40 protein-coding genes, 1 tRNA gene and 1 pseudogene (2 of these 42 only partly in view) are annotated in these 57,671 nt (G+C 40.4%); 15 read left to right on the forward strand and 27 right to left on the reverse strand.

All coding sequences use genetic code 11. The annotated features are described in order from the left end of the window. From AC2SLN_RS08945 to AC2SLN_RS08965, 5 genes are all read right to left on the reverse strand, one after another. Positions 1–469: the 5' end (the start) of an Rne/Rng family ribonuclease gene (locus AC2SLN_RS08945; RefSeq protein ID WP_486531024.1), read on the reverse strand. It extends 1,424 nt beyond the left edge of the window; the window shows 469 of its 1,893 coding nt (coding positions 1–469); it begins with the start codon at positions 467–469; its stop codon lies beyond the left edge, outside the window. 190 nt (positions 470–659) lie between these two features. Next, the gene (locus AC2SLN_RS08950; RefSeq protein ID WP_486548192.1) at positions 660–1,373 is read right to left on the reverse strand and encodes a Maf family protein; all 714 of its coding nucleotides are present in this window, start codon (positions 1,371–1,373) and stop codon (positions 660–662) included. A gap of 279 nt (positions 1,374–1,652) precedes the next feature. Continuing rightward, a complete protein-coding gene (mreD, locus tag AC2SLN_RS08955; protein ID WP_486531022.1) occupies positions 1,653–2,132 on the reverse strand; it encodes a rod shape-determining protein MreD in 480 nt (159 codons plus the stop codon). Between the two features lie 70 nt (positions 2,133–2,202). After that, entirely contained in the window at positions 2,203–3,114 is a 912-nt protein-coding gene (gene mreC, locus AC2SLN_RS08960) for a rod shape-determining protein MreC (protein ID WP_486548191.1), read from the reverse strand. Positions 3,115–3,142: 28 nt separating this feature from the next. Further along, entirely contained in the window at positions 3,143–4,171 is a 1,029-nt protein-coding gene (locus AC2SLN_RS08965; RefSeq protein ID WP_486531020.1) for a rod shape-determining protein, read from the reverse strand. A 688-nt stretch (positions 4,172–4,859) separates the two neighbouring features. On the opposite strand from AC2SLN_RS08965, the gene gatC reads away from it, so the two are divergent. The 7 genes from gatC (at position 4,860) to AC2SLN_RS09000 (ending at position 12,870) form a co-directional block, all read left to right on the forward strand. Then, positions 4,860–5,192, forward strand: a complete 333-nt coding sequence (gene gatC / locus AC2SLN_RS08970) for an Asp-tRNA(Asn)/Glu-tRNA(Gln) amidotransferase subunit GatC (RefSeq protein ID WP_486531018.1) — start codon at positions 4,860–4,862, stop codon at positions 5,190–5,192. Between the two features lie 106 nt (positions 5,193–5,298). Beyond that, entirely contained in the window at positions 5,299–6,810 is a 1,512-nt protein-coding gene (gene gatA, locus AC2SLN_RS08975; protein WP_486548190.1) for an Asp-tRNA(Asn)/Glu-tRNA(Gln) amidotransferase subunit GatA, read from the forward strand. Positions 6,811–6,918: 108 nt separating this feature from the next. Then, complete coding sequence (locus AC2SLN_RS08980) at positions 6,919–7,239, forward strand: DUF2834 domain-containing protein (protein WP_486548189.1); 321 nt, start codon at positions 6,919–6,921, stop codon at positions 7,237–7,239. A gap of 537 nt (positions 7,240–7,776) precedes the next feature. Next, a complete protein-coding gene (gatB, locus tag AC2SLN_RS08985; protein WP_486548188.1) occupies positions 7,777–9,282 on the forward strand; it encodes an Asp-tRNA(Asn)/Glu-tRNA(Gln) amidotransferase subunit GatB in 1,506 nt (501 codons plus the stop codon). 67 nt (positions 9,283–9,349) lie between these two features. Continuing rightward, positions 9,350–9,426, forward strand: a tRNA-Pro gene (locus AC2SLN_RS08990). Between the two features lie 450 nt (positions 9,427–9,876). Then, a complete protein-coding gene (gene purU, locus AC2SLN_RS08995) occupies positions 9,877–10,767 on the forward strand; it encodes a formyltetrahydrofolate deformylase (RefSeq protein WP_486548325.1) in 891 nt (296 codons plus the stop codon). Positions 10,768–11,073: 306 nt separating this feature from the next. Beyond that, positions 11,074–12,870: an acyltransferase family protein gene (locus tag AC2SLN_RS09000; protein ID WP_486548187.1), complete on the forward strand. Its 1,797-nt coding sequence runs from the start codon at positions 11,074–11,076 to the stop codon at positions 12,868–12,870. Positions 12,871–13,035: 165 nt separating this feature from the next. On the opposite strand, the gene AC2SLN_RS09005 is transcribed toward AC2SLN_RS09000, so the two are convergent. Beyond that, a complete protein-coding gene (locus AC2SLN_RS09005; protein WP_486548186.1) occupies positions 13,036–13,869 on the reverse strand; it encodes an inositol monophosphatase family protein in 834 nt (277 codons plus the stop codon). A 157-nt stretch (positions 13,870–14,026) separates the two neighbouring features. After that, positions 14,027–16,126, reverse strand: coding sequence for a 1-deoxy-D-xylulose-5-phosphate synthase (gene dxs, locus AC2SLN_RS09010; protein WP_486548185.1), 2,100 nt, complete (start codon positions 16,124–16,126; stop codon positions 14,027–14,029). Positions 16,127–16,661: 535 nt separating this feature from the next. Between dxs and ribA the strand changes: the two genes are divergently transcribed. From ribA to AC2SLN_RS09025, 3 genes are all read left to right on the forward strand, one after another. Further along, entirely contained in the window at positions 16,662–17,330 is a 669-nt protein-coding gene (gene ribA / locus AC2SLN_RS09015) for a GTP cyclohydrolase II (RefSeq protein WP_486548184.1), read from the forward strand. A gap of 77 nt (positions 17,331–17,407) precedes the next feature. After that, positions 17,408–18,391 carry an oxygen-dependent coproporphyrinogen oxidase gene (gene hemF, locus AC2SLN_RS09020; RefSeq protein ID WP_486548183.1) on the forward strand — a complete coding sequence of 328 codons (984 nt, stop codon included), beginning with the start codon at positions 17,408–17,410 and terminating at the stop codon, positions 18,389–18,391. A 280-nt stretch (positions 18,392–18,671) separates the two neighbouring features. Then, positions 18,672–19,133 (forward strand): c-type cytochrome, encoded by a 462-nt coding sequence (locus AC2SLN_RS09025; RefSeq protein WP_486531007.1) that lies wholly within the window; start codon positions 18,672–18,674, stop codon positions 19,131–19,133. A 354-nt stretch (positions 19,134–19,487) separates the two neighbouring features. Here the strand turns inward: AC2SLN_RS09025 and AC2SLN_RS09030 are convergent, their stop codons facing one another. From AC2SLN_RS09030 to AC2SLN_RS09095, 14 genes are all read right to left on the reverse strand, one after another. After that, positions 19,488–20,414, reverse strand: a complete 927-nt coding sequence (locus AC2SLN_RS09030) for a mechanosensitive ion channel family protein (RefSeq protein ID WP_486548182.1) — start codon at positions 20,412–20,414, stop codon at positions 19,488–19,490. Between the two features lie 169 nt (positions 20,415–20,583). Beyond that, complete coding sequence (gloA, locus tag AC2SLN_RS09035) at positions 20,584–21,129, reverse strand: lactoylglutathione lyase (protein ID WP_486548181.1); 546 nt, start codon at positions 21,127–21,129, stop codon at positions 20,584–20,586. A 37-nt stretch (positions 21,130–21,166) separates the two neighbouring features. Further along, positions 21,167–21,814 (reverse strand): carbonic anhydrase, encoded by a 648-nt coding sequence (locus AC2SLN_RS09040; RefSeq protein WP_486531004.1) that lies wholly within the window; start codon positions 21,812–21,814, stop codon positions 21,167–21,169. Between the two features lie 243 nt (positions 21,815–22,057). Further along, positions 22,058–22,642, reverse strand: a complete 585-nt coding sequence (locus tag AC2SLN_RS09045; RefSeq protein ID WP_486548180.1) for a dual specificity protein phosphatase family protein — start codon at positions 22,640–22,642, stop codon at positions 22,058–22,060. Between the two features lie 499 nt (positions 22,643–23,141). After that, on the reverse strand, positions 23,142–24,560 hold the full coding sequence (locus tag AC2SLN_RS09050) for a glutamate synthase small subunit GltD family protein (RefSeq protein WP_486548179.1): 1,419 nt from the start codon (positions 24,558–24,560) through the stop codon (positions 23,142–23,144). Positions 24,561–24,856: 296 nt separating this feature from the next. After that, complete coding sequence (gene gltB / locus AC2SLN_RS09055; protein ID WP_486548178.1) at positions 24,857–29,380, reverse strand: glutamate synthase large subunit; 4,524 nt, start codon at positions 29,378–29,380, stop codon at positions 24,857–24,859. Between the two features lie 822 nt (positions 29,381–30,202). Beyond that, a complete protein-coding gene (locus AC2SLN_RS09060) occupies positions 30,203–31,309 on the reverse strand; it encodes a hypothetical protein (RefSeq protein ID WP_486548177.1) in 1,107 nt (368 codons plus the stop codon). A 212-nt stretch (positions 31,310–31,521) separates the two neighbouring features. Beyond that, on the reverse strand, positions 31,522–32,592 hold the full coding sequence (gene aroB, locus AC2SLN_RS09065; protein ID WP_486548176.1) for a 3-dehydroquinate synthase: 1,071 nt from the start codon (positions 32,590–32,592) through the stop codon (positions 31,522–31,524). A 191-nt stretch (positions 32,593–32,783) separates the two neighbouring features. Further along, positions 32,784–33,329, reverse strand: a complete 546-nt coding sequence (locus tag AC2SLN_RS09070; protein ID WP_486548175.1) for a shikimate kinase — start codon at positions 33,327–33,329, stop codon at positions 32,784–32,786. 391 nt (positions 33,330–33,720) lie between these two features. Next, positions 33,721–36,198: a type IV pilus secretin PilQ gene (locus tag AC2SLN_RS09075; protein ID WP_486548174.1), complete on the reverse strand. Its 2,478-nt coding sequence runs from the start codon at positions 36,196–36,198 to the stop codon at positions 33,721–33,723. Positions 36,199–36,222: 24 nt separating this feature from the next. Further along, a complete protein-coding gene (locus AC2SLN_RS09080; RefSeq protein WP_486548173.1) occupies positions 36,223–36,927 on the reverse strand; it encodes a pilus assembly protein PilP in 705 nt (234 codons plus the stop codon). 3 nt (positions 36,928–36,930) lie between these two features. Continuing rightward, positions 36,931–37,641, reverse strand: a complete 711-nt coding sequence (locus AC2SLN_RS09085) for a type IV pilus inner membrane component PilO (protein ID WP_486548172.1) — start codon at positions 37,639–37,641, stop codon at positions 36,931–36,933. Continuing rightward, positions 37,641–38,324: a PilN domain-containing protein gene (locus AC2SLN_RS09090; protein WP_486548171.1), complete on the reverse strand. Its 684-nt coding sequence runs from the start codon at positions 38,322–38,324 to the stop codon at positions 37,641–37,643. The genes AC2SLN_RS09085 and AC2SLN_RS09090 overlap by 1 nt, the downstream gene beginning before the upstream one ends. Further along, entirely contained in the window at positions 38,324–39,379 is a 1,056-nt protein-coding gene (locus tag AC2SLN_RS09095; RefSeq protein WP_486530993.1) for a pilus assembly protein PilM, read from the reverse strand. Before AC2SLN_RS09095 ends, AC2SLN_RS09090 begins: the two co-directional genes overlap by 1 nt. Positions 39,380–40,336: 957 nt before the next feature. On the opposite strand from AC2SLN_RS09095, the gene AC2SLN_RS09100 reads away from it, so the two are divergent. Next, entirely contained in the window at positions 40,337–43,132 is a 2,796-nt protein-coding gene (locus AC2SLN_RS09100; RefSeq protein WP_486548170.1) for a penicillin-binding protein 1A, read from the forward strand. A 253-nt stretch (positions 43,133–43,385) separates the two neighbouring features. Here the strand turns inward: AC2SLN_RS09100 and topA are convergent, their stop codons facing one another. The 3 genes from topA to AC2SLN_RS09115 all read right to left on the reverse strand — a co-directional run bounded on the left by topA (position 43,386) and on the right by AC2SLN_RS09115 (position 47,869). Continuing rightward, complete coding sequence (gene topA / locus AC2SLN_RS09105; protein WP_486548169.1) at positions 43,386–46,037, reverse strand: type I DNA topoisomerase; 2,652 nt, start codon at positions 46,035–46,037, stop codon at positions 43,386–43,388. 395 nt (positions 46,038–46,432) lie between these two features. Beyond that, a complete protein-coding gene (locus tag AC2SLN_RS09110) occupies positions 46,433–46,993 on the reverse strand; it encodes a hypothetical protein (RefSeq protein WP_486548168.1) in 561 nt (186 codons plus the stop codon). 108 nt (positions 46,994–47,101) lie between these two features. Beyond that, positions 47,102–47,869, reverse strand: coding sequence for a ParA family protein (locus AC2SLN_RS09115; protein WP_486530989.1), 768 nt, complete (start codon positions 47,867–47,869; stop codon positions 47,102–47,104). Positions 47,870–48,466: 597 nt separating this feature from the next. Between AC2SLN_RS09115 and AC2SLN_RS09120 the strand changes: the two genes are divergently transcribed. Continuing rightward, positions 48,467–48,952 (forward strand): DUF2799 domain-containing protein, encoded by a 486-nt coding sequence (locus AC2SLN_RS09120; RefSeq protein WP_486548167.1) that lies wholly within the window; start codon positions 48,467–48,469, stop codon positions 48,950–48,952. Positions 48,953–49,156: 204 nt separating this feature from the next. On the opposite strand, the pseudogene AC2SLN_RS09125 reads toward AC2SLN_RS09120, so the two are convergent. From AC2SLN_RS09125 to AC2SLN_RS09135, 3 genes and pseudogenes are all read right to left on the reverse strand, one after another. Beyond that, positions 49,157–50,458 (reverse strand): annotated as a pseudogene (locus AC2SLN_RS09125) (multidrug effflux MFS transporter); the annotation flags it as partial. Between the two features lie 149 nt (positions 50,459–50,607). Further along, the gene (locus tag AC2SLN_RS09130) at positions 50,608–51,420 is read right to left on the reverse strand and encodes a crotonase/enoyl-CoA hydratase family protein (RefSeq protein WP_486548166.1); all 813 of its coding nucleotides are present in this window, start codon (positions 51,418–51,420) and stop codon (positions 50,608–50,610) included. A 58-nt stretch (positions 51,421–51,478) separates the two neighbouring features. Further along, positions 51,479–54,880, reverse strand: coding sequence for a histidine kinase dimerization/phospho-acceptor domain-containing protein (locus AC2SLN_RS09135; protein ID WP_486548324.1), 3,402 nt, complete (start codon positions 54,878–54,880; stop codon positions 51,479–51,481). A 436-nt stretch (positions 54,881–55,316) separates the two neighbouring features. Here AC2SLN_RS09135 and cysM point away from each other — a divergent pair, with 436 nt between their 5' ends. The 3 genes from cysM to rlmD form a co-directional block, all read left to right on the forward strand. Then, on the forward strand, positions 55,317–56,264 hold the full coding sequence (gene cysM, locus AC2SLN_RS09140; RefSeq protein WP_486548165.1) for a cysteine synthase CysM: 948 nt from the start codon (positions 55,317–55,319) through the stop codon (positions 56,262–56,264). 161 nt (positions 56,265–56,425) lie between these two features. Beyond that, on the forward strand, positions 56,426–57,247 hold the full coding sequence (locus AC2SLN_RS09145) for a 3'-5' exonuclease (RefSeq protein ID WP_486548164.1): 822 nt from the start codon (positions 56,426–56,428) through the stop codon (positions 57,245–57,247). Positions 57,248–57,415: 168 nt separating this feature from the next. Further along, positions 57,416–57,671, forward strand: partial view of a 23S rRNA (uracil(1939)-C(5))-methyltransferase RlmD gene (gene rlmD / locus AC2SLN_RS09150; protein WP_486548163.1) — the start only. It continues 1,289 nt past the right edge of the window; the window shows 256 of its 1,545 coding nt (coding positions 1–256); it begins with the start codon at positions 57,416–57,418; its stop codon lies beyond the right edge, outside the window.

The following is a 57,671-nucleotide window of genomic DNA, read 5'->3' on the forward strand; positions in this document are numbered from 1 at the left end:
CTAAACTTTTATTATCGCTAATCTGGCTAGCATCGGTAACAGTATCTGTATCCCTTTCAACAAGAAGATTAAAATGAGATGGGCTTGGCTCAGTTTCTAGAGTTTTGGTTTGGCTGTGCAGGTTTGAGCTGGACAAATAATCTGGATTATCCACATTCATACTGGTCAATATGGTCGGTTGCTGAGGTTTTGGCTTACGACGCATTTCTGGAGTACCCGTAAATGTGGGCGCTGCTCTCGGTATGCGGCGCATATCGTTAACATGTAAAAAAGCGGTGCGTGACTGTCCAATCTCGACAAATGCTGCTTGCATACCAGGCAATACACGCACCACAGTTCCCAAATATATATTGCCTACTAAACCTAACTTATTATGCCGCTCAATATATACCTCACTAACAACGCCATTATTTAATACAGCGACACGGGATTCCATTGGACTGACATTGATGAGTAACTCTTCTGACATAGCAAACCTATTTGATATTTTTAGATGATTTATTATAGTGAATTTAGGGACTGTATAGAATTCATATATAGCCGCTTAGCCGCTGCTTATTTATGACTTCGATATAAGGCAATCGAGTTTAGGGGATAAGGGTGTGACTAAAACAGAATGTTTGGACATAGTTTAGCGTATGGATAGCAACGCTGAGTAGTTAGACTTGATCTGAGTATACACCCATTGTGTGCTGATTGGCTTTGTGTTTAATGGAGTCGATTGCCATTAACGTCTGCGCCAGGGGTAAACCCACAACATTTGTGTAACTGCCGTTGATACGGCTAACCCAGGCAGCGCCTTTGCCTTGAATAGCATACCCCCCTGCTTTGTCCTGTGGCTCGCCACTTGACCAATAGGTCTCCATTTGGCGACTTGTTAACCGAACAAATTCCACTGTTGTTCTTTCTAATATTATTTGAGTATGGATTATGTTACCAGAGGCGTTTACTAAGCTAAGCTGCACCGCTGTCCATACTGAGTGACTTTCACCTGACATTTTCGTCCACATTCTAATAGCATCTGCTTTATCTATTGGCTTTACCAAAATAGAAACGCCATCTGGTAATACGCCAATGGTATCAGCAGTAATAACTAACTTTGGGTAACCCGAGGCGACTAATTGATCTTTAATCAGCTGATTGCACGCTGCAATAGCTTTACATTGAACCATTCGCTGAATATAGTCTTGCGGAGACTCATGTTGACCTACGCTCTCATCAATATCCACACTCATCGCTTCAAAATCGACATCAGCAGAGGCTAAAAGTTTCTTTCGCCTTGGCGAAGTAGACGCCAAAATAATGGGCAGAGGTTTGCCATCGAGGCTTTCATCATGCTTGTTTTTTGGATTAATGTCTACAATGTTTGTCATAGTTAATATAATTAATTTGGCAGATTTTAAATTTTAAAAGATTTTTAGGTTTTAAAATATAGTACTTAACAAATAAGTATTTATAAGAAACGTCTTAATAAGATTTTAAGGAGCTATTTAATAAGGAGCTATTTGGAATAGTTTCGAAGTAAACGAGAGTGTATAGCTTTATAAAGAAGATTTTAAAGCTGTATAAAAAGAGGTCATTACCATTCACAATAAAATCTCTAGATATATGGCGTCAATACATATGAGCTCTAATTTTCTGCTTTTTGCTACCTACTTAGATACTCGTATTAGCGCAAAATAGACGATTGGCCAAGTTATAATGCTTATTACCAAACCTAAAATACTATGACTAATAAAAATGTTTTGTGTAATGTACTGAACTACCCATAAAGTTAGTTGGAAAATAACTAAAGCACTGCTTGCAACCAGCCAAGCAATTGGCAAGCTTAAATCACGTAAGTAAATACAAATAAATCGTATTGAAAACGCCATAATTACGGCGGCACAACCCTGTTGACCCAATCGTGTATCTAATAATAAGTCAGCAATGATACCCACAGTAAAGGCCACCCCCACACCAACGTTTCTAGGTTTATGTATCAACCAAAAGACAAGCACCATTATAAGTGCCATTGGACGCAAGCTAGAAGCACCTAAGCTCATGGGATAAATATTAAAAATAGAGGCTATAACAAAGCTTGTTACTACAACGAAAAGACTGGCTGCTGGACTTAACGGGGTATCAATCATACTACCTATAGATCCGGTTGCGAAAAATGGAGAAAATACTGCAAGAGTAATTTGGGAATAAATGACAGGATTATTGACTAGGGGTAGTAGAAATCTTTGGCAATGCAGTAAATTGTAATGACTCAGTGTAGCTGTCATCAGTATATTGTGGCGCATCTTCTTTATCTTGCATTAACAATACATATGAGCTATCAATAAAGTTAGCTGCTGGCACTACCTCAATATTCATGAAGTTGTCTTTTTGTACAGGGTTAATGTAGGATACTCGCCCTACTCGATATCCAGCTGGGAAGCGACCACCCAAACCAGACGATATAAGCTCATCGCCAATTCGGATATCGGATGTTTTAAATATATGGTCCAGTCTTAGCGATTTGTTCGAGCCTTGTCCAGATACAATCGCTCGCTGGCCTGTGCGCTTAACAATAACCGAGACTGATTGCAATTCATCAGTAATCAATAATAAACGGCTAGTGTTTGGATATACGTTTATAATTTGACCTAAAATACCATTTTCATCAATGGCGGCCTGCCCTACCTGAACCCCGTCATCCCTACCTTTATTGATAACAACGATTTGTTTTAAAGGGTTGGTATCAGTACCAATAACTTGCGCCAAGTTTAAATCAAACTGGTCAGGCTTGGTGGTTGACAAAATGCCCTGCAAACGAGCATTTTGAGCTAAGATATAGTCTTGTTGCTGTAGCTTGGCTTGAGCGTGTAACAGTTGGGCATGTAGCTGCACATTTTCACGACGCAACGCCTCCTTGCTTACCATCGTACCATCTGACCAATGACTAACAAAGCTTGGTAATATAGAAAACTGGTAAATAGGTTGCATGGCAGCATGACCTGCATCACGAACCGGCATAAACCAGTCTGGATTCTTGCTGTCTAAAAGCATAAGAACCATGGCAACCAATAATACAGCTACCGTTTTGCGTAGTGATAAACTTTGTTGGGCAAAAATGCTTATAGACATATTAAATACACTGACTTAATCTTAACGCCTAAACAAAAATCATATTTAGGCTTTTATTATTTATAAATGCCAAAGCTGCACCACCACCACGGCTGACACACGTTAAAGGATCTTCTGCCACGGTCACAGGTAATCCCGTCTCTTTTGACAAAAGCTTATCTAAATTACGTAATAATGCGCCACCACCAGTCAACACAATGCCTCGCTCTGCAATGTCCGATGATAACTCTGGAGGCGTTTGTTCAAGTGCTGTCTTAACAGCGCTGACAATGCCACTTAGAGGATCACTTAATGCCTTTTGAACTTCTTCCGAGGTCACGGTTAGGGTTTTGGGCACCCCTTCCGCCATACTACGACCCCGAACTTCAACTTCAAGCTTGGCATCTTCATCAATAGCAGAACCGACATGCTGTTTAATACGCTCAGCGGTAGTCTCACCAATCACGCATCCATGATTGCGGCGTACATGAGTAATAATCGCCTCATCAAAGATATCACCGCCGATACGGATAGAGTCTGCATAGACACATCCAGACAGTGAGATTACGGCAATTTCAGTGGTGCCACCCCCTATATCAACGACCATTGAGCCACTCGCTTCGTGTACAGGCAAGCCCGCACCAATCGCTGCGGCCATCGGCTCTTCTAATAAATAAACTTTATTAGCGCCAGCCGAGGATACTGCTTCACGGATAGCTCTGCGTTCAACAAGCGTAGATTTACAGGGTACGCCAACCACAATATTAGGCTGCGCTAAAAAACGCTTGGCGTTCACTTTAGCAATAAAGTGCTTAAGCATCTTTTGAGTCACTTCAAAATCTGCGATGACGCCATCTTTTAAGGGACGAATGGCAGTAATGTTGTCAGGCGTGCGCCCAAGCATTTGCTTGGCATCAATACCAACAGCCGCAACAGTAGGGTTCTGGGTGCGGTTACTACGTAATGCCACCACAGTAGGTTCATCAAGCACGACACCTTTTCCAGGGGCATAAATTAATGTATTAGCGGTGCCAAGATCTATGGCGATGTTATTAGATAAAAATCCGAACGGGTTCATGTATCGTATTTCCAGCGTATTGCGAATTGAGGAGTGCCGTAAATGTTTATGTATTAGGCTAAGGTGTTTGGTCGGCAAATAAAGACTCAAATTCAAATCTAGTCAATAATCAAATCATAAGCCACTTAGCCTTTCTGCTAAGATCTGCTAAGAAATTGAGCAATATTACCGAGTCAAAATAAACAAACACTTTAACCAAAGTTAAGTATGACGACAAGGAAAAATAGAAGTTTTTTTATAGAAAACTTAGAATGTTGCAAATTATAGCCTTTAATAACTGATAAATCATGTGAATATATGGTTTTTAACCAACTAAACGTCACTAATTTGCAACATCTCATGTCAGAAACCTTACTAAAGCGTGTTTAGATACTCAAAACTGACTCTATTTACTAAAAATTAATAGATATTTTATTTTTAGCTATATCTAACTGAAGTTGCTATCAAGAAGTTATTATCTAAAAGCTACGCTTAAGCTTAAGAAGTTGCTATCCAAAAATTACTATACATCTGACATAGATGACACTGAAAATAACCCTTAGTTGCTTTATAATGTACAAACTTAAGATCTAATTAGGGCATTTTTAACATTCGCAAATTAATACTGCTTTGCCGTCCACAAGGAGAGCACTGTACACGAATGCTCAACCCACCCTTAGGTTAATTTTATAAAAGGATCACAACATTTATGACAACTATCAGCTCACAGTCCCCTTTAAATGATATTCGTGAAGATAAAATTAGTACCGATGATATTTTAGAGGTTGCTAAATTATCTCGTCTTGCGGTAGATGAACAAGCCGCTCAGGGCTATGCTGAAGATATTGATAAAATTTTACAAATGATGAAAACCATCGCAAGCGTTGACACGGAAAGTTTGACCCCCTTATCCAATATTCATGAAGCCGCTCAAGAGCTACGTGCAGATGTGCCAAACCCGGATATTGACCGTGAGCTTAACCAATCTATTGCGCCTGCCGTTGAACAGGGGCTGTATCTGGTACCTCAAGTTATGGACTAGACTAGGCCCGGCCTTTATTGCCCGGTACTTGTTGACAGTAACTTGCGCATTATTAATGAATCAATATCAATAAAATCAATCTTAAACCGACTACATGGACGCCACTATGTCTGACCTACATCATTTATCCATTGCCCAGCTTGCTGATGGCTTACAAAGTCAACAATTCAGTAGTATTGAGTTAACTGAACATTTTTTAAATCGTATTGAAAATTTTGATAAAAAAATAAATAGCTTTATTACAGTTGATGTTGAGGGAGCTAAAAAGGCTGCTAAAGCTGCAGATGAGAAACGTCGTTCAAATATCGATGGTGTGACTAGTGCGCCCTTACTCGGTATCCCTATGGCGCACAAAGATTTATTTTGTACTAAAGGCTTGCTGACTACCAGCGGCTCAAAGATGCTTCATAACTTCGTGTCGCCTTATGATGCGACCATCGTTGCTAATATTCGTGAAGCTGGTGCGGTATGTTTGGGTAAATTGAATATGGATGAGTTCGCTATGGGCTCAGATAATGAAAGCTCCTATTATGGTGCTGTCCATAACCCGTGGGATACTGATCGTGTGCCAGGTGGCTCTTCAGGGGGCTCAGCGGCAGCCGTCGCAGCAGGGTTTGTGCCTTTTGCGACGGGTAGTGATACAGGTGGCTCTATTCGTCAACCTGCCTCATTCTGTGGCTTAACGGGTATCAAGCCAACTTATGGACGTGTGTCTCGCTTTGGGATGATTGCTTATGCGTCGAGTTTAGATCAAGCGGGTACCTTTGGGCGTAGTGCTGAGGACTGTGCTTATCTCTTGCATCCGATGGCAGGTCATGACCCTCGTGACGCCACCTCAATTAATCGCCCTGTACCAAACTATATCAGCGATATGAAATCAGCTGTAGAGCAAGCCGATTCTGACAAGCCTTTTACGGGATTACGCATTGGTGTGGCTAAGGAATACTTCGGTGAAGGATTGGATGCTGAAGTTGAATCTAAAGTTCGAGCAGCACTGAAACAATATGAAGACTTAGGGGCGACTATCGTAGAAGTACATATTACAGACCCCAAAATTACCCTAGCAACCTACTATATGTTAGCACCAGCAGAAGCCTCATCCAACTTATCGCGCTTTGATGGGGTACGTTTTGGCTATCGCTGTGAGAACCCAAAAGACTTAGCGGACTTGTATACTCGCTCTCGTTCTGAAGGCTTTGGTGATGAGGTTCAGCGCCGTATTTTGATGGGTACATATGCCTTATCAGCTGGATATTTTGACGCTTACTATACCAAAGCGCAAAAGGTACGCCGTGTAATATTGGACGACTTCGACAAAGCATTTGCCAGTTGTGATTTCATTGCCAGTCCGACAGCACCGACTGCCGCTTATAAACTCGGGGAAGCTCTTGATCCTGTCACGATGTATTTAGGCGATGTCTATACTATTGGTGTTAACTTAGCGGGTTTACCTGCGATTAGTATGCCTGCTGGATTCACTAATGCTGGCTTACCAGTGGGGCTACAATTAATTGGTAATCATTGGGACGATAGCAAGTTACTATCAACGGCGCATTTGTTCCAACAGCATACGGATTATCATACGAAGTTGGCGCCGATTGCGCAGACTGGGATTTAGAGAGTAGCGTGGGTGATAACCCACGACTTATTATCTTGATACGTGGGTTTCACTGCGTTGCACCCGCACTACACAACTTGGTTTAACTCAAACAGGGAATGACACGGTATGAAATGGATATTATTAATGCTCGCCCTTGTGGGATTAATTGCTCCCTATTCGCAGTTTTTGCCTTGGATTTTAGAAAATGGTTTAGACGTACCTTTGTTAATTGAACAGGCTATAGATAATCGGGTGAGTGCTGGGGCTTGGGTTGATGTTATTATTTCTGCCATTGCCTTGTTTGCGATGATGTTCTATTTAAGGCAGTCGTTTAAAGCTCTAGATATGGTAATTGTGGTATTGGGCACTTTCATTGCTGGCGTTTCTTTATCACTTCCTTTGTTTTTTTATTTTTTGCTGCATAGAGAAGTTATTAAGGTTCATTAATAAGTTAAACCAGTAGGTAGCGTGGGTGATAACCCACGACTTATTCTATTAATACGTGGGTTTCACTGCGTTGCACCCACGCTACGCAACAAGATTAGGTGTGGAAATTTCGTATATAGGTGGCTTTGGAGTGAGGTGCGGTTTAGTGCAGTAGCGTGGGTGATAACCCACGGCATATAACATTTTTCTACGAGCAATTTGTTTCTAAGAACCGCGAATGTGAATTACAAGAGCGGTTTAGCCCTGACAGTAGCGGTATACTGCCAGTTTGGGCGGGTTGCGGGGTCTAGGTTTTGAGGGGGTGTCGAGGCAACAGCAACCACTCAAACCGTTTCCCCGCCCCGCCTAGACTGGGAGATATAGCGGATGGCAGGATTGGCTCCAGATAATAATTTTTATAAATAAGACTAACGCAAACGTCACGATTTCAATCATGAATAGCGACTGGGGACTATTTATTGCGTCAGTCTAAATAAATATTTTAACAGTAAAATTCGTAACATTTTAAATTTAATACATTGAGTGATGGGAAAAGGTATGAACGAATTTCGAGAGATAGAAACGCGGAAAGAGTTGTTGGTCGATGGCTATGAAGTGGTCATCGGTATTGAGATTCATTGTCAGTTGAACACGGACAGTAAAATCTTTTCCAGCTCGCCAACGAAGTTTGGTAATGAGCCAAATACACAAGCGAATATTGTTGATTTGGGCTTACCTGGTGTGTTGCCTGTATTAAATGAAGGGCTTATTGAGCGTGCTTTGAAATTCGGTATTGGGGTGAATGCGGAGCTTGGGTTACTCAATACGTTTGACCGTAAAAATTACTTTTATCCTGATCTGCCAAAAGGCTATCAAATCACGCAAATGGCAAACCCAATCGTGGGTAAAGGCTACATAGATGTGATCGTTAATGAGGGCGAGAAAGACGAGTACAAAAAGCGTATCGGCATCACCCGTGGGCATTTGGAAGAAGATGCGGGCAAGTCAGTGCATGATGCGGTTGCGGGCATGACCGGTGTGGATTTGAATCGTGCTGGGACGCCACTTATTGAGATTGTGTCTGAGCCTGATATGCGCTCATCTAAAGAAGCGGTGGCTTATATTAAGGCGATTCATCAGTTGGTTACGTGGCTTGATATCTCTGATGCGATTATGGCGGAAGGCTCGTTCCGCTGTGATTGTAATGTGTCTGTACGCAAGCCAGGGGAAGAATTTGGGACACGTACTGAGCTTAAGAATTTAAATTCGTTCCGTAATATCGAAAATGCGATAAATCGTGAGATTGACCGTCAGATTGATATTCTTGAGGATGGCGGTTCAATCATTCAGGCGACGATGTTGTACGATCCAGAAATGGACGAAACGCGTATTATGCGGACTAAGGAAGATGCGGACGATTATCGCTATTTCCCTGATCCTGATTTGTTGCCTGTGCGTATTGAGCAAGCAACAGTCGATGCAATACGTGCAAAAATGCCTGAATTGCCTGTGGTGCGTCGTGAGCGTTTTGAGAAAGAGCTGGGCTTATCAGAATATGATGCTCGCGTATTAACCGATAGCCGAGAGCTTGCGGATTATTTTGAAACGGTGCTTGAGTCTGTCGGTACTCAGCATGCCAAACTGACCGCCAACTGGATGATGGGTGAGCTGTTAGGGGCATTGAATAAAGATGATAAGACTATTATTGACTCCCCTATTAGTGAAGGTCAGTTGGCGGGATTGCTGAAGCGTCTGAACGACAATACCTTATCAGGCAAACTGGCTAAGCAAGTATTTACGGCCATGTATGACGGCGAAGGTGGTGACGGTGATGATGCGGCCGATAAGATTATTGAAGCCAAAGGTTTGAAACAAGAGACCGATACTGGCGCGATTAAGGCGATGGTTGAGGAAGTGATTGCTAATAATCAGGCGATGGTCGAGGAGTATAAAGGTGGTAAGGAGAAAGCCTTTAATGGTCTGGTCGGTCAGGTGATGAAGGCAAGCCGTGGTAAGGCGAATCCTAAACAGGTCAATGAGATTTTGAAGGAGCTTTTGGGGTAGTTTTTAGATGCGATATTGGCATTAGGACTTGCAATATTCCTAATAATCCGTAAAATAGTCAATCCATCGGGGCGTAGCGCAGTCTGGTAGCGCACTACACTGGGGGTGTAGTGGTCGCAGGTTCAAATCCTGCCGTTCCGACCAAATATTTTAAGAAGTCAGTAACCTGTTTAGGGTTGCTGGCTTTTTTTATGCGTTACACATACAGGTTTCATTCCCTTAACTATAGTCGTAGGCAAACTAAAGAGCTACAGCGTTACCCTCACTAAGCCTACTAGAGTAGTACTTGCGCTCGGTTGCCTTGTATCTCATTTAGTTGCCTATGACTATAAGATGTTTTTACTGTCTCTAACTCATTTTTAATATAAAATGAGTGACATTATTACCTGAACTTACGCAGAAATAAGATTTCACAGCCTTGGAAGCGACTGTTTATTATTTATGAATCAACTGTAATTACCCTCAGACGAGTCATAAATAATAAACAGTTGCAATCATATCTAGTCATGCGTAATTTCAGTTACAGTCAAATCGCCATTAAGGTTATTAGAAACTAAGGTTATTATGTCAAAGAACCCACAATCAACCCAAAGTATGACAAATACGCCCTCAAATCCTGTGAATGCTGTTAAAACCGACACCGCTACCCTACTCATTAAATGCCGAGATAAAGCGGGTATAGTGCAAGCTGTATCAGAATTTATACATCGCTATGGGGCAAACATCATTACTCTAGATCAATACTCTACGGCTCATGAAGGCGGTCAATACTTTATGCGTCTGGAGTTTGCATTGGCCGGCTTGGCTGAGATTATTGATAACTTTGAAGCCAGCTTTGATCATACCGTAGCCAAACGCTATGACATGGATTGGCGCTTGCATAACAATGCGATTAAAACAAAAGTCGGTATCCTCGTTTCCAAATTCGACCATGCCCTACTCGACTTATTGTGGCGTCATCAACGTGGATTATTAGACTGTGATATTACTTGCGTGGTGAGTAACCACAATGACTTACGTCAGGCAGTTGAAAACTTTGGCATCCCGTTTCATCATGTCAAAGTTAATAAAGACAATAGAGCAGACGCTGAGGCGGAAATTAATCACATTATGGCGGGTAATGATTTGTTGGTGCTAGCCCGCTATATGCAGATTTTGTCGGAAGACTTTGTCAATCGCTGGCCGATGAAGATTATCAATATCCATCACTCTTTTTTACCAGCGTTCGTTGGTGCTGATCCCTATCGACAGGCCTTTGATAAAGGGGTAAAACTGATTGGAGCCACGGCTCATTATGTGACCGCTGATTTAGACCAAGGCCCTATTATCGAGCAAGATGTACACCGAGTCACCCACCGTCAAGGGGTCACTGAACTGCGTGCAATTGGCCGAGATGTCGAGCGTAATGTATTGGCACGGGCAGTGAATTGGCATGTACAAAACCGAGTGATTGTGTCCGGTAATAAGACGGTAGTGTTTAGTTAAAAAATACCAAGTAAAATTTGATAGGTACCACTGGTTTATCTATTAACGCCATCCATCTTTTACACTTCGCTTTTGCAATACGATATTGTTACTAATATATCCTACCAACTCTATTGTCTTCCTTAAGCTTTTCATCCTGCCTGATTATAGCTGAAGTAGTCAAAATGGTTACAAGGCAACCGAGTGAAGAGAGTACGGTTGTAAAGCTAGCAAGACTAACAAAGTAACCTTTTAGCATTACTTTAACTATATACTCTTAAACCATAACGTGACGCCTATTATGAGAGGTAAGTATGAGAGGTGGCTGTGCAACATAGAATTGATATCCAAATAATGCGAGGAATCGCAGTTTTAGTGGTGGTTTTATACCATCTCGAATTCAGCTTGTTCCGCAATGGTTTTTTAGGTGTTGATATCTTTTTTGTGATCAGCGGCTTTTTAATGGCTATTCTATATCAAAAAGGTCAAGTCGCTCATTTTTATAAGCGCCGTGCAAGCCGACTACTTCCAGCATATTTTGCAACCATCGTTTTTACTCTTGTCGCATCAGCCCTAATAACACTTGCTGCGGATCACTCGCAGGTAGTCACACAGAGCTTATGGGCTTCAGTATTTTCCTCTAATATCGGTTTTTGGACTCAAAGCTCCTACTTTAGCCCCAAATTTTTTAATCCTTTGCTTCACTTATGGAGTTTAGGCGTTGAAATACAGTTTTATATCATTGTCCCGTTTCTTTTTTGGCTCTACTCTAAAAGTAAGTGGTCTATTCCATTGATACTTATTGGCTCTTTATTAAGTGCCGTTGCTATTTCTCTAGTGATGAATACCAAAACGTCTTTTTTTCTAACCCCTTTTAGAGTATGGCAGTTCTTAGCAGGGGCTTTTGTTGCTTATATATTCTCTAACAAAGGCACTATTTTAAATAAAAAACCGTTAATAGGTCTCATATCATTAGTTGTTTTAACGTTTTTAGTTCTCTTTTACCCCATTAATATTAAAAACTATAGTGTCATACTAGGACATCCAGGGCTTGTCACACTGCTAACTACCATTATGACAGTGTTGATATTAGCGTATGGATTACCAAGCTCAATGATGAACAGTCGTGTGGGGCGATTGCTTGCTAAGTTAGGAGATTGGTCTTATTCAATTTATCTGGCTCACTTTCCAGTTATTGTTCTTTTTCTATACGAACCTTTAAGTGGGACTACTCTCAAACCTAACGGTATGAGTGACACATTTTTCATTATTGTATTAATCGCTATCTTCTCGTCCCTTTTATATATCATATTTGACAAAAATCGCTGGAACGTGCAATTCAAAACTATAGCAATTACTGTGACAGGTACTATCCTATTAGCCATGCTTTCGACTCCCTTAGCAAAAATAAAGCACTCTGATATGGAGTTAAACATTATGGCATCATACGAAGATAAAGACCCTTTTAGATGTGGGCGCATTGCAAGAGAGTTAGATAATCTTAATGTCGAGGGCAAGTTTGCTTGTGAGATTACGTCTGGCCTTGACGGCTCTGCTGAACCCATCCTATTACTTGGCGACAGCACAGCTGATTCACTTAAATTCAGATTAGCTGAAGTTGCAGAAAAGCATAATTTTAGAATATATACTACCGCGTCGAATGAGGCAGGAACAGGGGGTCTAAGTACTGATAAGATCATTAATGAGACGAAGAAGCTAAATATAAAAACGATTATCTTACACTTTTGGAGCCCTAATGTTGACGGGGTTTTTGAACGTCAATTAAATGAAAAATTAATCGACGCAGGTTTCAATGTTGTTTGGATTTCTTCTACTCCATATTTCGAAGAGCCTGTACCTAAACTTGTCTATCAAAACAAAGAGAACTATAGCCTCAATTTCACACCTGAAAACTATGACCAAGCTCGCTCGCAAAAGAATCAGCTCATTGCAAATGGGATTAAAGTTTTTGATCCATGGCCTTTATTATGTGATGAAAATCAATGTGAGCTTAGGGATAAGCAAGGTCATGCTTACTATCACGACAAGCTACATTTATCATTAACTGGTTCAGATAAATTAAAACCACTATTTAATGAGGTTTTAGAGTATATAAAAGATTAAGTCTACTCTCTGAATACCAAACCTGCTCTTTATATAAATACATGCTCATCAATAAAACAAGCCAGTAAGGTTATCTTACTGGCTTCTTAAATAGGTTTCGGCTTATTAAATAACTAAATTAAATGGCTGGCTTACTGGCATATTTTTAAGTTAGGGATAAGATATTTAACCTCTAACCGCATTGCCCCAAGTCGGCACAACCATCTTCATTAATGGCTTTAACAGCTTAACGTTACACGCGAAGATTGAGCCTGTTTCCATAGCATTATGCGCACCTTTGTGATCCACCACAACGCCGCGTGCTTCAGTCACTAATAACTCGCCGGCTGCTATGTCCCAAGGCTTTAATTTCATCTCAAAATAACCATCAAAGCGCCCCGCTGCTACATAGGCTAAGTCTAGCGCCGCTGAACCGAGACGACGAACTTGACCACCTTCTTCAGCTATTTTTTGTAGGCTAAAGAAATGTTCTTTCGCATAAGACACAACTTTGTCGCCTTCTTGACGTTCTATTGGATGACCTGTGGTAAACAGACCGCCTTCAATAGTTTTACGTTGGCTAACTTGCATACGGTGATTGTTAAGCCTTGCACCTTTACCCCGGCTCGCTGAGAACATCTCGTCACGGATGGGATCATAAATCACACCATGTTCGGTAACGCCGTTATGCTGTACTGCAATTGAAATACAAAAATGTGGCACACCATGCACAAAGTTATGCGTACCATCTAATGGATCAATTACCCAGCACCACTCGGCATCACTACCCTGACCTTCATGCAGACCAAACTCCTCACCCAAGAATGAGTGGTTAGGGTAGTTAAATTTTAAAGTCTCAATCGTCAGCTCTTCACTAAAGCGATCAATCTTGGTTACTAACCCTTCCAGCCCTTTAGATTCAACATCTAACTCAATCTTATGACGATTTTGATGTGCTTTAAGGAGTTCTGCGCCTACTTTTTCAGCAGCACGTGCTGCGATAACAACCATTGGTTCCATAATTTACCTATAAAGTCTTTGGTATATATTAAGTATTGAATAAAACGAAAATTCACGAAGTATTCAAACTATAAAAACGCCCAGATTAATGTTAAATATGATTCAAAAAATAACTTTTGCACCTGCTTAAATAAACTATTAGCTACAAAATAAATAATTATTGAGCAGCGATGAATGTCTTTAATTGAGTAATAATGCCCTCTTTATCTAAACTACACTCCGCCAGTTGTTCATCATGACTGCCGTGAGCGATAAATTTATCGGGTATTCCAATATTTTTAATGCGTATATTAGTCTTGTTATGTAAGCTATTTAGTACATATTCATTGACTGCACTGCCTGCACCGCCCATAACAACATGCTCCTCAAATGTGACAATCTGTGTATAACCTTGATGGATTAACTCATCAATCATGCTGGTATCAAGGGGTTTTACCCAGCGCATGTTAACAATGCTGAACTGAAAGTCAGGTAAGTTATTAGATTTTTGAGATTGAATTTGAATCAGATCATTTGCAGCACTTTCTACTGTATTGACTATGGGACCAAAAGCCAGTAAGGCTATTTTGCTAACGTTAAGACTCTCTCCAGTCTTACAAACAGACTCGACTACAGCCTTGCCAATATCTAAGATTTGTGCTGGCTTAATAATTGGTGCACCAACCCCTGTACCGCGCGGATAACGAACAGCAGTAACCCCTTTATATTCATAACAAGTATTCAATAACTGATAGCATTCATTTTCATCTTTAGGCGTAGCGATGACTAGGTTTGGCACACAGCGCATATAAGCTAAATCAAATACCCCAGCATGGGTAGCACCATCTTCGCCGACTAGACCAGCTCGGTCTATCGCAAACATAACATCTAAATCCTGCAATGCCACATCGTGAATAAGCTGATCATAGCCGCGCTGTAAAAAAGTTGAGTAAATAGCAACCACTGGCTTGACACCTAGGGTCGCCATTCCGCCAGCAAGGGTTACCGCATGTTGTTCTGCAATTGCCACATCATAAAACTGGTTAGGATATTGCATAGCAAACTCAGTCATACCTGAGCCTTCTTCCATCGCCGGGGTAATGGCCATTAAATTACTATCACTCTCGGCCTTATCACAAATAAATTCGCCAAAAACTTGCGAATATTTTAGTTTAACAGGCGCTGAGGATTGAGCTGTCGCGGTATTATCCGAATCAACAGGCAACTTGCCAATGGCATGATAACCAACGGGGTCGCTCTCCGCAGGCACATAACCTTTACCTTTAGTGGTATAAACATGAACCAATACTGGTCCAGAGACTTGTTTTGCCCGCTCAAGTACACGCAATAGCTCAGGCAGATCATGGCCATCAAATGGGCCAAAGTAGGTAAAGCCAATGGCTTTAAAAAGATTGTCTGCAACTTGCGGAATGTCACGCGTTTCACTGTGTCGTGATCGACGATTGGCTAATGGTATATCAGGACGATGGGTTAACTTTGGTTTGCCATTAGGCGTTATATCCACCTGATAGCCAGACTCCCATAACATGGCAAGATGCCTTGAAAATCCGCCAATAGAGCAAGAAATTGACATGTCGTTGTCATTTAGAACCACCAAGAGATCAGCATTTTGTTGCACAGCGTCATTCATGGCTTCGAAGGCCATACCTCCCGTCATAGCTCCATCGCCAACCACACAAGCAACCTTGGCATCTGAACCTAAATGGCGAATTGCTAAACTCATACCAAGCCCAGCAGATATAGCTGTCGATGAATGTCCCACACCAAAGGTATCGTATTTAGACTCTGCACGTTCAGGGAATGCTGTTAAACCACTGCGGGAACGAATGGTGGGTAAACTGTCTCTTCGACCCGTCAGCACTTTATGTGCATATGCTTGATGACCGACATCCCACACTAGCTTATCGATAGGGGTGTCTAATAAGTAATGTAACGCAATGGTCAATTCAACCACGCCCAAGTTAGCGCCAAAATGTCCGCCACTTTGACCAGCAGAATATAGTAAAAACTCGCGTAGCTCATCCGCTAATACGCAAAGCTCGTCTTGACTAAGTGATTTTAAATCAGTTGGAGAATCAATTTTATCTAATAGCGGAGTAGTTGGTCGCACAGACGGTATGTCAGTAAACATACGCATTGTTGACTTATCAACTACGGGCTCATTAGGTAACGAGCCGGTGCTGCGGGTTTTAGACGCAGAATGATGCTGTTGCGAGATTGCAGACTCGGGCTTAGTTGGGATGGATGACTGATGCATAAACCTTACAGAACCTACCAATCTTAAAATAGCGACACCCAGTAGTAAATGCTAAAAAGGTGGAGCATAAGTGAATGAATATTTATTGCTAATAAAATAAGTACGCTTACTACAAATGGGACACAAATTAAGTTTCTAAATAAACGAAGTACTCATGCATCGTCTGCACGAGTAGCATACTACTTAGCGGATAGAACTTATCAAATAAATCAATAAGATAATACCAGCCTTTTCGCATCAAAATTTAGAGTAAGCCTTTGTATTTGAACTTCTTAACCCTGACAATGTGTCATATTAAAAAATGCAGTTATGCAGTGTTTTGGTAGTAATCGACTATGGCAAACACTGTATCAAGACTAAGAGTATGGCATAATAGCATTTTTTTTCATTTAACGCTTTATTCATCAATACACATCTGTGAATTTTATGTGTTTTACGCTCAAGTCGTGGTAAAAACGCTACCTCGTCCCTATATAGACGTTAATACAAATACAAATATCACACTTATTCACGACTATGTTTATTTAGGTTTGTCATGTCACATCAATCTATACCTCCATCAGAACAGTCGCCCTACCGCTTTATCAGTAAAGCCAAACTACCTACGGTACATGGTATATTTGATATATATGTTTTCGAGAATGAACAAGGTCAAGAACATACCATGCTAACATGCGGCTTACCTTTGGCTACAGATGATAATACCAAAGTGCCCTTAGTACGAATTCATTCTGAATGTTTAACAGGTGATGCTTTCTCTTCTTTACGATGTGACTGTGGACCACAGCTAAATGCCACCATGCAGTTAATACAGGCTGAGGGCTATGGCGCAATTTTATATCTGCGTCAAGAAGGGCGTGGTATTGGGCTCGCTAATAAAATTCGTGCTTATGCCTTACAAGACCAAGGTCATGACACCTTAGATGCTAATCTTATGCTGGGCTTACCTGCCGATGGGCGCACATACGAGATGTGCAAGCCAATGTTGGATTATGTGGGTATTGCAAAACTTCGCTTGTTGACGAATAACCCTAATAAGATTAGCTATATAGAAAGCTTAGGATTTGAAGTGGTTGAACGAATCCCATTGATTGTTGGGCTAAACCCATTAAATGCCAAATATCTAAATACTAAACGCGACCGTATGGGGCATTATTTCTCTGAAGAAGCGACTAATATGGCTTTTAAGCCCGCTGAGGATTAATCATTACTGTCTTGAGTAATAACACTATTTAGATATAGAAAATTAGATATTGAAAACTATTTTAAAGCGAGAAGACTATGACGTTACCATCTGAAAATGATGATCTTACCGCATCAATACCAATCGCTGATAACCTTCAAAAAGTGCGAGACTTTTTGATCTCACTACAAGCCAATATATGTTTCGCTTTAGAAGCTCAAGAAGCTGACGGTGGTGGTTCAACTACTTTTATAGCAGATGACTGGGAACGACCTGAAGGCGGTGGTGGTCGTTCATGTGTACTGGCAGATGGTCAAGTGATTGAAAAAGCAGGTGTCATGTTCAGTCATATTCAAGTAAACAATTTACCCGCCTCTGCTACGTCACGCCATCCTGATATAGCAGGTCGCTCTGCTCAGGCTATGGGCGTCTCTTTAGTCGTACACCCTTGTAATCCTCATGTCCCAACTAGCCATGCTAATGTGCGCTTGTTTGTCGCTGAAAAAGAAGGGGAAGAGCCCATCTGGTGGTTTGGTGGTGGTTTTGATTTGACTCCATTTTACCCTGTTCTAGAAGACTGTGTGCATTGGCATCAGGTATGTCATGATTTATGTGCGCCATTTGGTGAGACGGTTTATGATAACTTTAAGCAATGGTGTGATGAATACTTCTATCTACGCCATCGAGACGAGCAACGAGGCATTGGCGGCTTGTTCTACGATGATGTTAACTTTGATAGCCGTGGCTGGGATTTTGAAACCTGCTTTGAATTTATGCAAGCGGTCGGTAAAGGCTATCTTGAAGGCATTATTCCGATATTTGAAAAACGTAAAAAATACCCCTTTACCGAAGCGCAACGACAATTTCAACTCTATCGCCGTGGGCGCTATGTGGAATACAATCTAGTCTATGACCGAGGCACCTTATTTGGCCTACAGAGTAATGGACGGATCGAATCAATATTAGTCAGTATGCCACCATTAGCAGGCTGGCAATATTGCTATGAGCCAAATAAAGGCACACCTGAATATGAATTGACTGACTTTTACTTAAAGCCTAGAAATTGGCTAGATATGCGATGATAGGCTTTGTAAGCTACTAACTCCTGTAGACTATTTAATGAAACCCTATTTATATTAATTTATCAGGCGCCCTCCTTTTATGTTGTGGCGCAATGCATATTGGCGCTTTTAAAATAATAGTAATGAAAATTATATCCTGTGATTTATTCTAGTGTAAAAAGATAACACGACAAATACACTAATCCTTAATCTTTATTCTTAACCTTTGTTATTATACAATAAGGTATATCATTTATTAATATCTAATACTTAGAACTATCAACCTATTAAGGATATAGCCATGCAATTAAAATCGTTATTGCTAGCCACATTATTACCGATTGGTATGACGTTAACCGCTTGCAGCGGCGGTATGGGTTCTGAAAGTGAAGCCGTTAAAGCACGCCAAGATATTATGAAAAATTGGAAGGACGCTATGGGACTGATGGGTGGCATGGTCAAAGCGCCTGACACATTTGATTTAGCTGTATTTCAAGAAAATGCTAAATTCTTAGCGGAGGATGCAGCAAGCCCATGGGTACATTATAGCGATCCAAATGACAAAGGAGAGGCAACCGAAGCGGTTTGGTCTAATGCTGAAGGCTTTAAAGCAAAGGCTGAAGAGTTCCAACAGCTCTCTGCTGAACTTAACACGGCGGCACAATCTGCAACATCACTAGAAGATATTATGCCTGCATTTGGCCCAGTGGGTGATGCATGCAAGTCCTGTCATGAAGAGTTTAAAGTTCCCGAAGAGAAGTAAAAGATAGAGTAAGTAAAAAAGTAAATAGCGATCTAAGTAAAAAGTTTTTAGACTATATTTAGTTGTTATCACATTAATTTAATAACATTATAAGAAAAGCCCTGATTCATTTGACTCAGGGCTTTTTGACATAGGTTTAATCATTCAAGCCAAATTAATACTCAATATTACCCTGTTAACCTCGATTACAGGTTTAGAAAAACCAGATAAAATATAAAGCCGCTATCACTATATAGAATAGAATTTATATTAGCCCGCAAGCGCCTATATTTAATAGCGTAACATTATAGAACTACCGCTTACCTAAAGCCTACCATGCCAATAAGTGCCTAAAAATGACTTATATTACGTATTTCACGTATTGCGGCTATATCCATTTTTTAACACCTTTTCAGCCAATATTTGTGCTGAACCATTACTAAAATCTAGCGTACGAATAGGGAACGGAATGTTTATATTAGCATTATCGAGATGGTCTTTAATTTCTACAATGGCCTCATGAATAGACTCTACTTTATTTGCTTGTGTGCCGTTATCTATAAACCATCTTACTGTTAAATCGATACTTGACTCTCCAAACCCACTGGCAATGACAGAGGGTTCAGCAAGTTTTGATACTGACTTAGTGTTCTCTAACGCTTCCAATATAACCTGCTTTGCTGTGCGTATATCATCGTCATAACCAATGCCTACCGTTATTTCCAAGCGTCGACGTTTATATGCTGTATTTACTGTCAAAGCACTGGTATATAGCTGAGAGTTGGGAATAACAACTTGTCTACCATCATACGTACGAATTGTAGTAGCTCTCACCTTAATATCTTCAACAGTACCCTCGTATTCGCCCGAAATAATTTGATCACCAATACGAAAAGGCTCGGATAATAATAATAAAATTCCTGATAATAGGTTTTGAAATATATCTTTAAATGCAAAACCAATAGCCACTGAGCCAATACCTAATGCCCCAACTAATTTGGCTGGTGTAAATCCTGGTATAGCAATAACCATGGCTATCATGAAGCCCACAAACAAGATAATCGCACCGCCCATACGCTGAAATACTTTTACCAAGTTTCGATGCGAGCGATTTTTAGAGAGTATTTTAGTTACAGTTTTTTTAAAAGCTATAGACAATAACCAAAACATAATCAAAACAATCGTCGCAACTACTAAATAAGGCACTCTATCTAAGAAATCAGATAACATGCCATTAGCGGCGGAGGCAATACCCTGATATTGCTCTATTTTATCACTAACTTGCTCTGATACTACTGGCATATCACTCCTTATCAGCGGCTATGCGAACATACTTTTGGCATACTCTTCATAATAAACATTTACTGAATCAAATTCTTATAACTTAAAGCTTTAAAGGGTATACCCATTTTATGCGCTAGGATGATTTTGATAGGTTGAAGTTTTCAATTAAATATAAACGAAGTCAGCCCTAGCCCATTAAATTTGCTTGTACAATTTCAATCCAATAACCATCCACATCTTTAATGAAGGCAATGTTTTTCATACTGCCTTCTTCAGGACGCTTCTTAAACTCGACGTTATTTTGATCAAACCACTCTATAGCTTGTGGTAAATCTGGCACGCTAAAACATATATGACCAAACCCTTGTGGGTCACTATTACCATCATGATAGCTAAAATCAGTTTTATCTTCCGTGCCATAATTATGGGTAAGCTCGAGAATACCGCGCTGACGAAATACATACATCGCTAACTCTTCATCAGCAGGTAAATTATCGCGCTCATCCTCTGTTAGTTTAGCTAAGAAATATAGGTCAAAGCTCATTTCAGGAAACTTTTTGACGTTCAATAGCGTCATACCTAATATGCCAGTATAAAAAGCAAGCGAAGCTTTAGGGTCTTTTACCCGTAACATCGTATGATTAAATACAAAGCCTTGAGTGCTTGCAGCAATAGGCATGACACCATCAAGATTGATGGAGTTTTCAGGTTGATTAGTGTATTCAGCTGTCATAATATAATCCTTATTAACGCTCGTCATTTAAAAAATATTAGGTGCTTAGAAACTCAACTTTACCTGTTTCCAAATCGTACTCTGCACCGACAATTAACAGGTCACCTGATTTACTCATATCCTCTAATAAGCGAGAGCCATGCTTTAACTGACTGACTGACATACGCGTATTAGCTTGAATTGAACGTTTGATGAGCTCATCTGCATCTATATCCAAACCAGTTGCTGTCGCAAGTTCGTGTAGGTTGTAGACACTAGGACGGATACGATCGACAATCGACTGTAGATTTGGCGAGTAATTTTGCTCAGGATTAATAAGGGCTTCAACACAAGCAGTGACCGCTCCGCAATGTGAATGACCAAGAACCACCACCAAACGGGTTCCAAATTTCTCAACCGCAAATTCAACTGAGCCAATTTGAGACGGTGCGACAATATTACCCGCTACTCGAATAACAAACAAATCTCCTAAACCTTGATCAAATACAATCTCAACAGGTACCCTAGCATCAGAACATCCTAATATAATAGCAAATGGATTTTGCTCCTTAACCAGCTCTGGACGATTTTGTACTTTTTGTTCCGTTTGTGTCAGGCTCTCGACGTATCTTGTGTTGCCACGAACAAGCCACTGTAAGGCCTCCTTTCCTGTTTTAGGTCGTTCTAACTTGTTGTTTAATGACATAATATGGTCTCTTATATATTGATTTTGTGTTTCTTACCAAATTGGGCTTCATATAACTGCAAATTCAACAGTATTTATCCCTGGTTAAATGGTTAAATACTATAAATTTTAAACTAAAATTATTGAGTCAAACCAAACTTATGAACTTATCACTAAAAAAAACTTCGAATACAAAATAATTCATTTCATACTAATTCAAAGGTAATACCATTATCTAGTGTTGTACATTCATAATACTCTCGTTCAATTAGCTTTTGATTTGAGAGCATTTTTTTTGTGCATTGTATACATCTCATAATACGCTTGGCGCACTCTCTCTACTTCACATTCATTGAGCATACTTTCAAGGTTTCGCCATATAACATGGTAACCAAAGTTTCCCTGAATCATTTCTTCCTTAGCATGACTAATCGACCAACCTTGCAGTACTATCCGATACATAGCGATAATAATGCCAGTACGATCAGCACCATGCAAACAGTGAACTAAAACAGATTTACCACGATTTTGAAGCTGACGAATGTGATATAAAATTTCAGCAATACTCTGATAAGAGACATACCAAGGCATCAGCGGATAATTATAAAACTCTACTGCTTGCAACTCGGCTAAGGAAGCAAAGCGTTTTTCATTATGATTACGAATAAAAAAACGCAAATTTATAACGGCATCTATTTGGTATTTGGTCAGTAATACCGCTTCATGAGCTTCTAACTGTTCACTGCGATACAGTTTATTATCAACATGATATAAGTTTGCTAGAGTGTAAAGAGCCTTAGCCCAATCAGGTAGATTAGAGTTATCATTGTCAGTACTGCTCGTCATCATACCACTCGATTTATTCAATTTAGACGTTTGTTTAAAGGTATTAATCTCTATAACTCATTTAATTTAGGCGTGTCAGCCCCGCCCATTAACGTTTAAGATATTTATATGCGAGATGCGGGGATTGCAATTACTACAAATTATTATCATTAATGATTAGGATTGGTTGAACATTCAAAAATTTGGACTGCTGATAGTCACTGTTGATTAAATCAGGTACACCAAAAAAAGTTAAAAGCTAATGGAGTAACTGTTGAGAATTATTTTGACCATACTTTAGCATACCTAGACTCTAGCATAGTTTGTGCAAGAAGATATTAGCATTAAAAAAATAGACAGTAATAGTTAGAAGATAAAAAACCCTCAATAACGAGGGTTTTTTATCAAAAAGTCACAAATTAGCAAACTGGTAAGGGCTATATAGAACTCACATATAGACCTATTAAGTTTTATACAGACTTTAGATAAAAACAGATGCTGACTTTAATCAATCACTTACATATCAAACCTCAAGATAATCCAATATACCTTTTGCAGCTTCACGTCCTTCCCAAATAGCAGTAACCACCAAGTCAGAACCGCGCACCATGTCGCCTCCTGCAAAAATCTTAGGGTTTTGTGTCTGAAATTTGAACTCTTGATGTTCTTTAGCCAATACTCTACCTGAATCATCCATAGCAATATCGATGGTTTCAAACCATTGCGCAGGGCTAGGGCGGAATCCGAATGCCATAATGACCGCATCACACTCAATAACTTGCTCTGAATTAGGAATAGGCTCAGGTCGACGACGACCACGGTTATCCGGCTGACCAAGCTGTGTTGTCACAACTTTAACACCAACAACCTTACCATTTAAGCCAATAATCTCTGTTGGCTGACGATTGAATAGAAACTCAACCCCTTCTTCTTTGGCGTTTTGCACCTCTTTCACAGAGCCTGGCATGTTCTCTTCATCACGGCGATAAGCGCAAATTACTTTTTCACTTCCTTGGCGAATAGCAGTACGGTTACAGTCCATAGCGGTATCACCACCCCCAAGTACTACTACTCTCTTATCTTTTAAATCGATGTACTCTTCAGGATTTTCTTCCCAGTTATTACAACGGTTTACATTTGCAATTAAGTAGTCCAGTGCATCATAAACACCTTCTAGCTCTTCACCTGCAAAACCACCACGCATATAGGTATAAGTACCCATGCCCATAAAAACAGCATCGTACTCTTCCATCAACTCTTCAATGGAAACATCATTACCAATTTCGGTATTAAGCCGAAACTCTATACCCATACCTTCAAACACCTCACGACGATTGCGCATTACGTCCTTTTCCATTTTGAATTCTGGAATGCCGAAGGTTAGCAGTCCACCAATCTCTGGGCGCTTATCAAACACTACTGGCTTGACACCGCTACGAACCAGAATATCGGCACAACCAAGACCCGCTGGACCTGCCCCAATAACCGCTACTTTTTTATCTGTCCACTCAACGCCACTCATGTCAGGACGCCAACCTAGTGCAAAGGCTGTGTCGTTGATGTACTTTTCCACATTACCAATAGTTACCGCCCCAAATCCATCATTTAAGGTACAAGCACCTTCACAAAGTCTATCTTGCGGACAAACTCGTCCGCAAACTTCAGGGAGTGTGTTCGTACGATGACAAAGCTCAGCGGCTTGGAAAATTTGTCCCTCAGTCGCTAACTTCAACCAGTTAGGGATATAATTATGAACTGGACATTTCCATTCACAATATGGATTACCACATTCTAAGCAGCGGTGTGCTTGCTCGGAGGCTTCTTTCGGTTCAAAGGGTGTATAAATCTCCACAAACTCAGTGGAGCGAGTGACCATGTCTTTTTTATCCGGATCACTACGTGGTACGTCCAAAAATTGAAAATCATTATGAATGCGCTTCATTACGTATCTTTCTCCTAAAGTGGGTATTACGTAAAAACAAGCCGAGAGCTTATCTGCATTTAGCACTTGTCTATTATTCGTAATACCTGCCGCAAGGTTGAAAATCTTGGGACAAAATATGCTTGGGCTGATTTGACAATGTCGATATAACTACCCAAATAAACAGTTAGATACTTAGCCAATTTGTATAGTTATCACTTATGGGCATCAAGTAGCTATCCTCATTTATGCTAATGTCTTAAATTGGCAAATTAAAAACCTTCTATAAATCTGGGGGTTGTATTATTGTAGATCTATTACTGCGGGTCTGCCGTCGTACTTCTTAACAAAGAGGCGACATTAGCTGCTTTTGGCTTCACCAAGAATACTTTGCGAATATAATGTTCAAAATCCGCTAAAATATGCTGAGCCCAAACACTGCCCGTTTTTTCAACATATGTTTCGATAATATGCTTTAAGTAAATACGATGTTCTTCTGTCTGTTCGCTTGAAATGCGATGCAAGTCAATCAACTCATGATTACAGCGATCAAAGAAAGTATTGTCTAAGTCTAGAACAAATGCAAACCCACCCGTCATGCCTGCACCGAAGTTGAGTCCTGTTTTGCCTAGCACTGTGACAACGCCACCCGTCATGTATTCACAGCAATGGTCGCCGACACCTTCAACAACGGCATGAGCGCCCGAATTACGTACTGCAAAACGCTCGCCTGCGGTACCCGCTGCATATAATTTACCACCAGTTGCACCGTATAGACAGGTGTTACCTATGATGGCTGTTTCTTGTGTGGCAAATGTAGACCCTTTGGGAGGGTAAATAACAATCTCGCCTCCAGCCATACCTTTACCAACATAATCATTAGCATCGCCTTCAAGTTCAATATTAAGTCCACCAGCGTTCCACACCCCTAAGCTTTGTCCTGCTGTACCAGAGAGGTGCAAATTAATCGGTTTATCGGACATGCCTAGGTTACCCCAAACTTGAGCAATCTCACCTGAAATTCGAGCACCAATCGAACGATCACAGTTGCCCACCTGATAACTAAAGCTACCGCCTTTGCCTTGGCGAATTGCAACAATCATGTCATCAACCATCCTCTCAGCAAGCAAGCCTTTATCAAACGGCTCATTGCGCGCTACTTGACAGGTTTGCGACATCCCTTCTGTCGCTGGATGGCTGCGCAACAATGGCGATAGGTCAAGATTTTTTTGCTTATCCGTAGTGCCTTCTAACAACTCTAATAAATCTGTACGGCCTACCAACTCTTCCATGCTTCGTACGCCAAGCGCCGCGAGCCACTCTCGAGTCTCTGTGGCAATAAACTTAAAAAAGTTTATCAACATCTCAGCTTCGCCAATAAAATGTTCATCACGTAAATGTGCTTTTTGGGTGGCAACACCTGTTGGGCAGTTGTTCAAATGACAAATACGTAAATACTTACAGCCTACCGCAATCATAGGTGTTGTACCAAAACCAAAGCTTTCAGCGCCTAATATTGCTGCCTTAACAACATCTAAACCTGTTTTAAGACCACCATCAGTCTGTACACGCACTTTATCGCGTAGACCATTCACACGTAGCGACTGCTGAGCTTCTGCCAGACCTAGCTCCCATGGCGAACCAGCATGATGAATAGACGATAATGGCGACGCTGCTGTCCCCCCATCATAACCAGAAATAGTAATTAAATCAGCATATGCTTTTGCAACACCTGTTGCAATCGTTCCCACACCTGGACGAGATACCAGCTTAACCGATACTAATGCTTCTGGATTAACCTGCTTTAAATCAAAAATAAGCTGCGCTAAATCCTCAATAGAATAAATATCGTGGTGTGGTGGCGGCGAAATTAAGGTAACGCCCGGTACAGAATAGCGCAAACGGGCAATCAAAGAGTTAACCTTACCACCTGGTAGCTGACCACCTTCTCCCGGCTTAGCACCCTGTGCAACTTTAATCTGCATAACTTCCGCCGAGCGTAGATAAGCAGGAGTCACACCAAAACGACCAGAGGCAACTTGTTTAATTTTTGAGTTGCGCATAGTGCCATAACGTGCGGGATCTTCGCCACCCTCCCCTGAGTTAGACCGACCACCAATGGCATTCATTGCCATAGCAATTGATTCATGGGCTTCTGGAGATAGTGCACCCAATGACATACCGGCAGAATCAAAGCGTGGTAAAATATCATCAATGCTTTCAACGTCTTCAATATCTATACTGTTGTTTGTTTTTAGACGCAATAAATCACGAAGTGTGGCAACTGGACGCTTATTAACCAGTTCCGCATAGGCACGATAATTTTCGAAATTACCAGTGCGCACTGCTTTATGTAATGTATTAATGACATCAGGATTAAACGCATGATATTCTTTATTAAAAACAAACTTTAGCATGCCGCCTTGATCAATTGGTGTGCGACGACTAAACGCATTCTTAGCTAGCAGCGCTTGATCTTTGGCTAAATCAGTAAACGTTGCCCCTTTAATACGACTCTGCACACCTTTAAAGCAAAGGTCTACTACCTCCTCAGACAAGCCAATCGCTTCAAACAACTGCGCTCCGCGATAAGAGACAATGGTCGAGATACCCATTTTAGATAAGATTTTAAGCAAGCCTTTATCGATACCCTTGCGAAAGTTAGCACGCGCTTGTAGGGGATCACCTAGTAGCTCACCTGACGCCACCAAATCAGAGATAACATCATAGGCCAGATACGGATAGACACACGTTGCACCAAAACCAATCAATACAGCCACTTGATGAGAATCACGTGCAATACCCGTCTCAATAATTAAGTTGGCATCTGCACGCAGACCTTTTTCAATTAGATAATGGTGTACGGCACCAGTCACCATAATGGCATTCGCAGGCATTTTACCTTTTTCGATGGCTTTATCTGACAAGATAATAATCGTCTTGTTATCCAGTACTGCTTTTTCTACCTGCTCACATATTTGTTTAATCGCCGTATCAAGCGTTAACGACTCATCATAGTTAATATCAATGCGCTCACTTAGAAAAGCAGGATCTTCAAGCCCTTCTATTTGTTGCATCTTACTCGGTGATAATACCGGTGACGATAAAATAATACGGTGTGCATCACGCGGCGTTGGTTTGAAGATATTTGTCTCAGCACCCAAACAGGTTTGCAATGACATCACAATTGATTCGCGTAACGGGTCGATGGGTGGGTTGGTTACCTGAGCAAACTGCTGACGGAAGAAGTCTGCCACATTACGCACCAGTTTAGACAACACCGCTACAGGCGTGTCATCACCCATAGAGCCTACGGGCTCTTGACCATTTTCAGCATTCGGGCGAATGATTTCTGTACGCTCTTCACTGGTAATATTAAACATCTTTTGCAAGGCTTTTAGTGGCTCACCACGAACGCCTTGTTCAAGCAGCTTTTCTTCAACTTGTTCACTATCCCGCACACGTGTGGCTTCTTCACGTAACCATTTGCGATATGGATGCGCCTTTTTTAGTCGATTACCGATCACTTTATCATCCAGAACTTCACCATTTAAGGTATCAATAACAAGCATTTGTCCTGGCCCGACCCGGCCTTTCGCTATCACATCATTCGGCTCATAGTCCCATACGCCAATCTCTGAGGCAACTGTAATATAACCATTTTTGGTAGTTACCCAACGTGATGGACGCAAACCGTTGCGGTCAAGCATACACACAGCATATCGACCATCCTGAATGACCAGACCTGCTGGACCATCCCACGGTTCCATATGCTGTGAGTAAAACTCATAAAAAGCACGTAGGTCCATGTCCATACTATCGACATTCTGCCAAGCTGGTGGGACTAAAATTGACATGGCGTGGAATAAGCTCATACCCCCTGAAATTAATACTTCTAGCATATTATCTAAGCTTGAAGAATCAGAACCGGTACGGTTAACTAAAGGGTGCAGCTTTGTAATTTCTGGTAACTTCTCTGTCTCTAATTTTGGGGTTCGTGCTACCGACCAATTACGGTTACCCGTGATCGTATTGAGTTCGCCATTATGCGCTAAATAACGAAAGGGCTGAGCGAGCGGCCAACGCGGCAAAGTATTGGTTGAGAAGCGCTGATGGAATACCACAATATGTGAATGCAAACGCGTATCTTGTAAATCGCTATAAAAAGCTGGCAAGTCTGAGGGCATTACCAAACCTTTATAAATTACAGTTTGGCAATTTAGGGAAGTGACGTAGAAAAGAGGGTCTTCAGTTAACGCCAACTCTGCTTTTTTCCGTGCTACGTATAGCTTACGATTAAAGTCTTCAGCAGATAAATCGCTGTCAGCATTAACAAATACATGTTTAAACTGAGGCAATGACTCGCGAGCAATTTGACCAACGATAGACAAATCAACAGGCACGTCTCGCCAGCCAGCAACTGTCAGACCTTGAGCAGCAATTTCTTGATTTAAAACCTCTTGACTATGTGTCGCTAGCTCATTATCTAGATTTAAGAATACCATGCCAACGGCAAAGTTTTCAGTGAGCTCAATATTTAACTCATTTGCTACAGCGTTAAAAAAATCTACTGGTTTAGCGAGTAGTAAACCACAGCCATCACCTGTTTTGCCATCAGCAGCAACACCCCCACGGTGAGTCATGCAACTCAAACTATGAATCGCTGTTTTAACCAAGTGATGACTTGGCGTGCCCTCTATATGAGCCACAAGACCGAAACCACAGTTGTCTTTAAATTCGTTCGGTGAAGCAAGATAGGTTTGATGCTCTAAAATAGATGGTTGAGTGCGGATAGGCGTATCGCTGCTTACAGAAGGGTTGGCATTTAAATTCACAGTCATGGCTTGTCCTTTACTTGTACTTGCGTATTGCTATTAAAGCACTACAAAATGAATATGCTGGATGGTAATAGCAGACCTGAATGCAGTACTGACTATATCGTGGAGCTGGCAAAATATATTAAACCCTATTGGTAAAATTGAGTGGATTTCAGCTCTGATCTATACTTTACTTTTGGTTTAAATATGCAATCACACATAAATATTTAGCTGTCTCAACCATATCAAACAGTACTGCACAACTAAATTGGCTTCTTAACTCAGTGTTAAAAACGACTTATTGCAAGTGACTTATTTTGAAAGTGACTTATTTTGTAAGTGACTTACTTAATGAGATCTAAGCCAAGCAACATCTTAAGTGAGATTAAGTGATAATATAGTAGAGGCTTTACTATTTAGTTGACGCCTACTTACCCAATATTAGCATTTGCAATAGTAGCGCAATCGGTGGTAAATATTAGAGGCTCAACAATAATCTGGTTGAATAGATAAAACGAGAACCACTATCAATTAATTAAATACCTGCGATAACACCACGAAACATCACACAAACATATTAGAGAAACACGCATCTAAAATCCAGTGAAATTTGAGTTTTATGAGTATTTTTTAACTCATAATCTTTTTATTATCAAGCGTTAACAATTAGCTATATGAATAAAAAGAGGGCGAATAAAGGAGGAAGTTAGACGAAAAAAAGAGGGTATTAATAGCGTATTACAATAGCGGATAAGGCATAAAACTGTGGGAAAGCATAAAAAATACTGAGCTTAACCTTACGTTTTATGACTTATCTACCACATACTGCTCGTCACTCGGACACGGCTACTGTGTTTTTTGGTCAATGAGCTGCTTAATTTTATCAACATCTTTTGTCTGTGAAGCTGAACTTGAACTGTCAGTTTCTTTGGTCATTTTTTTCTCACTAGGTTTGGCTGGCTCAGCGACTTTTGGTTTGGTTTCTTTATTAATATTGGAATCTTTGGAAGATTGATTGTTATCTGTTGGAGTAAGACTTTTATTGGCAGCATTATTGTTGCTATTACCTGAATCTAACAGTTGTTGATCTATTTTTCTTTGCTCTTGAACAGATAGAACGTCACTCGTATCTTTAGAATCTCTGATCGGCTTCTGTTCTATTTGTTCACTAGCGGCCCCATTATTAGAAGAGTTTGAACTTTGAGCACTCATATTACTTTGTTCTTGAGATTCAAGTTTTGGCTCGTTATTACGGGTCGATTGAGTTCTTACTTCAAGCTCACGCTTGGTAGGCTGCAGTTTAATCTTCCTCGCACGATTTGTTGATAAGTCTTTAATTGGTGGCGTTAATTCGTAATTTTCAATTAAATCTAAATATACATCAACTTCTTCAGGCAATACGGTAACGTTTGCTGGCAAATCAAAATTAATTGTTTTTGCTGTTCCCATTGCCAGTTGCGGCGACCTCATCATGCCGTAGGTCAACAAATAGCGTGCTTGATTATCATCATCTCGATAACGAAAATAAGCAAATTTTTCTCTGTCATCACGTGTATTAAGGTAGTCCGTAATAATCTCATGCTCTGAGACATCCATTACTTGAACCGTCCACTCGCCTTTGTGCTTTTTAAAAAACTTAGCATCTTTAAATTCTGGAGGATAGTCACGCAAATCTCTCACTAGCGCATCAAATGAGATGGGCTGAACGGCGTTATCCAACTCATTAAGCTCATCAATACTCTTAATCCTGCCAATATTAGACGAGGTTACCTCATCGATTTTTGCTTCCTCTTTTGTAACTTTGGCTTCGTTAAAAGCAGGCGCTGAGCTAAACATCCAAAGTGCCAAAGCAGTAACGCCCGACAACAGTGCCATAATAAGCCAGATACTTGTGATAACACGCTTTTTAGTTGCATTAGATTGGTTAGGCGTAGTGCTTTGTGTGTTTGCCATAGAGCAAATCCATTAATTTTCAATAAATAATTAGATGTTTGGAGCTGATATTGTCACTAAATAATACTTGGAACCTGTGTTTACAACCTACAATTGGCTATTTTCGTCTATAATAGTAGTACTGTCACTCGACTGCCTTGTATCGATTCTAAAGCTCTTTAACTATTTTAAAGCTCTTTAACTATAGTAACTAAAGTTATCATAAATAACGGCTACTCACTTAAAACTTCTTCTAGACTTTTTTGATCAAAATCCGCAGTAACAATAGCTTCTCCAAGAGATTTTAACAAAATCAGCCTGAGTTGTCCTGACTTAACTTTTTTATCATGCTGCATTAATTGTAACGCTGTTCTACATTCGATCTTCGGTGGTAATATGGGTAACCCTGCTGCAAGCAATACATCGCATATACGCTGAACATCGTCTTCACTGATCCAACCCATCTTTTGAGACAATTTGGCGGCTTGCACCATACCCGCAGCGACTGCCTCTCCATGTAACCATCTACCATAACCCTCATGAGTCTCAATCACGTGACCGAATGTGTGACCAAAGTTAAGCAAGGCACGTTTACCAGATTCACGTTCATCCTGAGCAACAATATCTGCTTTATACTGGCAACATCGCGCGACTGCTTCAGCCAATGTGGCTTCATCCCGTGCCATAAGCGAGGCCATACTCGCCTCTAACCAAGTTAAAAAACTCACATCCATAATCAGAGCATACTTAATAACTTCCGCAATACCTGCAGATAGCTCACGGTTAGGCAAAGTCGTTAAAGTGTGCATATCAGCAAGCACCATACGAGGTTGCCAAAATGCCCCAATCATATTTTTACCTTTAGGATGATTGATGCCTGTTTTACCACCAACGCTTGAATCAACTTGTGATAATAAAGTTGTCGGTATCTGAATAAAGTTAACACCCCGCATAAACGAAGCCGCAGCAAAACCTGTCATATCACCTATAACCCCACCTCCAAGCGCTACAAGCGTAACATCACGGCTACAATGGTTATCCATCAAAGCATCATAAATCAGATTAATATGATGCTGGTTTTTATATTGTTCACCGTCTGGCAAAATGATATGCATCACGTTATGCGTTTTTTTAAGCTCCGATAACAGCGCATGTAAATACAGTGGAGCAACGGTCTCATTAGTCACTATCATGACTTGATTGCCTTTAATATAAGGCTCAATCTGTAATGCCATTTGCGACTGACTGGTAATTTGAATCGGGTAATCGTGACTTTGAGTATGTACCGTTAGGTTAGTGGTCATAGTTTTCTCGGATATGGATATATAGTTATCTTCAATAGAGTGACGCAGTTTTTAGCTGGGTTTATTGTTGCATTCAATCCTCTTGTTATTATAGGATGGTTAACCCATGAATACGGTGAGAAAAGCGTGGAGTCATCTGCTTGAGCAATGAGATTTAAGTTGAGTACTGCCATAAAGCACTGTTAAATGGCTTAATCTTGATTAAAAATATCAGGATATTTATGGCATAACTCTTGAACCACTTTGTTCATCATATATTTAGGATAACCATCACCTGTAGCAACCACAATATCGGCTACTTCTCGATACAGTGGGTCTCTTATATCATACAAGGATTGCAAAACTTCACGAGGATTTGGGGTGTTTAATAAGGGTCTAGATTTATCTTTTGCCGTTCTTTTCATTTGGACATCAACACTTGCTTGCAGATAAATTGTGATGCCATTTTGCTTAAGACATTCGCGATTTTGTGGGTGCATGACCACACCACCACCCGTTGCTAATACTATATTAGGCAAGGCTGTCAGCTCTTTAATGGCCCGAGCTTCTCTAGCTCGAAACCCAGCTTCACCTTCTTTTTCAAAGATCCAAGCAATATCTGCGCCTGTTTGCTCAATGATATAATGGTCGCTGTCAATAAAGTCACACCCAAAATATCTACCCAATAGTCTCCCTACAGTAGTTTTCCCAGCTCCCATGGGCCCTACAATAAATAATGATGGTAAAGCTGCTTGCATTAGGCCTCTCTCAAATAAATTTTTAAATTATACAGGCATTTAGCTACTATAATTGCATTAAGTTAAAGCCTGCTTTTATCATTAATACATTCTTTATCAGTGCTAAATATCTATACAGTATAAATACATATAGTGGAACAAAAATAAAATTGATACAAGTGAGGCGAGTAAAAACGGGTCACGACGTATATTAATCAAGCATACCAGCGTAGCCAGTCTGTCATTGACTCACTATCCATTTAATAATGTAACTCTATCAGTATTGCGTAAGCTACGCTGACCTAAATTACCATAAAAAAGGACAGCTCCTTAAGAACTGCCCTCGAATTTTATAAATTCAATCAAAATACAACTAAACCAATCGTAATTTTGCCCAAGAAGTCAAGGCATTCTAATTGAGTCGAGTGACACCATCTGTAAGCAGTTTTGGCGTCACAAAAATAAGCAACTCTTGTTTTTCATTACTACGCTTATCATTTCTAAATAAGCGACCGACATAAGGAAGGTCGCCTAAGAAAGGAACTTTTTCAACACCATTACTGGTCTGATTACGGAAAATACCGCCTAATACAATAGTTTGTCCATCTTCAACAATCACGTTGGTAGTTAATGAATCTTTTGAGATTGCCACAGCCCCATTTACCGCTAAGCTTGTTGGTGTCGCATTTTGAATATTCAACTCTAACGCAATTTTACCATCGGGCGTGATGTTAGGGGTTGCCTCTAAGCTCAATGCTGCCTCTACAAAACTTGTGGAAGTTGCGCCACTAGCGGAGGCTTCCTGATACGGAATTTGTGTACCTGAAGCTACTTTTGCAGTTTGCTTATCCATGGTTAAAATTCTTGGGGAAGAGATAACTTCCCCTCGACCATCTGCTTGCATAGCCGATAGTTCAAGGTCGATCATTAGATCAGACATACTTAGCAAACCAAAGGCAATACGACCAGCTGGATTTGCTACCCCTAAGTCGACATTTAAGTTTTCCGGACGATTAATAGTATAGGTGGGATAACTTACCTGTTGACCATTTATAGTTGTAGTTTCTATGGTAAAGTCTTTCAGATCAGCGAGTGTTTGATCGCTGCCACCCACCAATAAATCACGGTTGTTTGCCACGCCATTAGACAAAATTCCCCATTTTACCCCTAACTCTTTACTAAAGTTATCTGTTGCACTGACGATTCGGGCTTCGATCATGACTTGGCGGACAGGAATATCAATTTTAGAGATAAGGGCACGTACATTTTCAATACTATCTGAAGTATCTTGCACAATAAGTGTGTTTGTACGCGCATCCACTGTTACCGTACCACGTTCAGACAATAAAGTTCCTCTTTCATTATCAATATTACTATCCGAGTTTCTACCAGCGGCAATCAAGTTAAGCACATCCTCTCCCTTAGCATAGCTTAAACGAATGTACTCAGTTCGCAGTGGCAAGAAGTCCTTGACTTTTTGTTGTTGTTCTAACTCCTTATGCTCCTGTTCAGCAAGCTCTAATGCTGGCGCTACATAGATAACATTACCATTAGTACGCATGGCCAAGTTCTTACTTTTTAAAATAATATCTAAAGCCTGATCCCAAGGTACATTGATAAGGTTTAAAGTAATATCGCCAGTAACACTGTCAGTTGCCACGATATTCAGCTCGGTAAACTGAGACAATAGATGCAACACATTACGTATTGCAACATTCTGGAAGTCCACGGAAAGTGTCTCGCCCGTATATTGTTTTTCCTCCAAGGTGGGCTCACGTAATAACTTCGGCGGCTTAACTGTAATATTAACTTGAGTGCCAGACTGAAATGCTTGATATTCAAAGTCACTACCCATAGCAATAGTAATAATGCCGTTTTTACCATTATTTCTAGCATTAACCGAAGAGACGAGGCCGCCACTCACATTATGTTGGCGCACAAGATTTGGTGGCACCGTCGCACCTGTCACTCGCACCACAATTTTATTACCTTGACGTTGAATATCTACCGGAATACTTTCATTAGCAATACCAACATTAATTGAACCGCCGCCCTCTGAACTTCCAGTATAAGAAACATTAGTCACGCCATTATAATTATACTTTTGACTAATATACGTGGCACTGGCAGGGTTTAAAAGCGGATTAACTCTAACCACCATCGTTTTATCGGTACTACTCTGACTTTTCTGATCTTGATTTGCTTGAGTTTTTGGTTGATTCATTGCATTTATGTTTTGCTGAATAAAACCAGGCGTTGATGCAGATGACAATGTCGATTCTACATACGCTGGTCTCTCAGCAGTATCGATACTATAAGCAATGCGGGAGTCTTGAGCCGACTCCACATTATTTGTCTGCGCTGGAGAAACGTTTTGTACAGACTGCTGTTCTGATAGTGGCGATAGCGATATATTGGTACTGGTCTGGGCATTTGCATTGTTATTTGCATTGTTATTTGCATCAGTATTTGCAATATTAACTAAAAGGGAGTTGCCCTCTGCTAGCGTGGTAAACTCTTTATTTTTAAGACTGGTCAATCCAACAATCAACCTTGTGGTTTCCTCATTATTTAAGGTTGTAATATCTGTCACTACCCCTTGATTTATCTCATTATATCGTGAAGGCAAATCATTACTTACCTGATTAAAATCAAGAACAAGACGATCTGGGTTCTCAAGTTGATAGGCTTCTGGAATGACTGGAGGCGCATCAAAATCCAAACGTAATTGAGTGGTCTGTTTTGAGGGCTGCACCACACTCAACGATGTCAATGTTTGATTAGCATAGGCATTAACACTTACCATCGTTATACTCGTGGCAGCAATGCTCATCATCAGGTAAGAAGGTGTTAAATTCCTGTGGCTAATACCTTTGTTTAATATTGTCATTATTATTTGTCCTTAAAAACACTGTTAGATAGGTGACACCACAGAGGCAGGTTTCTCTACATATCCTGCACGGTTATCAGGCACAATTTCGATAAGATTTATTTGGGTCGCTGTAATCTCAACGATACGGCCATGGTTCATACCCATGTAATCTCCCACTTTAACACTGTCTACTACACCATCTGGTCTTTGAATAAGCCCAAACTCCACCCCTTCTGGAGAGATCACTCTACCTCGGTAAACCAATTGTGATAGCTCAAATGCCTCAAGCGCTTCTTTCTCACGCGTAGTGTCTGGTGTGACACCACTATTACTATCTATTACCTGTTGTTTGCTTAATAAGCTTGGTGGCATGAAAGGGCTACGTAGTTCTGACGCATCATACACATAATCATCGACCAAAATAGGTTTCGGTACTGGCTCAACAGGCTGAGACTTAGAATTACGAATCTCAGCCATCTTGTCACTAGCCAGCATGACCCTATCTGTACAGCCAGAAAGCACTACAATACCTATCAAAAGAGAAGGCGCAAGCCACTTTTTACACCCCTTATCAAGGCGGTTAAGGTAATGGATGCAAAATTTTTGCATAACTCGAATGCCCAATGCAAAAGTTGCGGCTAATTTATGAGTCTCTGCGTTAGTTACATTATATTTGACCGCAGAAGCTGATTTCTTAGTATGCTTATTGGTTAGCTCTTGAGGCACAGAATAGCGTTGAATTATCATTAGTTATTCTCCCTGCGCCGTATCTTCTTGAGAAGCATTTGAGATGGGATCAGCCAATGCTTTAGAACGATATGTTTTTGTATTTAGAATCAAGACTAGCTCAGGCAAAGTATCCAGAGAAGGTTGAGGGTTATTTACTTCGAAATCATGCAAAGTAATAATACGAGGTAGTGCCGCAAGCCCGCTAAGAAAAGCGCCAAATTGATGATATTCCCCAACCGCTTCAATGCGAATAGGCTGCTCGATAAATAACTCTTGATCTATTTCTGGTTCAATAGAAATATCTTTAAAACGGATATTACTGCCAATACCGGTCATGTTAATACCAGTCACAAGCTCAGACACTCGTGTTTCTTTAGGCAGTTGATTTAACAGCTCTTTAAATTCAATATCCATTTGTGCAACTTGCTGTTTATATTCATCAAGATGACGGGCTTTAGATTCTTTTTCACGGTACACTTGAAGTAAGGTCTGTTGCCGAGCTTCTGCGGCTTTAATTTCGTCAATTTTACTCTTAATAGGAAAGGCAAAAGCGAGAGAAGCTATCAAAACAAGCAACAAGAGAATCACAAAAACTTTAATCGCAATAGGCCAACTGCCATAGTTCTCAGTATCAAGATTTTGTATGCTATGCAAAAAATCTTGAAAGCTTTTAGTCTGGCGTCCATTAGAAGGTGTAGCGTAGGTAGACTGTTTGTACGGGCGTCTTATCATCAGTTGCCTCCTATTTCTTTTTGAGGCTCAGGTGCTATATTAGAATCATCAGCCTCTAGCGCTTTTCTGCCTTCAGCAGCAGTCACAACTTGCGACGTTACTACAAACTCTATATAGCTGTCTTCAGGATAAATGGGTCTACCTTCAGTTTCTTCATCCCCTTTAATCTTTTTAGTCTCAACGCTTTCATAAGCATTCACATTTTGTTTTATAAACTTAACTTTAGAATCTGCTAGCCAATGGCTTGCATCTAAATTTCTTACCAGTTTAGACACGATATTAGGGTTATCAGCTCGCCCTGTAAAAGTTAACATATCACCTTCACGTTGAAAGGAGATTAAATACATAACCTCAGGAACTGCTTTAGCAACATCGTCCCACACTCTTACAGGAAGAGGGCGTTTGCCTTGCAAATCTTGAATGACCCGCATACGCGAGATAATCTCCTCACGGCGTTGCTCTAAGATAGCTATTTCTGCCAGCTTGTCGTCTAGTTTCTTATTTTCTGCACTAATGTGATCATTGGCTAGATTTTGATCTGCCAATGCCTTATTAAAATAAGTCCATACTCCGAAGGCAACGGCAATGGTTAAACATAAGCTCGCAATAACTAGGGTTATAAATTCTTTGTTTCTACGTTCACGTAATTGTTCACGCCAAGGCAATAGATTAATGCGTGCCATTAGTCAAAACTCCTTAACGCTAGCCCGCAAGCCACCATTAATCCAGGCGCATCAATAGCCAGCTGTTCGCTGTTTATGCTCGGATCAATCGTCATATTAGTAAAGGGATTAGCAAGGGTAGCCTCTGTCCCAATTTTTTGCTCTACCATAGTTACTAAGCCTGGTAGGGAGGCACTGCCCCCACACAATACAATATGATCCACATTTGTATATTGGCTGGATGAAAAATAGAACTGTAGCGAACGAGTAATTTGTTGAATTAAGCTTTCCATAAACGGCACTAGCACTTCACTTCGATAATTATCAGGCAGATTCATCTCACGCTTGTTAAATGTAGCCTCTTCAAATGTCATGCCATATTTAGTTTGAATTGAGTCGGTCAATTGAGCGCCACCAAAAAGCTGTTCACGGCTGTAAACGAACTCTCCATCCTTAACAACATATAAGGTGGTGTGAGTATGACCAATATCGACTAAACCAATAACATTTGGCGCGTTTGGAAGCGTATTTTCAATCAACTGGAATGCCCGTTCTATAGCATGTGACTCAATATCCATAATTTTGGTGTCAAAACCACCAAAAGCTAAGGCGTCTACTCGCTGCTCCACATTCTCTGACCTTGATGCCGCTAATAAAACCTGTACCAATGCACTATTAACAGGCGATGGACCAATTACCTCAAAGTCTAAATTAACTTCAGATAACGGGTAAGGAATATATTGATCAGCATCTAGACGAATTTGAGCTTCTCTTTCAGAGTCTGTCAGGTTGGCTTCCATATCAATCAGCTTAGTAATGACAGCAGAACCTGAAACAGCAGTTGCTGCACTTTTCGCTCTCACTTTTACTCGCCAAGCGAGTTCTGCTATCAACTGACCAATTGCTTCGATATCGACAATAGTACTATCTACAACCTGACCTTGTTCTAAATTCTCAATGCCATATGTCTTAAGATGATAGACACCTTGTTGATACTGCACTTCAACCATTTTTATTGAAGTCGCACTTAAATCCACACCCACTAACTGGTGCGATTTTGGGGTGAATAGCTTCACAGTATGAATTCCTTCTTAGACCATATTCGTCTAGTTTATATGCCATTTTAATATAGAGATACAATACGTTACTTAAAAGATAGATTCAATGTTACCCAACATTTTTTTTAACCTTTTGTTCTATCTTTTTTAAATACCGCTACGTTCAGACATGTAAATTTATGTAATTACACTTATCACATTCTTAAAACAATCTTTTTTGATTGGTATAAGGAATATTATTCTATAAGCTTAATTACAATCTTTTTGTTATTTAAAAATTAACATACTTATCAATTCACATTGGTAATCGTTCAATTGGAAGATTAGAATGAGCAGATGGACACCAATATACCCTAACATACTTATTTCTATCGCTAAACTATATATAAATATGATAGATACTAAATAGGATAGATACTTTAAAAGATGAAACTGATACGCCTAACACTAATTTATATTTAATTAGAACCTTCCTGTACTTCACTTTCATATCTAACATCTCTTTTATTTCTTAAATATAAAAGTGCTATTTATTGAATAATGCGACTCATATACTGAACGAAGCTTGGCGCTGTAGTGATCAAAAAGTACTAAACGTCTATTCACAAGTCTATCTATGCACTTTTTTACACATTAATACAACGTTCTTATCAGCAAACAGTTTGTCAGCTTTTGTATGATATACAAGATAATAAATCACTATCTTTAAACTTAATCCTATTAATGCTTTGAATTACATATAATAGGTTTTAAATGGCACCTATGTCATTTTTTAGATTTAAACCTATAAGATATAGTCAGTTTACTTTATAATTTGGTTTATCATTACATAATATATTCTAATCAACTATCTATTAAATTGACCTTAGATTTGTGTAAAAATATTTGTTATTTTACATATCTCAAATCGTTTCATGAGTATGTTTATCTCACATTGTTCATCTCACACTACTGTACTTAAAATATAGAGCCACTATGTCTCAAAAATCTTCCTCAGCTCATTTAATACACTACTTTCTATCTATAATATTTGCCGTCATCGCACTTATTATTATCCTTGTTCTGGCTATTCCTATTGGTTTTTACGGTATGGCAATGTATTTGTCTCCAAGTTTACCAAGTATCTCTGAAATAAAAACGGCTAATCTTGAAATGCCTCTACAAATCTATAGTAAAGATGGGAAGTTGATTGGCCAATACGGTAATCGTATGTCACTGCCGGTAACCTATGAGCAAATTCCTGAAGATTTCATCAAAGCTTTTTTAGCAGCAGAAGACTCCTCGTTCTATGAACATAGTGGTATTAGCATCAAAGGTTTAGGAAGAGCCGTCTCCGAGATTATAACGGATGATGAGGGACAAACGGGGGGTTCAACCATCACCATGCAGGTCGCTAAGAATTACTTCTTGAGTCCTGAACGTACTTTTAACCGTAAACTGACCGAGCTTTACCTCGCTCGTCGTATTGAGGAAAAACTATCTAAAGATGAAATTTTAACACTATACGTGAATAAGATTTACATGGGTGAGGGCGCGTATGGAATTAAAGCTGCTGCAAGAAAGTACTTTAGTAAGTCACTTAATAAGCTAACCATAGCTGAAATGGCAACACTTGCGGGTCTACCCAAAGCACCATCGCAAAATAATCCAGTATCCAACCCTGATGAGGCATTAGAACGACGTAACTGGATTCTAGGGCGTATGCAAAGTTTAGGATATATAACCCAAGCTGAATATAAAGAGGCCATCAATTCTCCCCTTAATGTAAAGGTATATAAAGAAAGACTCGATACAAACATGCCCTATTTGGCCGAAATGGCACGTCATGCCTTGGTTGCCCGTTATGGTGCAGAGGTGGTTAATTCAGGTTGGAGAGTTAAGCTGACGGTAGATACAAAAGATCAAAATGAAGGCGATATTGCTATTAAGAAAGGGCTCATTGGATATGACCGTCGCCATGGTTGGCGAGGTGCTGAGGCACATGGTCAGCCGCTATCAAACTTTGTAACTTACTCAAATATGGAGCCTGCGAAGGTTACTGAGGTTAATCAAAACAGTTTTAAAGCTAAGCTGAAAGATGACACTGAAGTCACGGTATATTGGTCTGGTATGCGCTGGGCTAAAAAATACTTAGACGCCAATCGTATCCGAAGCTACCCAAATCGAGCATCTGATATTGTGGCAAAAGATGATATTGTGCGTGTTATCGCGAATAAAGACAGGACCGCTTGGCGTCTAACCCAAATTCCCAAGGTTCAAGGCAGTTTAGTTGCCCTAGATCCCGAGACGGGCGCTATTAAATCTCTTGTTGGCGGCTTTGATTATAGATACAGCAAGTTTAATCGAGCATTGCAAGGGTGGCGTCAGCCTGGTTCGACGATAAAACCACTTGTATATACGGCTGCTTTAGAAAAAGGCTACCGCCCTGATAGTATGATATCGGATGACCCATTGAGAATTGGAGATTGGAAGCCTAGAAATTCTGATGGGCGCCATTATGGAAATATGACCTTGCGTCAAGGCCTATACTTATCTCGCAACTTAGTGTCAATCCGGCTTCTTAGGGCTATAGGCACCCCCGATGCACTGCATTTACTCGATCAATTTGGTCTAGATAAACAAAAACTACCCACAACATTGTCACTTGCTCTTGGGGCTGGACAAGCGACTCCTTTACAAATGGCAACAGCCTATGCCACTTTTGCAAACGGCGGGCATCGCATTCAGCCTTACTTCATTGACCAAATCTATAATTTTAATAATGAGCTACTGTATTTATCAAACCCTCAGCGTGCTTGTGCCGTTTGTTTTAATAATAAACTTGAAAAACTAAATCTCCAGCTACAAAAAGATCATGAAAGTCTATTAGAGGCTCAATTAGAACAACGTGCAGAGAGCTTGAAAGCCCTCAAAGAAAACCCAGACTTACTTAAAAATTTAGACAATCAAACCAGCATCAATGCAGAACAAAAAGTTAATCCCCCCCTTAATAACGATCTTCTCGAAATTTATTACGATGCCACACCACAAAGTGACCGTTTAAAGCCGGCCTTGATTCAATATAGCATTGCCAACCAAGCACCCCGTATTGTAAAACCGGCAGTAGCTTATGAGATGGCGGGCATATTACGTGATGTGATACAGCGAGGAACTGCTACTAAAGCAAGGGCTCTGGGTCGCAGTGATATTGGGGGTAAAACAGGAACTACAAATGATAATAAGGACGCTTGGTTTGCAGGGTTCCACCCCTCACTTGTTTCTGTCGTTTGGGTAGGATTTGACCAGCCTTCTACTTTAGGCAGACGAGAATACGGCGGAGTAGCAGCACTACCAATTTGGATGGACTTTATGCGTAATCAGTTACGTTCTGTACCCTATCAGTGGGTTAAGACCAGCAATGTTTCTAAATCTGAACTACAACAGCAAGATGTTATTAATTTAACGAATAATGGCGGAAGCAAGCCTGTACGTTCGGTTAAGAAAGCACCTAGTAAGCCCGACTCCAATTCAGATGATACAGCAATTAATCCACCTAAGGCGCCAGTAGCTAAACGTCAAGTGTCTGTTGATGAATTATCTTCCGACCCCGAAGCTAAGTCTGATCTTTCTGAGCAAAAAAACCAAAAGTCTGAATCATCTAAAAACAACACTACTCAAAACAGGACATCTCAAAATACGCTGGATAAATCAAATAGGGCGAACAAACCCGCCTCACAGCAGACATTAAAGCCACTTGAGGTCAACGAAGTAGATGCATTACCACCTATGTAACTTATTATACTGATGCATTAGTATTATGTACTAATAATACAGAGCATATTAGGGTGTGTTGAACATTCAAACGGGGAGTTGGCGGTGTCTATTTTTTAGGCAATATACAGTGAGACTTTGTATCCTCAGTCATTCTAAGTAATACAATTTTGCAATATATTGGCAAAAATAGACACTTGTCCATTTTAGGAAGATTAAAGCGACGATCATACAAGTCATCAATTATTAGATTGTAAGGGCACCGGCTACCAAACTACTCTTCTACCCACTCGCCGTTACGCCAATAAACACCCCAACGTGTTGCCTTATTGGTTTTGAGGCTTTCCGAGCCTATATATTGTTCTTTCTTCTTTCGTGACCAACGCAATATGGTTGGATTACCATCCGGATCTTCATCTGGCCCTTCAAATAAATACTGGAATTTATCTTCCATTTTGTCTTTTATGGCTCGTAGCTCAGACAGTTTAGGTGGGCGTGTTTCTCGCACCTTAGGGAACTTAGACGCTGCTAAGAATAAACCTGCCGCACCTTCACGTAAAATAAAGTGATCATCATGCTTTTGCGATTTTAGCTCAGGCATCGGTATCGGATCCATTCTTGGCGGTGCAGGTTCACCATTTTTTAACACTTTACGTGTATTATCACACTTGTTACAGGCAAAGTAGGGACCAAAGCGACCTGTTTTTAATTCCATTTGCCCATCGCATTTATTGCAGTCTATCGTTGGTGCGTCAGAGCCAGGTACTTCAAACTTACCCTCCTCTAAGGTATATCCATCACAATCTGGATTATTGCCACAAATATGTAATTTCAATCCCCCATCTACAATATAACCATCCATCGCCGTGCCACACTTAGGACAACGCTTTTTCTCCATTAACTCTTTAACTTCGACACTATCATCAATCTCGCTGTCGTCTAAGTTGGCAAATGCCTCCACTGGCATTAGATTTTTAGTGCCTTTACAGCGCTCCTTGGGAGGTAAATTATAACCTGTACACCCTAAAAACACCCCCGTTGAACCATTACGAAGCTGCATGGGTCTATTGCATAAATCACAATGCACATCAGGTACATCCGTTGGGTCATTTGGACGCATACCATCTTCGTCTTTAGCATGCTCAAGTTTGGTTTTAAAGTCTCCGTAAAATTCATCCAATACACCTTTCCAGTCCTGCTGACCTTGAGCCACATGATCTAGCTCGTTTTCAAGACCCGCTGTAAAGGTATAATCCATTAACTCAGGAAAGCTCTCTGTCAAACGGTCAGTAACAATATCGCCCATCTTTTCGGCATATAAACGTTTATTTTCAAGCCTGACATAACCACGGTCTTGAATGGTTGAGATAATTGAAGCATAGGTAGACGGTCTGCCAATACCTTTCTTCTCAAGCTCTTTTACTAGACTTGCTTCGGTAAACCGTGCAGGTGGCTTGGTAAAGTGCTGACTTGGGTCAAGCTGTATAAGATTCAGCTCATCTCCCTTTTTAACATCAGGAAGCAATGTATCATCTGTTTTTGCAGGTGGCATAACTTTTGTATAGCCATCAAAAACCATGGTACGTCCACGCGCTTTCAACTCTACGTTGCCCGCCTCTACTAATAAATTTACCGACTTATACTTAGCGGGAAGCATCTGACATGCCACAAATTGACGCCAAATTAGCTCGTATAAGCGAATCGCATCCCGTTCAATGCCTTTTAGCTGCGTTGCCTTGAGATTGGCATTTGTAGGACGTATGGCCTCGTGCGCCTCTTGAGCATTTTGCTTATTGCCATAAAAGTTGGGCTTTTCTGGCAAATATTTTTTGCCATAGCTGTCTTCTATAAACCCGCGTACTGACGTCAAAGCATCACCTGATAAAAAGGTTGAATCGGTACGCATATAAGTGATGTAACCCGCCTCATATAAACGCTGGGCTAACATCATGGTCTTTTTAACAGGAAAACCTAAACGAGTGCTCGCGGCTTGTTGTAGCGTTGAGGTTATAAATGGTGCACTTGGACGAGACTGCGTCGGTTTTTCTTCACGCTCTTTTACAATATAGCTGGCGGGCTTTAAAATAGCTAAAACGGCATCAGTCTGCTCTTGGTTATTCAGCTTAAGCGTTTTACCATTTTGCTTGACCGCTTCTAAGCGAATGGGGGTGTCTTTAGCAACATTGGCATTATCATCGCCTTTCATAGTGGTATCGGCGTGAATCTGCCAATATTCTTCGGGAATAAAGGCACGAATTTCTCTTTCACGTTCAACCACAAGCCGAGTAGCCACTGACTGCACACGTCCAGCCGATAAACCACGGGCGATTTTCTGCCAAAGCAGTGGTGATACCATGAACCCTACTACTCTATCTAAAAATCGGCGGGCTTGCTGTGCATTAACACGGTCAATATCAAGTTTACCAGGCTCTTTAAAAGCCTCTTGAATAGCATTTTTGGTAATCTGGTTAAAAACCACACGTTGATATTTGTTGTCCTCTCCACCAATAACTTCGCGCAAGTGCCAAGCAATCGCCTCCCCTTCTCTATCCATATCCGTTGCGAGATAAATTTTATCAGCATCTTTTGCGAGTGATTTGAGCTCTTTAATGACCTTAGTTTTACTGGGTAACACTTCATAAACGGCCTTCCAGCCATGCTCTGGATCAATGCCCATCCTACGCACTAGGGCTTGTTGCGCCTTTTCTTCTTTCGTTAAGCTCTCATCGGATGGGGCTGCCTTTTTCTTAGCACCACTACTGGTCGGTAAGTCCCGAACATGTCCAATACTTGAGCGAACAATAAAGTCATTACCCAAGTATTTATTAATTGTTTTTGCTTTTGCTGGGGATTCTACAATGACCAGTGACTTACCTTTAGCACTGGTTGCTGTAGAGGTTGATTTTTTGCGAGTGGTCTTTGCCATTGATTTCACAATCCTAATTAATTCTTAATATTTTTCATTATTTTTTTTCATACGCTACCCTGTCACTGAATAATAGAGAAGTAGCTGATGAATAAGATTTAACCACATTAAATATACTATTTTTTAATGTATAAATTTATAGGGTCTCTAGCGATAATTAATAGATCTAATAAACTATTATCGTGTACATTGTCTTGAGTTTACAACTCAGCTATCTATGCTCAGCCATCTATGATTAGTTTCTTTCCAAAATTTTATTACTTTTAAACCATATATGAGACCAAATTGTTTAGACGTTACACTGCCAATGGCAATGCTGTCAATAAACATTTTAAATAGAAGAAATTTTAAGGGAGGAAAAGCAAGCACTGAAGGGTATTGATACCCAAGTATTTTTACGATAATTTATCAGCCCAATCACACATAGTTGACTTTAATGAGATCAAATCAGACTCGATGTTTGCTGTCTCAAAATTAGGGTTACTTAGCGGTTTGACATAGTCCGCTTCGTCCCAAAATACGACCAAATAGTTTGCCTTGCTATATACCCCTTTAATAAATGGAGCAATACTGCTTGGCAAATTAAGGGGCTGACCATCTAATGAAAAATTGGGCTTACTTAAACTAGGTGTACTTACGCTGGGTGTACTTAGCAAGTTACCGACAGTATGATTGGGAACCATTAAAGGACGTAATTGACCTTCTATAACTTGATAGTAACTTTCAGAAAACTTCTTCTTATCTAAAACAAGGGCATATTGCCCTAGCATCCCACGTCCAAATTCATTATTACGTCCACGTATCCAGTCTGGACATACAACGACTTTTGGATTCAGCTCATGCTTTCGTGCAGTCATGCGTAGTTTGTCGAGCCGTATGTCCACGCCACCTGGCTTTAATGCCATAAAGCTTCCCAGTAAAAAAAGCACGGTAGCAGCAACAATCCAAACACCCATACGCAGTTTCCAGTAAATATATTTTGCGACCACTTTACCACTGTTGAGGACTTTTATAACAGTTAATAATTAACGCAATACATATTTGCTTTTTTACACGCCAAAATCCTACTCATACCATGAAGAGCTAGTGTAAGATAAATGTGAGTCTACATTAGGTTTTGCTAATTTCTCAAGAGACTCTGGAATTTCAGCATCTACTAAATCTGCTTCATATTTACTGGCCACTGTAGGCATCAACTTGTCCATAACCGGTTTCCATTGCGCTTGCACATCTCGATAAGGCTTTTGAGTACGGTCAAATACCGCTAAACCTTGCTCAGCAAGCTGAGGATACATACTGCGTTCGCTGATCCATGCCAAAGGCTGCTGACCAACATTGTCAAAAAAGTCTTTTAATGATTGGCTGGCGCTGGTTTGTGGGCGTATTCGGTTCGCTAATAAATGAATATCGACTTTACCTTTACGAATACGTTTTATGTCTTCAATGGATTTTAAAAACTGTTTGGTACTATCTGCATCAAATACCGAGGGTAATACAGGTATTATAATTGCTTTAGCTTCACTAATGAGTGACTTAGCACGCTCTGGTGTTAAAGAGCCAGGTGCATCAATAATTAACCAATCTTTCTTACCCAGATTTTTTGCTACCTTTTTAGGTAAGTCGCCAATATCGCCATCATCTTGCCAATCCACCGCATAAATAGGTGCTGCCGTTTTAGGGCGAAGCTTTAACCAAAATAAGCTAGACTTTTGTGAATCGGCATCTGCTAATGCTACAGACTGCCCTTGATTTGCCAATGCTGCTGCTAACGTTACTGCTACAGATGTTTTCCCGCAACCACCTTTTTGATTTGCCACCAATACTGTTTTCATTATTGCTGCCTATTAAAAAATAATATCCATGTTATAAGCCACATTATCTATATCAAAAACCCGACATTCCCAACATTAGAGATAGCTAACAAACTTAAATATACTCGACTCTAATGTGTTATTTAGTGTCATTTAAATAACTGTGATTGAACCTATTATATTGATTACACCGACACATCAATTAGCATTAAGTAAATATAATGACTCATTATGTCTTGTTTTTAGTCTATCATAACAAATAAAATAAACGGCAGATTTTATAAACCCGCTCCTTTACTTTTTTAACCTAGGAGGTATTTATCGGAGAAAGAGATAAAATGGTTGAAAAATGACAGATAGCCCTTTTATTAGCTGAGTTATACCATAACTCTTTTACTTTACTTTTACTATAGCCACCATATATTTGGATTTCTGCTTTATTGTGTCCATATAAACGACTATCCTTTTCGTAAGTTAAATAAATCGCTTTTTGATAAGTACTGAACACCTTATCTATAAGAAGATAAAGAACCAGATAAAACTATTTTATGTTACAGTTAAGAAACGAATAGTCGAAGTGATAATACACTCAACCTATGATTTAGTTAGGTATTTGATATGACAAATAAATACGCAGCGGTAGCAGATATATTTGTTAGTGTTTCATTGATAATAATGGCGTTGACATTATCAGGATGTGTGACAACTAAAGCATTGCTTCCTGAACAATGCCGATCCACTGATTGGGAAAAAACAGGGTATAATGATGGTGTATCAGGTCGTTCTGGAGCATATTTCGGTAAGTACATCAACGACTGTTCAAGCGTTTCAGACGTTGTTCCTCAACGGAAACTGTGGGAACAAGGTCGTCAAGAAGGGCTCAAACAGTTTTGTACTGAGCTAAATGCTTATAAACTTGGACGTGAAGGGTTCGCTTGGCAGCCTGTTTGTCCACTTGAGGGAATTGAGAAACTAGAAGAAGCTTACAGTCAGGGTCGCTATTACTACTTACGTCAACGTGATATGGAATATCTTACGACGCCATACCCATTCTATTATCCTAATCGGTACAGGTATACGCCATATATTCGCCCTATTTGGTAACTTTATTTGCAGACTTGTTTGATGGCTTTGTTCGATAACTCAGCTAAACCATTTTTTATGTCCCCATACTACTTAATATTAAAAGTTCCAAATACTAGAGTGACAGGGGGCTGGAAAACCCGTGTCACTACGACACAAAGTAGTCTTAACCTAGCGCTTAACGAATTCAATAAGGCTAATATACTCCCCTCCCCATTAGCGGTATTATTGCTCGCTGTCTAAATTTAAATTCCTATCAAGCTTAAACACTAGAAAGGCACCTCCACACATCAAAAGACTCATGGTTATCCCTAGCTTCAACACAGCGCTGACAGGAAACACGTTTAATAACAGCCCGCCAAAAATACCTACACAAAACATTAACGAGCCTTGCAATGCACTTGCCATGCCCGCACGATGTTTTTGGAAGGTCAGGGCGATAGCCGAAGCATTTGGCTGAGTTAGCCCAAGCCCAGATATACAAAAGAATATACATATCAACACAGGTATTAGAGGTGCTGAAGACCCAAACACTATACCCAAAATTAGCAATATAACGGATGATATCGCTTGTGCTGCTGCACCAAATCGCAAAATACTGACTAAACGAAAGCGATTGATTATTATTTGATTGATCTGGGTCAGACCAATAAATCCAGCAGCGTTTATACCGAAAACAATGCTAAATTTTTCTGCACTTAACCCATAGTTATCCATAAGTAGCTCAGGCGCTGCACTGATATACACAAACATCGCACCCATCAGTAAACCTGCACCAATGGCAGGATAGCTAAATTTAGAGTCTCTTAATAAGTCCCAATATTGGCTGAATACACTAGAAAAAGGCCGAGTACTACGATTGTCATCGGTTAGTGTCTCTTTAAAAAACAACTTAGTTAATAGCAGATTTAGTATTCCAAACCCAGCTAAGAACCAGAATATAGCTTGCCAGTCAAATATTTTTAATAACTGGGCCCCTAAAAAAGGAGCTAGTATCGGTGCTAGACCCATAACAAGGATCATAATAGAGAATGCCTTTACCATCTGTTTAGGCGGCAAGGTATCTCGAATGGCGGCGCGGGTAACCACCGCACCGACACAAGCACCGAGTGCTTGTAACGTACGACAAATAAATAATACATATTCACTATCTGTTGTGGCACACAAAATAGAGGCAATCACATATAGCATCATACCAAAATACAAGGGCTTAACCCGCCCAATGCGGTCGCTAAGAGGACCGTATATGAGTTGCCCAACCACCAATCCTGTGAAATAGGCAGGAACCGAATTGGATATTCTGGCAGTGCTAACCCCAAAGTCGTCTGCCATTCGGGGTAACGCAGGCAAATACATATCAATAGACAACGGACCAATCGCAACTATTAACCCTAGCACCATAATCCACGCGAGGGGAAACTTAGGTGTGTTGCCCGTCGCATTTGATAAATTATTTTCAACATGGGTGTTTGGCAACTCGTTATTAGAGTTGGAGGTTGAAGACATAAAAAAACTCACAATGAAAAATAGTAGAGGCCCAACTAACCTACCATCATAGTCTACATGCTATGAAGTTAGTATGGGTTATTTTATACAATAGAGTGTTCGATGGACAAAAGATTATTTAATCGATTGTGGCATAAATTTAAACTCTCTCCCATTGCTTTAGCGCTCTGCTATCTAAACTGACGGGGTAAGAACTGTACACTACTGTCTTTGGCTCTTTTAATCGCACGCTTGCGGTTTTTGCCGACCATTAGCTTGAGCTGCCATATCTTCTCTTTATACAACGTACAACTGCCTTGTTTAGTCATATGATTAATCACTTTCTTACAAGCTAATACGGCATCAGGCGAGCGTGTCGCCACCTCATGCGCTAGCTGTTTAGCCCTCTCTAAGGGCTTGTCATCGACATGGCTTATTAACCCAAATTCTAAAGCAACTTGACCATCAAGCATACGTCCCGTCATTGCTAACTCTTTTAATACATCGGCACGTACCACATGGAAGGCCGATTGGGTTAACCCCATGTCAGGCACCAGTCCCCATTTTGCTTCCATGATTGCCATTTGACAATCAGGTGTACTAATGCGAATGTCGCATGCCAGCGCCAGTTGTAATCCTGCGCCGATGCAATATCCATGCAGGGCGGCAAAAACAGGTACCGGCACCTCTCTCCATACCAAGCATACCCTTTGAAATAAGCTTTGGGTTGGCTTCACCAATTGCCATACACCCATTACGGCATTTTTAGGATTGGTTAAATCGCCTAAATCAATACCAGAGCAAAAAGCATTACCACTACCTGTGATAATAACCGCTCGGATACTTTTATCTCGTTTAAGACGAGTGGCTAAGTCAATGAGCTCCCGCATCATCGCAAAATTCATGGCATTTTTTTTATCGGGTCTGTTTAGCGCCACGGTCAGAATATCATCTTGTTCTGTGAGTTCAATAAACTGGTAATTTTTTTTCTTCATTGCTAACATAAAAACTCCGTCCTTATTCTAAATATTTTGGTTTCAATCAATACCTATTTAACAGACCCTAAATCATTTTCCAAGTCATGTCGTTTTCACTGAGCCCCTTGTCACTATCGTCATCATTGCTAGCATCACTTTTTTGCTGTGTAATACAGGCCTCTAAATCCAAAGCTTGTAGTGCCTTCAAACTGGCTATCAGCGCATCGTAATATTCCTCTAATAATACAAACTGTGGCGGAGTATTGTGTTGCACATTCAGTAAGCATTTGTCTTCAAAACTTTGACTCGTATTACGAATTTGCGGAACACCTGTATAACGACTTGCACCTAAAATTCGATGCGCAATTTGCGCCAACTGTTTACGGTCAAAGTTCTGCCATGCTTCTTCTAACTCTCTGATTTCATCAGGGACTGAGTTTTGCATCATCGTTAACAGTTGATGAGCCAATTTAGGTTTATTGGCTGAACGTGCTAACGCATCCTTCCAGTCCACAATTAAAGCTCCCGAATCATTATCCGCGAGGGGGCTATTCATATCTATCACATAACTCGAATGCGCATTTGACTTTACGTCCTCATCATGGCTAATCAGAGAGCTGGCGGGCGCATCGCCACCTTTACCCAACCATCTCTGAAGTATTTGCAATAATTGTGGGCGGCTAATAGGTTTACCAACATAATCATCGATACCTGCCGCTATCAGCTTCTCTTTCTCTTCTACTAAATCTTGTGCTGTGAGGGCAATGATGGGCATGCGTCTATCTGGCATGCCGTCTTTTGCATTTATATCCGCTTCTAATTGGCGAATTTGCTCCGCTGCTTCATCCCCCGACATACGCGGCATTTGGACATCCATAAAAATCAAATCAATCTTACTTTCGTTTTCAGATCCATGTTCAAACACAGAAGAGGCTGTACCCTTAGAGCCGCCTCTAATAAGATGTTTGCTAACAATATCAACCGCATCATAACCACTGTTTGCAGTAATAACTTCAATGCCAAGCTCACTTAACAAGGCGTCTAATACCAATAAGTTTGGCAAATGATCATCTACAGCCAAAATTTTAACCCCTTGCCAAATTGGCGGAGAAACAACGGTTGAAACATGAGAGTTACTTGTATCAAGCAGGGCATACAGCTGACGCTTATCGAGTGGCTGATATAATCCAGAGGCTTTGTAACGCTCTAATAATGTAGCGTCTAATGCCACTTGGTATCCGTAAATAGCCAACTTGCCTTGGTAATGCAGGCGAATTTGTTTTAATAATGCGGCTCTTTCTTCGAGTGCTTCATCATCGCCCCCATCAAACACCACCCAATTCCAACGGTCACTTTGCTCTTTGAGTCGTTCAAGTGCACCTGCTAAGGAGCGCGCTGTGGTCACATTGATATTTAAAGGACGAACAGACGCTATAAATACCTGTAAGCTCGATGCATGACTAATCCATACCAGTACCTCAAAGGGCTTATCATTATCATTAGATTGAGCAAATGGACGTAGTACCGGTAGTTGTATTTTTGTATTTATGCCTTCATCAAGATTTGCACCAAATTTAACATCAGATACATCATCAATATCTACATGGGCAGGTATACTAAACCAAAAAGTAGCTCCTGTTCGAGTCACCATTTTTGTGACCACTTGATTTGACTCATCTGCGTTGTTATGCAAGCTTGAATCTGACCTCACAACTTGCTCGCCGCTATATTGCTCGGCATTGTCATAAAAGCCAATTTTGCCACCCATAAGCCGTGTTAATTGTTTTGAAATTACCAAACCTAACCCAGTACCTCCATACTGACGAGTAATCGATGGATCACCTTGACTAAAGCTTCTGAATAATTGAGCCTTTGCATTTTCTGAAATACCCTGCCCTGTATCCTGAATAGCAATATGAATCATGTCGCCACTGTGTCTTTTGTCATTAGCGGTATCAGACACAGCGGTGGTCTCATTGGTAGCTTCATCTAATCCTACTCTGACAACGACTTCACCCACATCCGTAAATTTAATCGCATTGCCTACTAAATTAGTAAGCACTTGCTTCACTCTCAGCGCATCGCCAATAATAGTGTTAGGTACGTCGTTATAATACAACACCGCCATACGCAACCCTTTTTCTGAAGCTAATGGAGAAAGCATATCCATTACATCATAAATGGCCGCATACAAACTGAATTCGTGCTTGTCTAATTCGAGCTTACCCGCTTCAATTTTAGAAAAATCCAATACATCATTGACCAGTGCAAGCAAATGCGCTGATGATTTTCGGATGGTTTGTACGTATAAATCTTGCTCAGCATTTAGATTACCATGCCGTGCCAATAAATTAATAAATCCATCAATACTATTGAGAGGGGTGCGTAACTCATGGCTTATATTCGCCAAAAATGCTGATTTCGCTTGGCTACTTGATACGGCTTGGTCACGCGCTTCGCGAATGAAAATATTTTGCATCTCCATCTCATCAAATGCATCGCGTAAGTCATCTTCTGTTTGGTCTGCATGATCTTTAAGCCCTTGAAAATCACCATATAAACGGCGTAAAGTCTTAACCAAATCTTGTTGTAACTGATTTAACTCGCCACTTGCATCCGTTGTGACTGGGTGATACATATTATCAGGAGTAATGTGTTGTAAATGCAAACGTAAATCATAAATAGGCACTATCCACCGCTTTGCATACACATTGAGACTAAGTAGTAAAATGAGTAGCGTGAATAAACCGGTCAATCCCAGTCCTAGCCATACTCTCAATCTTGCAATGATGAGTGGCTGATTGTCCATATCAACAAACAACCAATATTTTTTGTCCCCAACGCTACCCAATCTATAACCATAAGCACTGCCCATCGCTGTTGATACGCCACTAATAAACTCTTCGTTAAGAAAGATGTCAACGCTTTTATCTGGATGCCACATTGGCATTGTATTGGCGTCAGATGAAGCGATGACGTTACCTTGCTCGTCAATGACAGCCACTCGGTTAACATGCTGTTCATTATTCATTGAGGCAAAAATTAACCCAATCTGGTTCTGCACATCTTCAAGTGCGTCGCTCTTATTTAACTTTAACAAATCAGTATTGTTCAGCTCATGTTTAGCAGCAGCCATATGCTCATTTGCCGCATTTATTTCGATGTTCGTATTACTGGCATTCGTGCCCTTATTTACCTTTGTTATTTCTGAATTGGTACCCAAGTTTTCGCTATCTTGGTTCAGATTAATAACACCATTTTTCTGAACGTTGTTTTTACTAATAATCGTTGGAAGTAGTTTTGTAATGATAGGTTCATAGCGAATTAATGCCGCCGTAGCCATGGTCTGTTGTTCTGACTGCAGTACTTTACGCGATTCTTTTTCCACCAAATAGGCACCTACCGCCGCCAATAACGTGATGGGCAAAAAAACCATCAGTATGAGCTGTGCATAGGCACTACCAAAATCGAAAAATTTTTTAGACATCATAATTTATGTTTTCAATATAATAGGTTATAAAACTGGGCTATAAAATATAAGGGGTTATGATGATTAACCTACTCTGCTCTATTCATAGTAGTTAAAAGTTTGTATTCAGCATTCAATAAGTAGGTATTCAATGGAATAATCAGCAAACTGGCAAGCTACTAATACGGTATCCTTCTTAAATACACCATGAAAAGTGAGATGAAAACCTCCTAGACATGCCATAGAGTTAAGTGTAACAGGTTTTTAACCGATTGCAGATAATCCTAGCACTTGCAAAATGCTATAATTTACCCCATTCATAAATATATTATGCTAGGGCGTAACTTACGTTTACATCAGTCTTAGTTTGATAGGTTTCATGAACTCTACTACAGTCAAACATACAACATGCCCTATATCCTATAACACATATTCCTTCGCATTGAGAATCGTTATGTCAAATCTTACTTCTAACTTAGATAATTTTACCAACCAAATATCTACCCTAGCAGACTGCTTAGGGAATACGCCTTTAGTGGCTCTACAACGCCTTCCGCAACTGCAAGGCATCCATCATTCCGTTCAGATATTGGCCAAACTTGAAGGTAATAACCCAGCCAGTTCGGTTAAAGACCGACCCGCATTTAACATGATTTTGCAGGCTGAGAAACGAGGCGATATTAAACCTGGCGATACTATTATTGAAGCCACCAGTGGTAATACTGGCATTGCTCTAGCGATGGTTGCAGCTATGCGCGGATATAACTTGATACTATTAATGCCAACCAACTCAACACAAGAGCGCAAAGATGCCATGGCGGCTTATGGTGCCACCCTTATTGAGGTAGATGACGGTATTGAAGCGGCTCGTGACCAAGCCCTACAGCTTGAAGCAGAAGGTAGAGGCATCGTACTCAATCAATTTTCAAACCCGGATAACAGTGCCGCTCATTATGCCACTACAGGCCCTGAGCTTTGGCGACAAACTCAAGGGAAAATCACTCATTTTGTGAGCTCTATGGGTACCACAGGTACCATTTCTGGTACCGGAAAATATCTAAAAGAGCAAAACCCAGACATTCAAGTAATTGGACTACAACCCGATGAAGACGCTTCAATTGCCGGTATTCGCCGCTGGAGTCCAGAATATCGCCCTGAGATATTTGATGCGAGTGTGGTTGATCGTATTATGGATGTTAACCAAAATATCGCAGAAGCTTATATGCGTAAACTTGCCCGTACTGAGGGGATTCTAGCAGGTGTTTCTTCTGGTGCAGCCGCATGGGCCGCACTGCAAGTAGCCTCTGAAATTCAAGAAGAGCAACCTGAGGCTATGGTTGCCTTTATTGTTTGTGATCGCGGCGATAGATATTTATCTACAGGGCTATATACCGAACAATAAACACTAGCAAAAGTAGAAGGCCTATTAGCTAACTGCTTTGAGCACATTTAATATCAGTATATTTCATATAGACCTATTTAATAAATCTGATGGCACTCCATCACGCAGGTATAACGTTGCTCAATCATTACCCAAACCTTCACTCATAAAATGGTCAAATCATGACAACTTTTCCAAATGCACCCGTATTAGTATTTGATATCGAAACCATTGCTGATGTTGAAGGAGCCCGTCGCATTTATCCTGAGCTGGCGACCCTAAATGATTCAGATACTTTATCTGCGTTAACCAGTATGCGTTTACAAGAAGCTGGGCACGACTTTATGCGTTTACCGCTACAACGTGTTGTTTGCATCTCTGGGTTGTATATTGATACCAATCAAGATACATTTTCTTTATTCTCACTCACGGGAGAAACACTAACTGAACAGGAAATGTTAGCCAAATTCTTTCGGGCTTTTAGTGATGTTAATCATTTACCGCAGTTAGTAAGTTGGAATGGGTCTGGTTTTGATATCCCTGTTTTGATTTATCGCGCTATGCAATATAACTTGAGCGTTCCATTATTGTTTGAAGAAGGTAACCGAATGAGCAACATGCGATTTAATAACTATGTGAATCGTTTTCAAACTCGGCATTTAGACTTGATGGATAGGTTCAGTCAATATGGTGCGAGCCGCCGTGAAGCTATGGATGTTGTTGCTAGTCTTTATGGGTTGCCGGGTAAAACAGATGTAGATGGCAGTATGATTGGTAACTTAGTTAATGAAAATAAATGGCACGCTTTATCGCTATACTGCGAATCCGATGTGCTCAATACGTGGTTAATTTATTTGCGTTGGCTACGCTTAACTGGCGATCTAACAAGTAGTGATTTCAACTCGTGGCAAACGCAAACCCATGACTACTTATCACTCAAAAAAGACAGTGATGATAGCATCCGTCATCATGACTTTTTAAGTGCTTGGAATATGACACCCTAAAATTGCTCAGCACGTCACTGCGATAGTGATTACCTGCATGTTAGATAAAACAAGTTACATGCTTTGACACTCATCCGGATACTGCATTTGTGTGTTAAAATCTTTTATTTAAATATCACATTTCTTGTTTTTTTTATCCATATTTAGTACAGCTAAACAGGCAGGTTTATGCAACCCACCCAGACTACAAAATCTAACCCCTCCAACTCATCTGGCAGATCAACACTGGCTACGGCGCCCAGCAAAAAAATGTCTAAGCCAAACTCGAAAATACGCCGACGCCTCAAGGACGCCAAGCCTGTGCCGTTTAGAATTGATGGGTTATCTCATGATGGTCGCGGCGTTGCCGTATATGGTAATGGCTTTGATGATGACTCTGGCCATACCTTGGATAAACACGGTAAAAAAGTATTCGTTAGTTTTG

This window comes from Psychrobacter sp. CX90, from assembly GCF_057396305.2.

What these genes read in the sequence shown, in the direction of transcription:
- gatB (WP_486548188.1), top strand. Translation starts at nt 7,777, where the DNA reads ATGAACGAATTTCGAGAGATAGAAACGCGGAAAGAGTTGTTGGTCGAT.
- gloA (WP_486548181.1), bottom strand. Translation starts at nt 21,129, where the DNA reads ATGACAGCTGAATACACTAATCAACCTGAAAACTCCATCAATCTTGAT.
- gltB (WP_486548178.1), bottom strand. Translation starts at nt 29,380, where the DNA reads ATGACTGTGAATTTAAATGCCAACCCTTCTGTAAGCAGCGATACGCCT.
- AC2SLN_RS09090 (WP_486548171.1), bottom strand. Translation starts at nt 38,324, where the DNA reads ATGGCACGCATTAATCTATTGCCTTGGCGTGAACAATTACGTGAACGT.
- purU (WP_486548325.1), top strand. Translation starts at nt 9,877, where the DNA reads ATGACAAATACGCCCTCAAATCCTGTGAATGCTGTTAAAACCGACACC.
- aroB (WP_486548176.1), bottom strand. Translation starts at nt 32,592, where the DNA reads ATGACCACTAACCTAACGGTACATACTCAAAGTCACGATTACCCGATT.
- AC2SLN_RS09075 (WP_486548174.1), bottom strand. Translation starts at nt 36,198, where the DNA reads ATGACAATATTAAACAAAGGTATTAGCCACAGGAATTTAACACCTTCT.
- gatC (WP_486531018.1), top strand. Translation starts at nt 4,860, where the DNA reads ATGACAACTATCAGCTCACAGTCCCCTTTAAATGATATTCGTGAAGAT.
- ribA (WP_486548184.1), top strand. Translation starts at nt 16,662, where the DNA reads ATGTCACATCAATCTATACCTCCATCAGAACAGTCGCCCTACCGCTTT.
- AC2SLN_RS09130 (WP_486548166.1), bottom strand. Translation starts at nt 51,420, where the DNA reads ATGTTAGCAATGAAGAAAAAAAATTACCAGTTTATTGAACTCACAGAA.
- AC2SLN_RS09085 (WP_486548172.1), bottom strand. Translation starts at nt 37,641, where the DNA reads ATGATAAGACGCCCGTACAAACAGTCTACCTACGCTACACCTTCTAAT.
- AC2SLN_RS08965 (WP_486531020.1), bottom strand. Translation starts at nt 4,171, where the DNA reads ATGAACCCGTTCGGATTTTTATCTAATAACATCGCCATAGATCTTGGC.
- hemF (WP_486548183.1), top strand. Translation starts at nt 17,408, where the DNA reads ATGACGTTACCATCTGAAAATGATGATCTTACCGCATCAATACCAATC.
- AC2SLN_RS09120 (WP_486548167.1), top strand. Translation starts at nt 48,467, where the DNA reads ATGACAAATAAATACGCAGCGGTAGCAGATATATTTGTTAGTGTTTCA.
- AC2SLN_RS09145 (WP_486548164.1), top strand. Translation starts at nt 56,426, where the DNA reads ATGACAACTTTTCCAAATGCACCCGTATTAGTATTTGATATCGAAACC.
- AC2SLN_RS09045 (WP_486548180.1), bottom strand. Translation starts at nt 22,642, where the DNA reads ATGATGACGAGCAGTACTGACAATGATAACTCTAATCTACCTGATTGG.
- mreD (WP_486531022.1), bottom strand. Translation starts at nt 2,132, where the DNA reads ATGATTGATACCCCGTTAAGTCCAGCAGCCAGTCTTTTCGTTGTAGTA.
- AC2SLN_RS09080 (WP_486548173.1), bottom strand. Translation starts at nt 36,927, where the DNA reads ATGATAATTCAACGCTATTCTGTGCCTCAAGAGCTAACCAATAAGCAT.
- AC2SLN_RS09115 (WP_486530989.1), bottom strand. Translation starts at nt 47,869, where the DNA reads ATGAAAACAGTATTGGTGGCAAATCAAAAAGGTGGTTGCGGGAAAACA.
- gatA (WP_486548190.1), top strand. Translation starts at nt 5,299, where the DNA reads ATGTCTGACCTACATCATTTATCCATTGCCCAGCTTGCTGATGGCTTA.
- dxs (WP_486548185.1), bottom strand. Translation starts at nt 16,126, where the DNA reads ATGCATCAGTCATCCATCCCAACTAAGCCCGAGTCTGCAATCTCGCAA.
- AC2SLN_RS09060 (WP_486548177.1), bottom strand. Translation starts at nt 31,309, where the DNA reads ATGGCAAACACACAAAGCACTACGCCTAACCAATCTAATGCAACTAAA.
- AC2SLN_RS09050 (WP_486548179.1), bottom strand. Translation starts at nt 24,560, where the DNA reads ATGAAGCGCATTCATAATGATTTTCAATTTTTGGACGTACCACGTAGT.
- AC2SLN_RS08950 (WP_486548192.1), bottom strand. Translation starts at nt 1,373, where the DNA reads ATGACAAACATTGTAGACATTAATCCAAAAAACAAGCATGATGAAAGC.
- cysM (WP_486548165.1), top strand. Translation starts at nt 55,317, where the DNA reads ATGTCAAATCTTACTTCTAACTTAGATAATTTTACCAACCAAATATCT.
- AC2SLN_RS09110 (WP_486548168.1), bottom strand. Translation starts at nt 46,993, where the DNA reads ATGGGTGTTTGGATTGTTGCTGCTACCGTGCTTTTTTTACTGGGAAGC.
- AC2SLN_RS08980 (WP_486548189.1), top strand. Translation starts at nt 6,919, where the DNA reads ATGAAATGGATATTATTAATGCTCGCCCTTGTGGGATTAATTGCTCCC.
- AC2SLN_RS09070 (WP_486548175.1), bottom strand. Translation starts at nt 33,329, where the DNA reads ATGCAAGCAGCTTTACCATCATTATTTATTGTAGGGCCCATGGGAGCT.
- AC2SLN_RS09030 (WP_486548182.1), bottom strand. Translation starts at nt 20,414, where the DNA reads ATGCCAGTAGTATCAGAGCAAGTTAGTGATAAAATAGAGCAATATCAG.
- AC2SLN_RS09135 (WP_486548324.1), bottom strand. Translation starts at nt 54,880, where the DNA reads ATGTCTAAAAAATTTTTCGATTTTGGTAGTGCCTATGCACAGCTCATA.
- mreC (WP_486548191.1), bottom strand. Translation starts at nt 3,114, where the DNA reads ATGTCTATAAGCATTTTTGCCCAACAAAGTTTATCACTACGCAAAACG.
- topA (WP_486548169.1), bottom strand. Translation starts at nt 46,037, where the DNA reads ATGGCAAAGACCACTCGCAAAAAATCAACCTCTACAGCAACCAGTGCT.
- AC2SLN_RS09025 (WP_486531007.1), top strand. Translation starts at nt 18,672, where the DNA reads ATGCAATTAAAATCGTTATTGCTAGCCACATTATTACCGATTGGTATG.
- AC2SLN_RS09005 (WP_486548186.1), bottom strand. Translation starts at nt 13,869, where the DNA reads ATGGAACCAATGGTTGTTATCGCAGCACGTGCTGCTGAAAAAGTAGGC.
- AC2SLN_RS09100 (WP_486548170.1), top strand. Translation starts at nt 40,337, where the DNA reads ATGTCTCAAAAATCTTCCTCAGCTCATTTAATACACTACTTTCTATCT.
- AC2SLN_RS09040 (WP_486531004.1), bottom strand. Translation starts at nt 21,814, where the DNA reads ATGTCATTAAACAACAAGTTAGAACGACCTAAAACAGGAAAGGAGGCC.